50 protein-coding genes, 1 tRNA gene, 1 pseudogene and 1 CRISPR repeat array (1 of these 53 running past the window's edge) are annotated in these 57,443 nt (G+C 66.8%); of the genes and pseudogenes, 27 read left to right on the forward strand and 25 right to left on the reverse strand.

What is annotated here, in order from left to right; translation table 11 throughout:
* Positions 1-123 precede the first annotated feature (123 nt).
* A CRISPR array of direct repeats spans positions 124-2,166; the repeat unit is 29 nt; unit sequence GGGCTCATCTCCGCAGGCGCGGAGCGGAC.
* Between the two features lie 117 nt (positions 2,167-2,283).
* The 4 genes from RIT73_RS11580 to RIT73_RS11595 all read right to left on the reverse strand — a co-directional run bounded on the left by RIT73_RS11580 (position 2,284) and on the right by RIT73_RS11595 (position 5,963).
* On the reverse strand, positions 2,284-2,958 hold the full coding sequence (locus RIT73_RS11580; RefSeq protein ID WP_309132235.1) for an MBL fold metallo-hydrolase: 675 nt from the start codon (positions 2,956-2,958) through the stop codon (positions 2,284-2,286).
* A complete protein-coding gene (locus tag RIT73_RS11585; protein ID WP_309132236.1) occupies positions 2,958-4,049 on the reverse strand; it encodes an S-(hydroxymethyl)mycothiol dehydrogenase in 1,092 nt (363 codons plus the stop codon). The genes RIT73_RS11580 and RIT73_RS11585 overlap by 1 nt, the downstream gene beginning before the upstream one ends.
* Before the next feature lie 259 nt (positions 4,050-4,308).
* Entirely contained in the window at positions 4,309-4,413 is a 105-nt protein-coding gene (locus RIT73_RS11590) for a methionine/alanine import family NSS transporter small subunit (RefSeq protein ID WP_309132237.1), read from the reverse strand.
* Positions 4,413-5,963: a sodium-dependent transporter gene (locus RIT73_RS11595; RefSeq protein WP_309132238.1), complete on the reverse strand. Its 1,551-nt coding sequence runs from the start codon at positions 5,961-5,963 to the stop codon at positions 4,413-4,415. Before RIT73_RS11595 ends, RIT73_RS11590 begins: the two co-directional genes overlap by 1 nt.
* Positions 5,964-6,321: 358 nt before the next feature.
* Between RIT73_RS11595 and cysS the strand changes: the two genes are divergently transcribed.
* Entirely contained in the window at positions 6,322-7,773 is a 1,452-nt protein-coding gene (gene cysS, locus RIT73_RS11600; RefSeq protein WP_309132239.1) for a cysteine--tRNA ligase, read from the forward strand.
* A gap of 78 nt (positions 7,774-7,851) precedes the next feature.
* Entirely contained in the window at positions 7,852-8,778 is a 927-nt protein-coding gene (gene rlmB / locus RIT73_RS11605) for a 23S rRNA (guanosine(2251)-2'-O)-methyltransferase RlmB (RefSeq protein ID WP_309132240.1), read from the forward strand.
* A gap of 65 nt (positions 8,779-8,843) precedes the next feature.
* Here rlmB and RIT73_RS11610 read toward each other — a convergent pair whose 3' ends face one another.
* From RIT73_RS11610 to RIT73_RS11625, 4 genes are all read right to left on the reverse strand, one after another.
* The gene (locus RIT73_RS11610; protein ID WP_309132333.1) at positions 8,844-10,244 is read right to left on the reverse strand and encodes an amino acid permease; all 1,401 of its coding nucleotides are present in this window, start codon (positions 10,242-10,244) and stop codon (positions 8,844-8,846) included.
* Positions 10,245-10,375: 131 nt separating this feature from the next.
* Positions 10,376-11,233, reverse strand: coding sequence for an SDR family NAD(P)-dependent oxidoreductase (locus tag RIT73_RS11615; RefSeq protein ID WP_309132241.1), 858 nt, complete (start codon positions 11,231-11,233; stop codon positions 10,376-10,378).
* Between the two features lie 75 nt (positions 11,234-11,308).
* Positions 11,309-12,640, reverse strand: coding sequence for a DUF4032 domain-containing protein (locus tag RIT73_RS11620; RefSeq protein WP_309132242.1), 1,332 nt, complete (start codon positions 12,638-12,640; stop codon positions 11,309-11,311).
* A gap of 3 nt (positions 12,641-12,643) precedes the next feature.
* Positions 12,644-13,351, reverse strand: a complete 708-nt coding sequence (locus tag RIT73_RS11625) for an ABC transporter ATP-binding protein (protein ID WP_309132243.1) — start codon at positions 13,349-13,351, stop codon at positions 12,644-12,646.
* A gap of 207 nt (positions 13,352-13,558) precedes the next feature.
* On the opposite strand from RIT73_RS11625, the gene RIT73_RS11630 reads away from it, so the two are divergent.
* Together RIT73_RS11630 and RIT73_RS11635 are read left to right on the forward strand one after the other, a co-directional pair.
* Positions 13,559-14,539, forward strand: a complete 981-nt coding sequence (locus tag RIT73_RS11630) for a LacI family DNA-binding transcriptional regulator (RefSeq protein ID WP_309132244.1) — start codon at positions 13,559-13,561, stop codon at positions 14,537-14,539.
* Positions 14,536-15,588, forward strand: coding sequence for a LacI family DNA-binding transcriptional regulator (locus RIT73_RS11635; RefSeq protein WP_309132245.1), 1,053 nt, complete (start codon positions 14,536-14,538; stop codon positions 15,586-15,588). The genes RIT73_RS11630 and RIT73_RS11635 overlap by 4 nt, the downstream gene beginning before the upstream one ends.
* Positions 15,589-15,645: 57 nt before the next feature.
* Here the strand turns inward: RIT73_RS11635 and RIT73_RS11640 are convergent, their stop codons facing one another.
* Together RIT73_RS11640 and RIT73_RS11645 are read right to left on the reverse strand one after the other, a co-directional pair.
* On the reverse strand, positions 15,646-16,539 hold the full coding sequence (locus RIT73_RS11640) for a trehalose-phosphatase (protein WP_309132246.1): 894 nt from the start codon (positions 16,537-16,539) through the stop codon (positions 15,646-15,648).
* Between the two features lie 389 nt (positions 16,540-16,928).
* Positions 16,929-18,371 (reverse strand): annotated as a pseudogene (locus RIT73_RS11645) (trehalose-6-phosphate synthase); the annotation flags it as partial.
* Between the two features lie 66 nt (positions 18,372-18,437).
* On the opposite strand from RIT73_RS11645, the gene RIT73_RS11650 reads away from it, so the two are divergent.
* From RIT73_RS11650 to RIT73_RS11685, 8 genes are all read left to right on the forward strand, one after another.
* Positions 18,438-20,555 (forward strand): protein kinase, encoded by a 2,118-nt coding sequence (locus RIT73_RS11650; RefSeq protein WP_309132334.1) that lies wholly within the window; start codon positions 18,438-18,440, stop codon positions 20,553-20,555.
* A gap of 137 nt (positions 20,556-20,692) precedes the next feature.
* The gene (locus RIT73_RS11655) at positions 20,693-21,553 is read left to right on the forward strand and encodes a thioredoxin domain-containing protein (RefSeq protein ID WP_309132248.1); all 861 of its coding nucleotides are present in this window, start codon (positions 20,693-20,695) and stop codon (positions 21,551-21,553) included.
* Between the two features lie 180 nt (positions 21,554-21,733).
* Positions 21,734-21,809 (forward strand) — tRNA-Thr (locus tag RIT73_RS11660).
* Between the two features lie 68 nt (positions 21,810-21,877).
* On the forward strand, positions 21,878-22,381 hold the full coding sequence (locus tag RIT73_RS11665) for a DinB family protein (RefSeq protein ID WP_309132249.1): 504 nt from the start codon (positions 21,878-21,880) through the stop codon (positions 22,379-22,381).
* 190 nt (positions 22,382-22,571) lie between these two features.
* On the forward strand, positions 22,572-22,766 hold the full coding sequence (locus RIT73_RS11670) for a CsbD family protein (RefSeq protein WP_309132250.1): 195 nt from the start codon (positions 22,572-22,574) through the stop codon (positions 22,764-22,766).
* A 70-nt stretch (positions 22,767-22,836) separates the two neighbouring features.
* Positions 22,837-24,066: a low temperature requirement protein A gene (locus RIT73_RS11675; RefSeq protein ID WP_309132251.1), complete on the forward strand. Its 1,230-nt coding sequence runs from the start codon at positions 22,837-22,839 to the stop codon at positions 24,064-24,066.
* Between the two features lie 154 nt (positions 24,067-24,220).
* On the forward strand, positions 24,221-25,357 hold the full coding sequence (locus RIT73_RS11680; protein ID WP_309132252.1) for a M4 family metallopeptidase: 1,137 nt from the start codon (positions 24,221-24,223) through the stop codon (positions 25,355-25,357).
* Positions 25,354-25,674 carry a hypothetical protein gene (locus RIT73_RS11685; protein WP_309132253.1) on the forward strand — a complete coding sequence of 107 codons (321 nt, stop codon included), beginning with the start codon at positions 25,354-25,356 and terminating at the stop codon, positions 25,672-25,674. Before RIT73_RS11680 ends, RIT73_RS11685 begins: the two co-directional genes overlap by 4 nt.
* A gap of 10 nt (positions 25,675-25,684) precedes the next feature.
* On the opposite strand, the gene RIT73_RS11690 is transcribed toward RIT73_RS11685, so the two are convergent.
* The gene (locus RIT73_RS11690) at positions 25,685-26,593 is read right to left on the reverse strand and encodes an SGNH/GDSL hydrolase family protein (RefSeq protein ID WP_309132254.1); all 909 of its coding nucleotides are present in this window, start codon (positions 26,591-26,593) and stop codon (positions 25,685-25,687) included.
* Between the two features lie 273 nt (positions 26,594-26,866).
* Between RIT73_RS11690 and RIT73_RS11695 the strand changes: the two genes are divergently transcribed.
* On the forward strand, positions 26,867-28,141 hold the full coding sequence (locus tag RIT73_RS11695; RefSeq protein ID WP_309132255.1) for an amidohydrolase family protein: 1,275 nt from the start codon (positions 26,867-26,869) through the stop codon (positions 28,139-28,141).
* Positions 28,138-29,895, forward strand: coding sequence for a threonine/serine exporter family protein (locus RIT73_RS11700; protein WP_309132256.1), 1,758 nt, complete (start codon positions 28,138-28,140; stop codon positions 29,893-29,895). Before RIT73_RS11695 ends, RIT73_RS11700 begins: the two co-directional genes overlap by 4 nt.
* Positions 29,896-29,999: 104 nt before the next feature.
* Here the strand turns inward: RIT73_RS11700 and RIT73_RS11705 are convergent, their stop codons facing one another.
* Positions 30,000-30,692, reverse strand: coding sequence for a uracil-DNA glycosylase (locus RIT73_RS11705; protein ID WP_309132257.1), 693 nt, complete (start codon positions 30,690-30,692; stop codon positions 30,000-30,002).
* 263 nt (positions 30,693-30,955) lie between these two features.
* On the opposite strand from RIT73_RS11705, the gene RIT73_RS11710 reads away from it, so the two are divergent.
* The 4 genes from RIT73_RS11710 to RIT73_RS11725 all read left to right on the forward strand — a co-directional run bounded on the left by RIT73_RS11710 (position 30,956) and on the right by RIT73_RS11725 (position 33,928).
* Entirely contained in the window at positions 30,956-32,422 is a 1,467-nt protein-coding gene (locus tag RIT73_RS11710; RefSeq protein WP_309132258.1) for an aldehyde dehydrogenase family protein, read from the forward strand.
* A gap of 166 nt (positions 32,423-32,588) precedes the next feature.
* Positions 32,589-32,855 (forward strand): DUF3263 domain-containing protein, encoded by a 267-nt coding sequence (locus tag RIT73_RS11715; protein ID WP_309132259.1) that lies wholly within the window; start codon positions 32,589-32,591, stop codon positions 32,853-32,855.
* A gap of 2 nt (positions 32,856-32,857) precedes the next feature.
* On the forward strand, positions 32,858-33,472 hold the full coding sequence (locus tag RIT73_RS11720) for a LytR C-terminal domain-containing protein (protein WP_309132260.1): 615 nt from the start codon (positions 32,858-32,860) through the stop codon (positions 33,470-33,472).
* 252 nt (positions 33,473-33,724) lie between these two features.
* Positions 33,725-33,928, forward strand: coding sequence for a cold-shock protein (locus tag RIT73_RS11725; RefSeq protein ID WP_235346758.1), 204 nt, complete (start codon positions 33,725-33,727; stop codon positions 33,926-33,928).
* Between the two features lie 132 nt (positions 33,929-34,060).
* Here the strand turns inward: RIT73_RS11725 and RIT73_RS11730 are convergent, their stop codons facing one another.
* Positions 34,061-35,422 (reverse strand): MFS transporter, encoded by a 1,362-nt coding sequence (locus RIT73_RS11730; protein ID WP_309132261.1) that lies wholly within the window; start codon positions 35,420-35,422, stop codon positions 34,061-34,063.
* A 289-nt stretch (positions 35,423-35,711) separates the two neighbouring features.
* Between RIT73_RS11730 and groL the strand changes: the two genes are divergently transcribed.
* Complete coding sequence (gene groL / locus RIT73_RS11735) at positions 35,712-37,349, forward strand: chaperonin GroEL (protein WP_309132262.1); 1,638 nt, start codon at positions 35,712-35,714, stop codon at positions 37,347-37,349.
* A gap of 80 nt (positions 37,350-37,429) precedes the next feature.
* On the opposite strand, the gene RIT73_RS11740 is transcribed toward groL, so the two are convergent.
* Complete coding sequence (locus RIT73_RS11740; RefSeq protein WP_309132263.1) at positions 37,430-38,215, reverse strand: DUF1707 domain-containing protein; 786 nt, start codon at positions 38,213-38,215, stop codon at positions 37,430-37,432.
* 66 nt (positions 38,216-38,281) lie between these two features.
* On the opposite strand from RIT73_RS11740, the gene RIT73_RS11745 reads away from it, so the two are divergent.
* From RIT73_RS11745 to RIT73_RS11755, 3 genes are all read left to right on the forward strand, one after another.
* The gene (locus RIT73_RS11745) at positions 38,282-39,031 is read left to right on the forward strand and encodes a sulfite exporter TauE/SafE family protein (protein WP_309132264.1); all 750 of its coding nucleotides are present in this window, start codon (positions 38,282-38,284) and stop codon (positions 39,029-39,031) included.
* Positions 39,032-39,210: 179 nt separating this feature from the next.
* Complete coding sequence (locus RIT73_RS11750) at positions 39,211-40,038, forward strand: OadG family protein (protein WP_309132265.1); 828 nt, start codon at positions 39,211-39,213, stop codon at positions 40,036-40,038.
* Entirely contained in the window at positions 40,038-40,250 is a 213-nt protein-coding gene (locus tag RIT73_RS11755; protein WP_309132266.1) for an RNA-binding S4 domain-containing protein, read from the forward strand. The genes RIT73_RS11750 and RIT73_RS11755 overlap by 1 nt, the downstream gene beginning before the upstream one ends.
* On the opposite strand, the gene RIT73_RS11760 is transcribed toward RIT73_RS11755, so the two are convergent.
* The 9 genes from RIT73_RS11760 to RIT73_RS11800 all read right to left on the reverse strand — a co-directional run bounded on the left by RIT73_RS11760 (position 40,251) and on the right by RIT73_RS11800 (position 48,825).
* Positions 40,251-40,826 (reverse strand): hypothetical protein, encoded by a 576-nt coding sequence (locus RIT73_RS11760; RefSeq protein WP_309132267.1) that lies wholly within the window; start codon positions 40,824-40,826, stop codon positions 40,251-40,253. It lies immediately after the preceding gene.
* 23 nt (positions 40,827-40,849) lie between these two features.
* Positions 40,850-41,758 (reverse strand): zinc metalloprotease HtpX, encoded by a 909-nt coding sequence (htpX, locus tag RIT73_RS11765; RefSeq protein ID WP_309132268.1) that lies wholly within the window; start codon positions 41,756-41,758, stop codon positions 40,850-40,852.
* Between the two features lie 124 nt (positions 41,759-41,882).
* A complete protein-coding gene (locus RIT73_RS11770; protein ID WP_309132269.1) occupies positions 41,883-42,167 on the reverse strand; it encodes a hypothetical protein in 285 nt (94 codons plus the stop codon).
* Positions 42,167-42,910, reverse strand: coding sequence for a PspA/IM30 family protein (locus RIT73_RS11775; protein ID WP_309132270.1), 744 nt, complete (start codon positions 42,908-42,910; stop codon positions 42,167-42,169). The genes RIT73_RS11770 and RIT73_RS11775 overlap by 1 nt, the downstream gene beginning before the upstream one ends.
* 183 nt (positions 42,911-43,093) lie before the next feature.
* Positions 43,094-43,381, reverse strand: coding sequence for a WXG100 family type VII secretion target (locus tag RIT73_RS11780; RefSeq protein ID WP_309132271.1), 288 nt, complete (start codon positions 43,379-43,381; stop codon positions 43,094-43,096).
* A gap of 260 nt (positions 43,382-43,641) precedes the next feature.
* Positions 43,642-45,492: a trypsin-like peptidase domain-containing protein gene (locus tag RIT73_RS11785; protein ID WP_309132272.1), complete on the reverse strand. Its 1,851-nt coding sequence runs from the start codon at positions 45,490-45,492 to the stop codon at positions 43,642-43,644.
* On the reverse strand, positions 45,489-47,285 hold the full coding sequence (locus RIT73_RS11790; protein ID WP_309132273.1) for a HAMP domain-containing sensor histidine kinase: 1,797 nt from the start codon (positions 47,283-47,285) through the stop codon (positions 45,489-45,491). The genes RIT73_RS11785 and RIT73_RS11790 overlap by 4 nt, the downstream gene beginning before the upstream one ends.
* Positions 47,286-47,315: 30 nt before the next feature.
* Positions 47,316-48,071, reverse strand: coding sequence for a response regulator transcription factor (locus RIT73_RS11795; RefSeq protein ID WP_309132274.1), 756 nt, complete (start codon positions 48,069-48,071; stop codon positions 47,316-47,318).
* A gap of 193 nt (positions 48,072-48,264) precedes the next feature.
* Positions 48,265-48,825, reverse strand: coding sequence for a CGNR zinc finger domain-containing protein (locus RIT73_RS11800; protein ID WP_309132275.1), 561 nt, complete (start codon positions 48,823-48,825; stop codon positions 48,265-48,267).
* Between the two features lie 198 nt (positions 48,826-49,023).
* Between RIT73_RS11800 and RIT73_RS11805 the strand changes: the two genes are divergently transcribed.
* The gene (locus RIT73_RS11805) at positions 49,024-49,983 is read left to right on the forward strand and encodes a DMT family transporter (protein ID WP_309132276.1); all 960 of its coding nucleotides are present in this window, start codon (positions 49,024-49,026) and stop codon (positions 49,981-49,983) included.
* Between the two features lie 144 nt (positions 49,984-50,127).
* Here RIT73_RS11805 and RIT73_RS11810 read toward each other — a convergent pair whose 3' ends face one another.
* Positions 50,128-51,762 (reverse strand): DNA repair helicase XPB, encoded by a 1,635-nt coding sequence (locus RIT73_RS11810; protein WP_309132277.1) that lies wholly within the window; start codon positions 51,760-51,762, stop codon positions 50,128-50,130.
* Positions 51,763-51,914: 152 nt separating this feature from the next.
* On the reverse strand, positions 51,915-54,056 hold the full coding sequence (locus tag RIT73_RS11815) for a helicase-associated domain-containing protein (protein ID WP_309132278.1): 2,142 nt from the start codon (positions 54,054-54,056) through the stop codon (positions 51,915-51,917).
* Positions 54,057-54,125: 69 nt separating this feature from the next.
* Between RIT73_RS11815 and RIT73_RS11820 the strand changes: the two genes are divergently transcribed.
* The 4 genes from RIT73_RS11820 to RIT73_RS11835 form a co-directional block, all read left to right on the forward strand.
* Positions 54,126-54,356 (forward strand): hypothetical protein, encoded by a 231-nt coding sequence (locus tag RIT73_RS11820; protein WP_309132279.1) that lies wholly within the window; start codon positions 54,126-54,128, stop codon positions 54,354-54,356.
* A 578-nt stretch (positions 54,357-54,934) separates the two neighbouring features.
* Positions 54,935-55,315: a cold shock domain-containing protein gene (locus RIT73_RS11825; RefSeq protein ID WP_309132280.1), complete on the forward strand. Its 381-nt coding sequence runs from the start codon at positions 54,935-54,937 to the stop codon at positions 55,313-55,315.
* A complete protein-coding gene (locus RIT73_RS11830; RefSeq protein ID WP_309132281.1) occupies positions 55,315-56,280 on the forward strand; it encodes a DUF3027 domain-containing protein in 966 nt (321 codons plus the stop codon). Before RIT73_RS11825 ends, RIT73_RS11830 begins: the two co-directional genes overlap by 1 nt.
* 8 nt (positions 56,281-56,288) lie before the next feature.
* On the forward strand, positions 56,289-57,443 hold the 5' portion of the coding sequence (locus tag RIT73_RS11835; protein ID WP_309132282.1) for an MFS transporter. It continues 105 nt past the right edge of the window; only the first 1,155 of its 1,260 coding nucleotides appear in the window; it begins with the start codon at positions 56,289-56,291; its stop codon lies off the right edge, out of view.

A 57,443-nucleotide genomic window follows, 5' to 3' on the forward strand; every position in this document is an offset into this window, starting at 1 on the left:
AGCGTCATAATGCTGCTGTGATGTGTCTGGCCAGGCGTCGGCTCAATGTCATGTTCGCGATGGTCAAGCACGGGGTCTTCTACGAGGCGAAGACCCCGGCTGCTGCTTGACAATGAATGTAACGGGCTCATCTCCGCAGGCGCGGAGCGGACGTTGCCTGCATCGTCGACGGCTTTGCGGGCGAGGGCTCATCTCCGCAGGCGCGGAGCGGACGGTCTTGTCGCAGGCGAATCCGTGCCGGTGCGGGGCTCATCTCCGCAGGCGCGGAGCGGACTAGATGGTGTCCGTGAGGTACTGGCCGACGATGGGCTCATCTCCGCAGGCGCGGAGCGGACGCCCACAACACCCAGCCGAAGCTGGTCGCGGCGGGCTCATCTCCGCAGGCGCGGAGCGGACTACTACAAGGGTCCGTTTGGTGCAGTGCCGATGGGCTCATCTCCGCAGGCGCGGAGCGGACCGCTGTCGCGGGTGCGGCCGACCAGTGTGTGCGGGCTCATCTCCGCAGGCGCGGAGCGGACTCTCCGGTGAAGCGGATACCTGCCACCCTGACGGGCTCATCTCCGCAGGCGCGGAGCGGACATGCCGAGGAAACTCGCGCCCGGAGCTGCATCGGGCTCATCTCCGCAGGCGCGGAGCGGACACACCCACGAATCCAAAGCCCGAGAACTCGGTGGGCTCATCTCCGCAGGCGCGGAGCGGACACGAAAAGGGGGCCAACCCGCGCGAACGTGGTGGGCTCATCTCCGCAGGCGCGGAGCGGACACCATGCCGCTCGACACCAGCCAGTCCCACAAGGGCTCATCTCCGCAGGCGCGGAGCGGACCCTATGGGTCTCTTTGGCATTCTAGGCACAGCCGGCTCATCTCCGCAGGCGCGGAGCGGACGGAGCACCCGTACCAGTACAGCGGCGTTGAGCGGGCTCATCTCCGCAGGCGCGGAGCGGACCTCGCCCCGGCGGGGTCGACGGAGGACGGACAGGGCTCATCTCCGCAGGCGCGGAGCGGACAGACCCGCCGCCTCCCGGGCAGTGTTGAACCAGGGCTCATCTCCGCAGGCGCGGAGCGGACCGAGTGGGCGGTGGGACGGTCCAATAGGCGGAGGGCTCATCTCCGCAGGCGCGGAGCGGACGTACGCCGTGATCGTTGTGACCCCAGTCAACGGGGCTCATCTCCGCAGGCGCGGAGCGGACATCACGTTGACCGGCACGAACGCCCACCCGGTGGGCTCATCTCCGCAGGCGCGGAGCGGACCAACGACGACGACCCTGCGCTGACAGGTGCCGCGGGCTCATCTCCGCAGGCGCGGAGCGGACGTACGCCGTGATCGTTGTGACCCCAGTCAAGGGGGCTCATCTCCGCAGGCGCGGAGCGGACAGCGATGGCTGCGCCGGCGACGAGGAAGCCGAGGGCTCATCTCCGCAGGCGCGGAGCGGACGAGAGGTGCCGTACTCGCTAAACGATCCGACCGGGCTCATCTCCGCAGGCGCGGAGCGGACCTGTTGGCGCGTGTTCATTTTCTCTGAGGTGCGGGCTCATCTCCGCAGGCGCGGAGCGGACCCCATGTGTGATTGGACTGCATGGTCGGTGAGGGGCTCATCTCCGCAGGCGCGGAGCGGACCGCGTCACCGCCACACGCGAGACCGACGCCGGGGGCTCATCTCCGCAGGCGCGGAGCGGACTTTTCAGTTCCCCTTGGTCTTGTGATTGATGAGGGCTCATCTCCGCAGGCGCGGAGCGGACCATCCTCGAAGGCGCTCGCCTCACCGCTGCGGGGGCTCATCTCCGCAGGCGCGGAGCGGACACAGCCTCGTTGTCGGTGGCCGCGTTCTCCGAGGGCTCATCTCCGCAGGCGCGGAGCGGACGTCCGCGTGAAGGACCAGGAAACCGGCCACGAGGGCTCATCTCCGCAGGCGCGGAGCGGACCCGGTGATGCGCCGGTCTATCCCACATGGGTTGGGCTCATCTCCGCAGGCGCGGAGCGGACTCACCGTCGAAGCCTGACGGTGAGTTGTGGGAGGGCTCATCTCCGCAGGCGCGGAGCGGACGATGGATTTGGCGGCTTCCTGGAGGCGTTTCCGGGCTCATCTCCGCAGGCGCGGAGCGGACGTCTCTGTTGGTGAGCATGCCGGTGCGGGCCTGGGCTCATCTCCGCAGGCGCGGAGCGGACACTTGCTGACCTGGGGCGGTATCAGCAAGTTTGGTCAGTCTCGTACGGTTTGTGCCGGTTGGTCGGTCACTAATACCGAACTCAATCTTCGACCGCTGGAGTGTTATTCGCTGACCCTCAGCTCCCCCGCTTCACCCAGTCTTCGAGGTTCGGCTTCTCAGCGCCGATCGACGTCGCGTCACCGTGACCGGTGAGGACCACTGTCGCCTCGGGCAGCTTGAACAGGACGTTCTGGATCGACTCGATGATCGTCTCGAAGCTCGAGTACGACCGTCCTGTCGCTCCAGGGCCACCGTTGAACAGCGTGTCGCCGGAGAACAACACCGGTCCGACCGCGGAGCCTGCACCGGCAGAGTCTGGCACCGGAAGACCGGTTTCGATGAAGAAGCACGTCGAGCCGGGGGAATGGCCCGGTGTATGCAGAGCTTTCAGCCGCACACTGTCGATGCTCCACATGTCACCATCGGCGATGTCTTTGTCGGGCTGGTAGTCCTCGTAGGTCATGTCCCACAGAACGCGGTCCTCGGGGTTGAGGTGGACTGGAGGATTGCCCACTCGGTGAGCGAACTCCCTCACTGCTGCGACATGGTCATTATGCCCATGCGTGAGCAGGATCGCCTTGACGTCGCGACCATTGACCGCCTCGGCGATGGCCTCGGGGTCATGAGCCGGGTCGATGACGATGACCTCGGACTCGTTGCCGACGATCCACACATTGTTGTCAACGTCCCAGGTCCCACCATCAAGGGAGAACGTGCCCTTGGTGACCAGGTGCTCGATTCCAGCAGCCATCAGAACTCCACCACCGATCGCAGAACTTCACCGCGTCCCATCTTCTCGAATGCCTCCTCGACGTCTCCGATTCCGATTCGCTCCGACACGAACTTCTCCAGTGGCAGGCGACCCTGCTTGTACAGGTCAACGAGCATGGGGAAGTCACGCGCGGGCAGGCAGTCACCATACCAGGAGGACTTGAGGCTGCCACCCCGGCCGAACACGTCGAGCAACGGAACACTGAGCTCCATCTCCGGAGTCGGGACACCGACGAGAACCACGGTGCCGGCGAGGTCGCGGCCGTAGAAGGCCTGACGCCAGGTCTCGGGCCGGCCCACCGCGTCGATGACGACGTCGGCGCCGAAACCGCCGGTGAGCTCCTGGATCGCTGCGACGACTCCGTCCTCGTCCAGACCCCGCGAGTTGACAGTGTGAGTGGCGCCGAGATCCTTGGCCCACTCGAGCTTCTTGTCGTCGAGGTCGACGGCGATGATCGTTCCGGCACCGGCCAGGGCAGCACCGGCGATCGCCGCGCATCCCACACCGCCGCAGCCGATGACTGCGACGGACTTGCCGCGGGTGACCTCGCCGGTGTTGATCGCAGCACCGATGCCAGCCATGATTCCGCAGCCGAGCAGACCCACGACAGCAGGATCCGCCTCGTCGACCTTGGTGCACTGTCCTGCGGCGACCAGCGTCTTCTCTGCGAACGAACCGATCCCGAGTGCCGGTGTCAGCTCGGTGCCATCCTCCAGGGTCATCTTCTGAGAGGCATTGTGCGTGGCGAAGCAGTACCACGGCTCGCCGCGCTTGCACGCCCGGCAGTCACCGCAGATGGCGCGCCAGTTGAGGATGACGAAATCGCCGACCTCGACGTTGGTCACGCCCTCGCCGACCTCTGAGACGACGCCAGCCGACTCGTGGCCGAGAAGGAATGGGTAGTCATCGCTGATCCCGCCCTCGCGGTAGTGGAAGTCCGTATGGCAGACACCGCACGACTTCACGTCGACGACGACTTCACCCGGTCCGGGGTCGGGGATGACGATGTCGGTGAGTTCCACCGGCGCACCCTTGCTCCGGGAGATGACACCCTTGACAGTCTGTGGCATTGCGTCTCCTTGTCTGTAGTGATCAGTGTTGGCCGAAGCCATTCGCGTTCATGCATGTGATTACACCCCCACCCTAACCACACCGTGAGAGCGCGACCACCGGGTGTCCGCTTGGTGAGTCGAACGGTGTTTGAACACCCTCAGCGCTGCCCGCTGAACGGCAGAGAAGAAGCCCGGATGGCATCGTCGATACGACAACGGCATCCGGGCTTCAGCTCGGTCTCCCGAACTCACGATTCGCGTGTTCGAGCCGGTCAGGTCACTCCATGTCGGGGTGCTTGCGCAGGTGCACGATCGCAGCGGCGAGGCCGCCCCAGACGGTGACCATGGCGACGATCATCATGATGATTGCTGGTGCTTCCATCACTTGTCTCCTTTGAGTTCTTCATGGACTGAGTCGGCGACCGAGGCATCGGTCTCGTCTAGGGTCTTCTGCGGCCATTTGAGCAGCGACAGCACGATGGCGATGACGATGAGCAGGGCGATCATGCCCCAGCCGAAGACGCCGGTGAGCAGCGGTGGGTAGTCTTCGTAGCCCTCGGTGGCGAAGGTGATGATCTGAGTGATGAGCATGTAGGCGAGCACCACGGCAGTGACGCCGCCGAGGACGATCATCCAGAACCAGCCCACTTTGAAGCTCGACACTGCGTTGAGGTGATCGCGCAGCAGCGGCAGCTTCCGGGCGAACCAGCCGACCACGATGAGACCGACCACTGCAGCGCCGACGATGCCGATGTTGTTGGCCCAGGCGTCGACCGTGTCGAGCACATAGAGGCCGGTCACGGTCGGCATGAGCAGGATCGAGATGAGAGCCATGGTGCCGCCGACCAGCCAGGTCGACGCCTTGTTGCCCACCCCGAATTTCTCCCGCAGCGCCTGGATCGGAACCTGCACGATGGAGATCAACGAGGTGAGGCCGGCGAAGACGAGACAGGCGAAGAAGGCGAAGCCGAACAGACCACCACCGGGCATCTCGGAGATGAGGGTCGGGAATCCGACGAAGGCCAGACCGATGCCGCTCGATGCGACCTCGGAGACCTCGGTGCCCTGAGCGCTCGCCATGAAGCCGAGCGCGGCGAAGACGCCGATGCCGGCCAGGATCTCGAATCCGGAGTTCGAGAAGGCGACGACCAGCCCGGACCCGGTGAGGTTCGTCTTCCGCTTGAGGTAGGACGCGTAGGTGATCATGATGCCGAACGCGATCGACAGCGAGAAGAAGATCTGACCGTAGGCCGCGATCCACACCTTCGGATCCGCCAATGCGGCGAAGTCGGGAGTGAAGAGCGCGTTGAGGCCCTGGGCCGCACCCGGGAGGAACAGTGCCCGGATGACCAGGATCAGGAACAGGATGATGAGCGCAGGGATGAAGATCTTCGAGAAACGGGCGATGCCGTTCTGGACACCCAGAAGCAGGATTCCCAGTGTGACGACCCAGACCAGGATGACCGGGATGAGGACGCCGGGCACGAACTGGAGCGAGACCCCCGGGTCGCCGAGCTGGAGGAATTCGCCGAAGAGGAATCCTTCGGCGTCATCGCCCCAGGCCTGGTTGAGCGAGAAGAACATGTAGCAGCCGGCCCACGCGATGATGGCGGCGTAGTAGATGCCGATGACGAAGGCGACACCTGTCTGGAACCAGCCGATGGGCTCAGCGACCTTCGTCGCCATCCGGAACGCCAGGGGAGCCGAACCGCGTGCGCGGTGACCGAGGGCGTAGTCGAAGAACAGCAGCGGGATGCCCGCGGTCAGAAGAGCGACCAGATAAGGGATGAGGAAGGCGCCGCCGCCGTTTTCGTAGGTCACGTACGGGAAGCGCCAGATGTTGCCGAGGCCGACTGCCGAGCCGATGGCTGCGAAGATGAACGCGCCGCGGGTGGCGAAGACCTCCCTCTGGGGTGATGCGGTGGTAGACATGATGTCCTTTCATTTCTCAACCACATTGTTGTGAGGCTGAACTTCGGTTCCGGGTCCTCGTGGGATCACCTCGCCGACTTGTTCGTTGATCGTTTGCCGGAGGGTCTCCCCAGTTCAGCGACCATCAGTCCCAAGGACCGGGAACTACCATACTGTGAACCCTAAGGGAAACGCAGGTCGGCTTCCGGGGGAGCGAGTAACGTTCTCATATCAAAATCCGGACAAGGGCATCCCATCGGTGCGGAGACCACGCCGAGGAGCCGCCACGTCGATCCCCATACCACTTCCGTGCTCTCCGCACCGCCACCGCGATCGCCTCCGATCGGATTCTCCCCGCACCCCCGTTAGACTTGTCCGTGTGACTATCGCTCTCTACAACACCGCCAGCCGCACAACGGAAGAACTGCGCCCCGTCGAGGACGGACACGTCGGGATCTACGTCTGTGGCGCCACGGTGCAGGGCGAACCGCACATCGGGCATCTGCGTTCGGCCTCGGTCTTCGACCAGCTGCGCCGCTGGCTGCTCTACCGCGGCTACTCGGTCACCCTGATCCGCAACGTCACCGACATCGATGACAAGATCCTGTCGAAGTCGGACGAGGCTGGACGCCCCTGGTTCGCCCACGCCTTCATGTACGAGCGCGCCTTCACCGACGCCTATGCGGCTCTCGACGTGCTGCCCCCGAGCTACGAGCCCCGCGCCACCGGCCACATCACCGAGATGATCGAGCTCATCGAGCGTCTCATCGTCGCCGGGCACGCCTACCCCGCCCTCGATGACTGCGGCGATGTGTACTTCGACTCCACCTCGTGGTCCGACTACGGCGAGCTGACCAACCAGCGCATCGACGAGATGGAACCGGCCGGCGACTCCGAACTGCGCGGCAAGAAGGACCCGCGGGACTTCGCGCTGTGGAAGGCGCACAAGTCCGGCGAGCCCGAGACCGCTTCGTGGCCCTCGCCGTGGGGACGGGGCCGGCCCGGCTGGCACATCGAATGCTCGGCCATGTCGATGAAGTACCTGGGGGCGAACTTCGACATCCACGGCGGCGGACTCGACCTCCGCTTCCCCCACCACGAGAACGAACTCGCCCAGGCCCGCGCGGCAGGCGATAGGTTCGCCAACATCTGGATGCACTCCGGACTGCTCAACGTCGGTGGGGACAAGATGTCGAAGTCGCTCGGCAACTCCGTGTTCGCCTCCGACCTCTTCGCCCGCTTCAGTCCGCTGGCCGTGCGCTACTTCCTCACCAGCGCCGGCTACCGCTCGATCCTCGAATTCTCCGCCGAGGCGATGGAGCGTCAGACCGCCTCGCTCGACCGCCTGGCCAACTTCCTCGATCGCGCCCGGCAGGCCCTCGGGGACGACGCCCCGGCCCTGCCGAACGTGCACTCCGGCTACGCCGACCGCAGCGTCGACGTGCCCGAGGAGTTCGCCGCAGCACTCGACGACGACCTCGGCGTGCCCCGTGCCCTGTCCGTCGTCTTCGCCACGGTCACCGAGGGCGCCAAGCTCCTCGACTCCGCATCCGATCGGGACCGGTTGGGTCGGATCGTCGCCGAGGTGGAGCTGATGCTCGACATCCTCGGGGTCAATCCCAGCGCCGAGGTGTGGGCAAGAGGCGGTGCGGATGCGAAGCTGGAATCGGCCTTGGACGCCCTCGTCGCCGGACTCGCCGAGCAGCGGGCAGCCGCGAAGGCGGAGAAGGACTTCGCGACCGCCGACGCCATCCGCGACACTCTCGCGGCCGCCGGCATCGTCATCGAGGACACGGCGGACGGCTACCGCTACCACCTCAGGGACAACTGACATCTGACCTGCACGGTCAACGGACATCGCACCCCGGCGGCTGAATCGCCGGCGGAGAACTTCGAACGAAGGACACACATGGCTTCCAACTCACGATCCAAGAAGGGCCCGACCAAGGGCTCCGGCGGCAAGAACCGACGCAGCCTGCAGGGACGCGGTCCGACCCCCAAGGCCGAGGACCGCGTCTACCACAAGGCCCACAAAGCCAAGCAGGCGCGCCAGGCCGGCGCCGCCCAGCAGGCGAAGCGGAAGAAGAAGGAGCACGGCCCGAACATGGTCGCCGGCCGCAACTCCGTGCTCGAAGCGCTGCGTGAGGACGTTCCGGCCACAGCGCTCTACGTCGTCGGTCGGATCGACTCAGACGACCGAGTCCGCGAGTCGATCAAACTGGCCGCCGAACGCGGCATCTCGATGCTCGAGGCCTCCAAGCCCGACCTCGACCGGCTCACCGACGATGCGATCCACCAGGGCATCGCCCTGCAGATCCCGCCGTACGACTACGCCGAGCCGGAGGATCTGCTCGAGTTCGCCTCCGAGCGCGCGGAGGCCCCGCTGCTCGTCGCCCTCGACGGCATCACCGACCCGCGGAACCTCGGCGCGATCGTCCGGTCCGTCGCGGCCTTCGGCGGTCACGGTGTCATCATCCCCGAACGCCGCGCCGCCTCGATGACGGCCGCGGCCTGGAAGACCTCCGCCGGAGCCGCTGCCCGGGTCCGCGTCGCGCAGGTCGTCAACCTCGCCCGCGCCATCGATGAGCTGAAGAAGCAGAACGTGTTCGTCGTCGGCCTCGACATGGACGGCGACGTCGAACTGCCGGAGCTCACCTTCAGCCGCGATCCCCTGTGCATCGTCGTCGGCTCCGAGGGCAAGGGAATCTCTCGTCTCATCGCCGACAAGTGCGACCAGATCGTGTCGATCCCGATCGCCGCGACCACGGAGTCCCTCAACGCCGGCATCGCCGCAGCGGTCTCGCTCTACGAAGTGGCCCGCGCCCGCCGCGGCTGACTCCCGGCCGCCTGAAACTGTGTCCGGTCTCCTCACTTGAGGTGTCCGGACCGCCGAGGCGGTCCTCAGGCCTCGATGCTCGTGCGGTAGTCCGCCTCGGTGAGGCCGCCGACGCGGGAGTGGCGGCGGCTGTAGGTGAGATAGATGACGGCTCCGACGAGCATCCACAGTCCGAAGACCGCCCAGGTCACCCCGCCGAGGTTGATCATCAGGAACGCGCACGCCAGGGACCCCAGCGCCGGCAGGACCGGGCCGAACGGGACCCGGAACGAGCGCGGCAGATCCGGGCGGCGGACCTTGAGGCAGATGACGGCGACGTTGACGAGGCAGAACGCGAACAGGGTGCCGATGCTCGTGGCGTTCGCGAGCTCCCCGAGCGGGATGAAGGCCGCCGTGATCGCCACGAGCACGCCGACGATGAGCGTGCCCACGAGCGGCGTTCCCGTGCGCAGGGACACGCGCCCGAAGACGCGGGGGACCATGCCGTCGCGGGCCATGGTGAGCAGGATGCGTGACTGGCCGTAGAGGACGGTGATGACGACCGAGAGGATCGCCAGCACCGCTGAGACGGCGAAGAGGAGGACCGCGACGTCCGAGCGGGTGATCTCATGGACGATCTGGACCAGCGGCGCGGTGGTGGACTCCAGACCGAACCACTCCCACTGCCTGGCGCCGATGGCGGCGATCGCCACAAGGACATACATCGTCGTGACGATGAGCATCGAGGCGATGATCGCCCGCGGCAGGTCCCGCTTCGGATTCTTCGCCTCCTCGCCGGCGGTCGAAGCCGCATCGAAGCCGATGTAGGAGAAGAAGACGCTCGAGGCGGCGGCGCTGACCCCGGCCGCCCCCATCGGCAGCAGGGGAGTGAAGTTGCCGGCCCGGAACGCGGTGAAGGCGACGAGGCAGAAGAAGATGAGGATGCCGATCTTGACGAACACGATGATCGTGTTGACGACTCCCGACTCCCAGGCGCCGCGCATGAGCAGCAGAGTGGCCAGGACGACCACGATGAGGGCGGAGAGGTTGATGACTCCGCCGTCGGCGCCAGGGCCGGTCGTCAGCGAGGGCGGGAGCTCGAGGCCGAAGATCCGCAGGGTCTCGTTGACGTAGTCGGCGGCGCCGACGGCCACCGCGGCCACGGACACCGCGTACTCGAGGACGAGGCACCAGCCGCACACCCAGGCCGCGCCTTCGCCCAGAGTGGCATACGAGTACGAATAGCTCGACCCGGACACCGGCACCATGCCCGCCATCTCCGCGTAGCTCAGCGCCGACAGCAGGGCGGTCGCACCGGCGAGGATGAAGGCGATCCAGACCGCAGGTCCCGCCACCGGGACGGCTTCGCCGAGGATGACGAGGATGCCGGTCCCCAATGTAGCGCCGACGCTGATCATCGTCAGCTGGAAGACGCCGAAGGTTCTCCGCAGTCCACCGGTCGCGGAATCGCGGCTGTCCGCGATCATCGTGCCGATCGCCTTCCGGCGGGTCAGCTGCCGCGACAGCGGAGGACGGGAATGCGCCGAGGCGGCAGTCGGGTTGTCGTAGGTGTTTCGTTCAGCCACGACTGCACAGTCTAGACCTGCGGGTCAGCCCGTCACACGTCCGGGGTGAAGCGGCCGTCGTGGGCCATCCAGCCGCCGTCGACGATCTGCGAATGCCCGGTGACATAGGAGGAGGCGTCCGAGGCGAGGAACAGCACGGGCCCGGCGATCTCATGGAGATGACCCCAGCGGCCCAGCGTCGTCTTCTCGGCATAGGCGTTCCACCACTGCTCATCGGCCTTGATCTGCTGAGTGAGCGGGGTGTCGAAGGGTCCGGGCAGGATCGAGTTGACGCGCACGCCCTGCGGTCCGAGCTCGCTGGACAGCGTCTTCGTCAGCTGCACGACACCGGCCTTCGCCGCGGCGTAGATGCCCTGGCCGGGTTCGACGGTCAGCGCCCGGAACGAGGCGAAGGTGATGATCGAGCCGCGACCGCGTTCGGCCATCTCGGCGCCGAAGCCGCGCATCAGCCGATACGTCCCCTTGAGGTTGATGTCGATGACGCGGTCGAACTCCTCGTCGGTGGTGGTGATCAGGCGCTTGCGGACGTTGGCGCCGGGCGTGACCACGAGCACCTCGGCGTCGGGGTGCGCTGCGACGAGGGCGCTGACCGACTCGGTGTCGGTGATGTCGACCTCGACGGCCTCGGCCTGCGGACCCGAAGAGGCACTGTGCCCACCGGGGGTGCGGGTGCCGATGATCTGCACGGTCGCCTCGGCGCCGGAGAGGTTGAGATCGGCGGCGATGACACGGGCACCGGCATCGGCGAGACCGATCGCGCTGGCCTGCCCGAGGCCGGAACCGGCGCCGACGACGACGGCGGTGCGGCCGCTGAGGTCGAACAGGGACGGGATCGAGGGGTTGGCCTCGTTCGAGGGTGCGGTCTGGCCTGACGAGTGATCCTGCGACATCGGCGGTCCTTGCTCTTCGAAGGGCGGGAGGTGGTGCGAAAGCATGGTGCGGGTGACATTCAACCTATCAGGACATCAGAACTGCCTGCTGTCGACGTAGCGGGACTCGTCGGGGAGGTTCGCGAGGTCGTCCATGATGAAGTAGGCGATCGCTTCGCGGATCGGGATGTCGCGCTGCCGGGCGCGGGACATGACGCGCCGGTGCTCGGCGAACTCGTAGAAGATCTGCGCCGGCTCGAGCTTGTGGGTGAGGCTGTTGGGAATGGCGTCGATGAGCGGTTTGTAGACCTCGGCCAGCCAGATGCGGGCGCCCTCGTCCTCGCTGAGCTCGACCGGGGACCCGGCTGAACCGTGAGCGCCGCCGAATCCATGAGCGCCCGCGGAATCCCGGTGGGGGTCCTGCTCACCGCCATGATCATGATGCAGGCGGGTACCGCCGGAGACAGCGGAGGACCGGTAGGCGTCGAGGTCGTTGAGCATCGCCCGCGCCTGGTTCTCGTTCGCCCCGATCCCCGTCAGACGCAGGAGCCTGCGCGAATGGTGGTTGGGTTCGACGACCTTCGGCTCCACCAGCAGGCTGACCCCGTCGACGTCGGTGGTGACGGTGAGCTCGCCGAGGTCGAAGCCGAGGTCGTTGAGCCGCCGGATCCGCTCGTCGATGCGCCAGCGCTCATTGATGGAGAACTCCTCGACCCGGGTCAGCTCCGCCCACAGGCCGTTGTAGGCCTCGAGCAGTCGATCACTGGCCGCGAGCGGGTCGACGCCCGGATCGATGATGCCGCCTGCCTGCAGGTCGAGGAAGTCCCCCGCGATGTTCGTCCGCGCGATCCGCAGGTCCATCTCCCGCTGCCCGGTCGAGAGCTGATCGTGGAGCTCTCCCGTCTCCGCATCGACGACGTAGGCGGCATAGGCGTCGGCGTCGCGGCGGAACAACGTGTTCGACAGCGAGACGTCGCCCCAGTAGAACCCGACGAGGTGGAGTCTGGCGAGCAGGACGGCGAGGGCGTCGACGAGGCGGCCGGCCGTGTCCTCGGCCAGCGATCGGGAGAACAGCGCCCGGTAGGGCAGGGAGAAGTCGAGGTAGGCGGTGAGCAGCGCCCCCGGCAGGGGCTGCCCGGATTCCGTCGTCCGGTCCGTGACGATGGCACGGGGTTCGACCGTGGGCACGTCGAGGTTGCCGAGCACACCGAGGATGTCGAACTCACGCAGCGCCCGATGCTCGTCGGTCTCCTTGATCGCGAGCACCTCGTCGCCGATCTCGACGAAGCGGACCACGTGGCGGGAGATGCCGCGGGGGAGCCCGCCGAGGAACTGTTCAGGCCAGTCCTTGAGCGGCAGATGCCACGGCAGCTTCTCGATCGCCGAGTGATCGGCGCGGTACACCGCGTGGATCGATGGTGCGGGCACCGCTCAGAGGTCCACGTCCGAGCTCGAGGCGACGAGCGCCTCGGCGACCTCGGTCTTCTCCACCCCGATCAGGTGGCCGTTCTCGAGGTAGGCGATGCGGTCCCCGAGGACCTTCGCGTCCTCGAGGTTCGCGGTCGCGTACAGGGTGGTCAGCTTGAACTCCTGTTGGAGGTCCTTGACGAGCTTGAGGGTCTCGGCCTGGTCCTCGGGCACGAGGTTGACCACCGGCTCGTCCATGATGAGCACCTTGGGCTGGCGGACGACGGCGCGGGCGAGGGCGATCGTCTGCCGCTGCAGCTGAGAGAGGTCCCCGGGCTTGGCGTCGAGGATGTCGATGAGCCCGATCTTCGAGGTCACGGATTCGACGCGGGCCTGGATCTCCTTGGCGGGCAGTCCGTCGACGCGCAGCGCGAAGCCGAGGTTGTCGCGCACGCTCATGTGCGGGTAGAGGGCGTAGCTCTCCAACGCCAGGGTCACATCGCGGTCGTTGACGGCGGCGGCGGTGACGTCGATGCCGTCGATGAGGATCGAACCGGTCTTCGGCCTCTCGAGTCCGTGGAGCATCCGCAGGATCGTCGACTTGCCCGAACCTGTCGGTCCGTAGAGGACGAGGAACTCCCCGTCGTCGATGAACAGGCTGAAGGGATGGACCGAGGGTGAGACGGTGTTCTCATACGTGTGACTGAGGCCATTCAACGACACTGTTGACATTGTTCCTCCTAGATAAGTCATAAGTCATGAGCAGCTGGTCGTCGGTGACCTGGCGGGGATGCTCAGTCCCATCAATCCTATGCGGTCGCACTGTCGGAGCGCGCCCCGATGAGGCGAAGGCAGGGGTGATTCTCAGCACTGTGACAGCCCCGGGACAGGCCAGCGACACCTGCCGGTCAGGCTGTGTTGGCCAGTAGACTCTGGGATATGAAGGTCACGCTCGACGAGGTTGCCGCCCGGGCAGGAGTGTCCCTGGCGACCGTGTCCCGGGTTCTGGGCAAGCGCGGCAGCGTCGCCGAGGCGACCCGAGCGAAGGTCTTCACCGCGATGGATGAGCTCGGCTATTCCCGTTCGACGCTGCTGCAGGCCGCGCCGAGGCGATTGGTCGCCGTCAGCGCCCCCGGAAACCCCGAGTACTGGCAGGTTCAGGTCTGCACCCGGGTGGCCACCGCCCTGCAGGACCGCGGACTGCTCATCACCCGCCCGCCGGTGGAGACCGAGACCGGCCCGCTCGATGTCGCCATCGCCGCGGGGGCGGTCGCGCTCGTGACTCCGACCCTGACCAGCCTCGGCACCGACATTCCCTGCATCAGGGTCGACGAGCAGTCGGCGGGGACCGCGGGGGACGGCGCCGGCGACGTCATCGCCGCGCGCCTTGACCTCGGCGGGGGGATGACGACTGCGTTCGAGCACCTGCGGGCGATCGGCCACCGCCGGATCGGGCTGATCTGCAATGACAGCGGTGAGCTGGCTGTGCAGCTGATCAAGCGGTTCCGCGCCGACCACCCGGCGAAGTCGTTCGGTCTCAACCTCGACGACTGGATCGCACCGGTGCCCAAATCCTTCTCCGGCGGATCGCGGGCAGCCCTCGAGCTCAAGGACGCCACCTGCACGGCCGTGATCGTCCAGTCGCAGCTGCAGCTGCACGGCGCGCTCCACGGCCTGCGCAGCCGGCACCTGCAGGTGCCGCGCGACATGTCGGTCGTCGGGTTCGGCGATTCCCCGACGATGCGGTTCACGGGGCCTCCGGCCACGGTTCTCGGCCTCGACCTCGACGGCCTGTCCCAGGCTCTCGTCGAGGCGACCCTGAGCACGCTGAAGATGTCGGGTGAGTCGCTGAAGTCCGTGCCGCCGGTGTTCCGTCCCCGTCTCTACGCCCGCGCCTCGACGACGGCGGCCCGGCAATGAGCGCCGAGGTGAATGCGCGGCTGCGCAACCACAGGCACGTCAAGCTCGGGGACATCGCCGCACTCGCCGCGGTGTCGAAGGCGACGGCCTCGCGGGCGCTGCGCGACCCCGGATCGGTCTCCGCGGCCTCCCTGGCCAAGGTCCGCCGGGCGCTGGCGATCCTCGGCGTCGAGACGGAGACGGCGACGGCACAGGAGGTGCCGATGATCGCCCTGATCCGCCCCTCGGTGCCCTCGGGCAACGTCGACCCCTACGATCGGCTGTTCCAGATGCTCACCGACCGGATCTTCGCCCAGCGGGTCGCCGCCGTGCACGTCGAGGCGATCTCGACCCAGGTCGACGCCCTGACCCAGTCGCTGACCGGAGCCGACGGGGCCGGGCCGCGCGTGCAGGGGGCGATCGTCCTCGGCGGAGGAGCGGCAGGTGAGCTTGCCGTGAAGCTGCAGGAGTTCACCCTCCCGCTGCTCAGGGTCTCCAACGCCCGGCATTCCGACGGGATCGCGCGCATCGTCCTCGACGCCGCCGACGGCATCGCCACCGCAGTCCAGCACCTCGTCCACCTGGGGCATCGCCAGATCGGGCTCGCGGTCCTCCGCGACACCGCCGCCGCGGGACGCATCGCGGCTTTCCGGAAGTCCATGGCGAGCATCCTCCACATCCCGGCCACCCGCGACCAGGCCCCCATCGTCGAGGCGACGGGAGGGGCGATGGCCGGCGTCGCCGCAGCCGAGGAGCTCCTCGGCACCCGCTGCTCGGCGGTGATCGCGTGCGCACCGTCCCTGTCGTTCGGCGTCCTCGAGGCGGCGTCGCGCGCTCGCCTCAGCGTGCCCCGCGACCTGTCGCTGCTCACCGTCGGTGACATGCCCGACGCCGACGTCATCGCCCCGCCCCTGTCCCAGGTCAGCTACGACTGGGAGACCGTGGCGGAGTCCGCCCTCGCCGAGGTGATGACGATGATCGCCCACCCCGCGCAGGCGACCCGGATCGACTACTCCGTCACCCCGGACCTGGTGCTGCGGGCCAGCGCGATGCCGCCGCAGCGGCGGTGAGGATCAGCCCTGCCGGCCATCAGCCCTGCTGCTCGCGGCGGCGGTCGACGGTGAGGATCAGCCCTGCTGCCGGCGGCGGTCGGCGGCCAGACGCTGCAGGAGCTCGGCCACGGCCTCGGGGTCGGCGATGCGCAGGTTCGCGCGGGTGGGGGCGGAGCCGACCTTGATGCAGATGCTGCCGGGCACGGTTTCGAGCTGGGCGAAAGCGTCCTCGTCGGTGACATCGTCGCCGAGGTAGACGGTTGTCGTGGGGGAGAACGCCTCGACGAGGATGTGCATGCCGTCGCCCTTGGTGGCGCGTTTGACGGAGAGCTCGACGATGTCGTGGCCTTCGATGACGCGGATGCCGGGATGTTCGTTCTGCACCTGCACGACATGTTCGTGGAGGTCGGAGGCGAAGCGCTGATCGAGGCCGCGGGTGTGCACGGTGCGGGCGAACGGCTTGTGCTCGACCCGGATCTCCATGTCGCTGTGCTCGGGCATCGTGTGTTCGAAGGCGTCGATGTGGGAGTCGATCGCCTTGAGCATCGCCTGCTCGGAGGAGGTGAGCATCGGCGGATCCTGAACGGCGGCGGGAGCCGGGCCGGCAGTGTCCGGTGCGCCCACCTCGGCGCCGGCGACCGAATCGCCGCCGATCGGGGAGACCACGTCGCCCTCGGGGCCGAAGTCCACCTCGGCGCCGTGCGAGCCGACCACCCACACGCCGGGGGGCGGATCGGCCAGCTGCCGCAGGGTCGCCGCGTCCCGGCCGGAGACCAGGGCCACTCGGGTGCCGGGGATCCGGCTGAGCTCGGCGATCGCGCCGGCGGAGCCGTCGAGCATCCGGCTCGTCGCCGGGTCGTCCTGCAGGGGTGCGAGCACACCGTCGAAGTCGAGGCCGATGAGAACGCGGTCAGCAGTCGTCAGTGGACGCAGGTCGATGTCGGCCGCCGCAGTCAGGGCTGGTGTCAAGGAACCCACTCCTATCCTTCCGACGAGAGCGACGAACCCGAAGCGCTCAGCGAGGCCGACTGGCCGCCGGCGGGGACGGAGCCGCTGAAATTCGCCTGGGACTCCGCCGGGGACGTCGGATCAGCGGGCGCCGTAGCGCCCAAGGGCACGTTCGGTCCTGAGGTCGACGGGGTGACCGGTGGGGTGACGCCGGAAGCCTTCGCGGCGTCGAGCTCATCGCTTGGGCCCATCGTCGCCGGTTCCGCAGTCTCGGGGACCGCCTCGGCGATGGAGGATGACGACTCGGTGGACGCCGACGCCTTGCTCGTGGGATCGATGACGGGGGCCGACGGCTCCTGGTCCGGCTCCTGCGCCGAGGACCCGCCGGAGAACGTGGTCTCGGGGCTGCTGCGGATCGACTCCAGCTCGGTGAGGAACTTCTTCGACCACACGCTGACGGTGTCGGAGGCGACCTTCTTGCGCATCTGCCGCATCCGGCGCCGCTGCGTCTTCGAATCCATGTGCACCGCGTCGAGGATGCCCGCCTTGAGATCGGCGATGTCGTGCGGATTGACCATGACGGCTCCGCGCAGCTGCTCGGCGGCGCCGGTGAACTCGGAGAGCACGAGGACCCCGTCCTCCTCGGTGCGGCAGGCGACGTACTCCTTGGCGACGAGGTTCATCCCATCCCGGAGCGCGGTGACGAGCATGACGTCGGCGGCGAGGAAGAACGCCGTCATCTCATCGCGGGGATAGGAGTGGTGGAGGTAGTAGACGGCGATCGAGCCCACGTCCTCCTGTTCTCCGTTGATGCGCCCGACGGCGAGCTCGACGTCATGGCGGATGATCTTGTACTGCTCGAGGCGTTCGCGGGAGGGGGTGGCGATCTGGATCAGGACGACGTCCTCGACCGAGAGCTTGTGCTCGGCCAGCAGCTCCCCGAAGGCTTTGAGCCTGTGCCGGATGCCCTTCGTGTAGTCCATCCGGTCGACGCCGAGCATGACGACCTTCGGATTGCCGACCTCCTGCCGGATCTGCTTGGCGCGCTCGATGATCTTCGGATCCTTGGCGAGCTCCTCGAGGAAGGGAGTGTCGATGGAGATCGGGAATGCCTCTGCCCGCACGATGTGTGCGGGCAGCTGATCGGTGGCGGGGACCGCGACGGTGGATCCCTTGGTCATGTAGTTGAGTCGGCCGCGCACTGCGCGCCGGAAGTTCGCGGCGTCGGCCGGACGTTGGAATCCGACGAGATCCGCGCCGAGGAGGCCCTTGAGGATCTGGTCGCGCCAGGGCAGCTGCGCGAAGAGTTCGAAGGGAGGGAAGGGGATGTGGTTGAAGAAGCCGATCGCCAGGTCCGGGCGTCGCTCACGAACCATCTGCGGCACGAGCTGGAGCTGATAGTCGTGAACCCATACGGTTGCGCCCTCGGCCGCCACCTCGGCGACTCTCTGCGCGAAGCGCTCATTGACGTGGACATACGCCTCCCACCACTTGCGGTGGTATTCGGGGTTGACGATGACGTCGTGGTAGAGCGGCCACAGTGTCGCGTTGGAAAATCCTTCGTAATACCTGGACACTTCGGTGCTTGTCAGTGTGACCGGGATCAAATGCATCCCGTCGATCGTGAAGGGGTCGAAGTCGACGTCGGCGACTCCGGTCCACCCGATCCAGGCACCGGCGTGCTCTTTCATCACCGGAGCCACCGCGGTCACCAGACCGCCTGGTGAGGTGCGCCATTCGGAGTCGCTGTCGGTGGTGTCGCGATCGACGGGGAGACGGTTCGCAACGACGACGAATTCGCTGTCGCCGAAGGTGGTGTCTGTGTCGGGCTCGGCAGAGTTGACGGTGTTCATCTGCGCCTCCTCTAGTAATGGTCCTTGAGAGAGAACTCTACTCGCTCGACTACGCTTGGACGCGTGATGGTTCAGGATTTGGGAGGGTATCGCCTCATCGAAGAGCTCGGTTCGGGCGGGATGGGTGTCGTGTACCTCGGTGTCGACGGCGGGAACAACCCCGTCGCCGTCAAAGTCCTGCATCCGCACATCGCCGGGGACGAGACCGCCCGGAAGCGCCTGGCCCGCGAGGTCCGGACGCTGCGCCGGATCCGCCATCCCCGCATCGCCGAGGTGCTCGATGCGGAGCTCGACGCCGATCAGCCCTTCATCATCACCGAGTTCGTCGACGGCCAGACCCTGTCCGACGACGTGCGGGAGAACGGCCCCTTCGCCGAGGACGAACTCGTGCACTTCGGCCACGCCCTCCTCGACGCGCTCAACGCCGTCCACGAATCCGGGGTCATCCACCGCGACCTCAAACCCGCCAACGTGATGATCATGGACGGCGAGCCGATGGTCATCGACTTCGGCATCGCCCAGGTCGCCGACGAAGTCCGCGTCACCGCCACCGGATTGGTCATGGGCACTCCCGGGTATCTGTCGCCGGAGATCGCGGACGGGAAGACCTCGAGCGAGAAGACCGACTGGTGGGGGTGGGCTGCGACGATGGCGTTCGCCGCCACTGGACGCAACCCCTATGGCTCGGGCCCCTTGGAAGCGGTGCTCGGCCGGGTCGCGATGGGCAAGTTCGACCTCGAGGGCGCGCCTCCGAATTTCGTCCCGCTGCTGCGGGCCTGCCTCGACCCGAAGCCGGAACGCCGGCCGAGCGGGCAGATGATCCTCGACGCACTCGTCGACATCGAATCCGGTCGACTGCCCCAGCTGGGTTCGGGATCCCTGGCGGCCGGAATCAACGGCCCGGCCCGGACGAACAGCGGCACCGCCGTCATGCCCGCCGTCCGAGGTGACGGCGGCGGCCATCCCGGACGCGCGGGCGCGGCAGGGGCCGCGGGCCTCGGCGCAGCGGGCCTCGGCGCGGCTGGGCTTGGGGCAGGTACCGCGGGCGGGTCCGGGGGAGCGGCTGCCGGTCCCGCAGCCGGAGCGGATCGAGCCGGTGGGATGTCGGGGCTCGGAGCCTTCGGCCACGGCTCGCTGCGCGGAGACTACCCGGATGCGGGGCCCGCACAGGGATATGCCGACGCTGATCCCCGACTGCGCCAGCAGGCGCAGTCGGGCTACTCCCAGCCTGGCCACCTTCAGCCCGGGCACCTTCAGCCCGGGCACTCGCAGCCCGGTCACCTCCAGCCCGGCTCGACGAACAGCCGGCCCACCGACTATCAGGGCGGGCACGGTCCTGGGTCGGGAGGGCAAGGAGGGTCGCAGGGACCCGGTGGTCAGGCGGGACCCGGTGGCCAGGCATGGCCCGGTTCCGGTTCGGGGCAGATGGTCAGGCCCGGCTCGGCACCGGGGCAGGCGCCAATGCAGCAGGGGTACATGCCCCAGAGCGGACATCCACAGCAGGGCCCGCACGGGTCGCCGCTCCAGGGCCCCCAGCAGCAGAGCCTCCAACAGCAGGGTCAGCAGCCCGTGCCTCAACCCGGACCCGAGTGGAGTCCGCAGAGCCGGACGCACGCGGGCGGCTGGGTGGTCTTCGGGCTCATCGTGCTGGCCGTCGTGCTCATGCCGCTGAGCCCCCTGGTGATCTGCGCGTTCTCCATCCTGTGGTCGATCTTCGCGAGGACCGCGACCCGCCTGGATCGCAAGGCGCAGAGGTACCGGTTCGAAGGCGGCGGAGGCCGGCTGCGTTCGGTCGCCTCGGTGCCGGGGGCGCTCCTGGCCTCGGTGGCCACCTCGGTGGCGTCGTTCATCCTGCCTGCGATCGCCGGCATCGCCACGCTCGTCCTCACTCGGCTCGACGTCGCCGGGATCGTCCCGGGAGGGCAGTCGGAGCAGTGGTCGGTGTGGGCCGCCGGCGCCGCCGCTGCCCTGGTGCTGTGGGTCGGTCCCGGTGCGGCGAGTCTGCGCTTCGGCTCCCGTCGGCTGGTCGCCGGGGCGACGCGGAATCAGCTGGGTCGTCTCATCGCCTTGGCGGTGATCACCCTGCTGATCCTGCTCGGAATCATGGTCATCCAGTCCGGCGCGGGAATGAACTGGTGGCCGTTGACAGTGAGCCCGTTCGACTATCTGCCGGGACCGGTGTAGTTGAAGTTTGAATTTCCCTGGGAGTCGGTCTCGGGCTCCTTTCGGTAAGGTGTGAGTCGTCGGGCTGCGCTCGTCGAATCGAATCGATTCCCTCTGGTCCGAGACCGGGCCTCAAAACCGATCGAACGTGAGGAACAATGGCGAAAGACAACTCCGCAGAGCAGAGGCGGAACAAGGCGCGTGAGAACGCGCGCCAGATTGCAGCAGCCCAGGCGAAGAAGGAGAAGACCGCGAAAGTCATTCTCTGGTCCGGCATCGCCGTCGTGGTGGTCGTGGTCGCCGCAGTCGTCGGAGTCCTCATCTTCCAGCAGTCGAAGCCGGGCCTGACCCCGGCGAACTTCGTGGCCGGCGGAGTCAGCATCGCCAAGGGCAACACCGTGGTGCAGCCGAAGTCCATGCCCGAAGGTGAGAAGTCGGATCTTCCCACCCCCACCGAGGCGGGGGCGAAGGAGAACGCTGCGACGGTGACCGTCTACCTCGACTTCCAGTGCCCCGGATGCAAGGCATTCGAGGAGGGGAACTCCGCGACGCTGATGAAGCTCGTCGAAGAGGGCACGGTCGTCCTCGAGTACAAGCCGATCGCGATCCTCGACCGGTTCTCCGGCGGCAACGAGTACTCGACCCGGTCGGCCAACTTCGCCGCCTGCGTCATCGACTCCCAGCCCGACGTCACAGCGGAGCTGATCCCCGCCCTGTTCGCCCAGCAGCCGGCGGAGGGCACGGAGGGACGGACCGACGAGGAGCTCCTCAAGGTGGCGAAGGACGTCGGCGTCGACACCTCCGCGCCCTTGAAGTCCGACCCGGAGCAGACCGTCGAGCAGTGCGTGACGGACCAGTCGTTCAAGAAGCACATCGAGACGACGACGCAGGAGGCTCTCGACTCCGGCGTGGAGGCCACCCCGTGGGTGCTCATCAACGGCAAGCACACCGAGAAGACCGGCGACCCGCAGTCGCTGACCGTGGAGATCCTCAAGGCCACGGGCGAGTTCAAGGGCTGATTCGCCGAGTCGGCGCCCAGAGTCGGCGCCCGAGTCGGCGCAGTGACGCTGGCGGACACGCAGCACTGACTCGGCAGCAGAGCAGCCAGAGCCGCACCTCGGTCCGGTCCCGGCAGGGGCCGGACCGTTTTGTGGCGGCTCGGGTGAATGAACTACTATCGAACAGTCGCTGACAGCAGCGCCTCCTTAGCTCAGTTGGTAGAGCACCGCTCTTGTAAAGCGAAGGTCGTCAGTTCGAGTCTGACAGGGGGCTCCATCGGGCCAGGCGCGAGGTTTCGCGCCTGGCCCTCGTCATGCGGTGAGTCCGGGAGCACAATGGGAAGCATGAACGCCGCTGAACTCCTCGTCGAATTCGCCTCTCGTCCCCTCGACGCCGCCCGGGCTCTTCCACGGCTGAGTCCGGAACAGCTCAACTCCCACCCCGCCGGCCATCCCAACTCCATCGCGTGGCTGCTGTGGCACAGCGGTCGCGAAGTCGACGTGCAGGTGGCCGAACTCACCGGCGGAGCGGGCGTCTGGGAACAGTACCGGGAGCGGTTCGGCCTCGGCGAAGTCGGTGAGTCACTCGGGTACGGGCACACCCGGGAACAGGCCGCCGCGGTCAGGGTCGAGGACCATCAGCTGCTCATCGACCACCTCGGCGCGGCTCTGACCTCTCTGCAGGACTGCGCCCGGGGACTGCCCGAGGAGGAACTCGACGAGGTCGTCGATGACAGCTGGGACCCGCCGGTCACCCGCGGCGTCCGGATGGCCTCCATCATCGACGACGCCATTGCCCACGTCGGTCAGGCGGCCTACGCCGCAGGTGCTCTGACGCGCATTTCGTGATCCCAATGCTCTGACCCGCAGTTCGTGAACCCAATGCTCCCACACGGGTCCTCACGGGCCGTGAGCGTTCTTCGACGGCAAGGGGTCCTGAGGGACTCCACATCGTGCCTCCAGTCAGCACCCAGGTTCGCGCAGTACGGTGAAAATCCCCATCCGGGGGAATGAAGTCAGACTTTTTCAGGAGGATGTTATGGGCCTGGGTGACAAGATCAGCAACAAGGCTGAAGAGGTTAAGGGCAAGGCCAAGGAAAAGGTCGGCGACGCCACCGACAATCCTGAGATGCACGCCGAGGGCAAGGGTGAGAAGTACCAGGCCGAGGCGAAGCAGGTCGGCGACAAGATGAAGGACGTCGGCCGCGACGCCAAGGATGATCTCGGTCGCTAGTCGATCCTCCACCGAAGAGCCCCCATCGCCCGATGGGGGCTCTTTCGTGTCCGCTCGCTCTAAGATGTGATTGCCAGCCACACCCGAGCCGGAGGCGACGACTGTGACAACCGCGGACACGGGCCGATTCCGGCTCACCCCCATGCGCCCACGCGATCCCGGAGAGCCTGCTCGATCAGCGAGCACGCTTGAGCTCTTCTTCGATCTGACCTTCGTCATCGCGGTGGCCATCGCCGCGTCCCACCTCCACCACGCGGTCTCCGAGGGACACATCGCCGAAGGCCTGGGAAACTACCTGATGGTGTTCTTCGCCATCTGGTGGGCGTGGATGAACTTCACCTGGTTCGCCACCTCCTTCGACAACGACGACTGGCTGTACCGGGTGATGACCATCGTCCAGATGGGCGGCGTTCTCATCCTGGCTGCGGGCATCGAGCCGGCCTTCGTCGAGGGTGACTTCGCGCTCCCGGTGCTCGGTTACGTCCTCATGCGCGTCGTCATGATCGCGCAGTGGCTGCGGGCTTCGCGGCATGCCGGCGGCGCCCGGAGGACGACCATCGTCTACGCCTGCGGGATCGGCGCGGTCCAGATCCTCTGGCTGGCCTGGCTGGCGGTGCCCGCCTCGCTGGCGCCGATCGGCTTCGTCCTCCTGGCCCTCGCCGAGATCTCGATCCCGCTCATCGCCGAAACGCGCGGAACGACTCCCTGGCACCCGCACCACATCACCGAGCGCTACGGCCTGTTCACGATCATCCTCCTCGGTGAAAGCCTGCTCGCCTCATCCAGTGCGATCTTCGAAGCCTTCGCAGACATCGAGGACGTTGTTCCGCTCATCTCGCTCGGGGTTCTGTGCCTCATCGTCACCGCGTCGATGTGGTGGATCTACTTCTGGCCGCCGCACCACCGCGCGATAACGGCGCTGCGCGGTTCCATCACCTACGGGTACGGTCATTACCTCATCTTCGCCGCCGCCGGGGCGTTCTCCGCCGGTGTCAGCGTCGAGGTCGACTCTCAGCTGGGCCACAGCTCCCTCGACCCGGTGCTCGCCACGTTCACAGTCTCGGTGCCCATCGCGATCTTCGTGCTCGGAGTGTGGCTCCTGGCGATCAAGGACAATGCCGACCGTGTCGTCAACACCGTCGTCCCGGTGTGTGCGGTGCTCGTGCTGCTCGACCCGATCATCCCGATCCCCACCTTCCTCACCACGCTCTTCATGATCGTCATCGTCGTCACCCTGGTGCTGCGCAGCCCCCAGGGCGCCGAGGCGGACGCAGGTCCGGCGGGAAAGCGGCGGGCCTGAACGCGGTCGTCCGGCGCCCGCCGTTCGCGTCCGGCGTCCGGCGCCCCGCGCCCCGCGCCCCGCGCCCCGCGCCCCGCGCCCCGCGTCCGGCGCCCACCGTTTGTGTGAGGTCTGAGGTCTGGTCCGTGTCAGTGCTGTGTGCGACGCTGGTCACATGAGAGATCACCAGTCATCACAGCACCCCGTCCGCCGGTTCCAGACGGTCGTCCCGCCCTACCTCCTCGACGCCATCGCCGAGCGCGGAGCGGAGAAGTTCCCACGCGCGGCCGCCGCGGCCAGAAGCTGCCGACCCAGCGACACCGAGCACCGGAACCTGCGCGCCGAAGGTCTCAAGGAGGCGCCTGCTCCGGGCGGGCCCTCGGCGGTGCGAGCCGAGGCTGCGGCGACCGAGGGCCTCACCCGCTGGGTCCACGACGCTCAGAACCGTGAGGAGCTCCCCGGGGTTCTCGTCCGCAGCGAAGGACAGGAGCCGGTCTGCGATGAAGCGGTCAACGAAGCCTACGACGGTTTGGGTGCCTCCTACCGGCTCTTCGCCGAGGTGTTCGGCCACAACTCCCTCGACGACAGGGGAATGCCGCTCAGCGCCACCGTCCACTACGGTCAGGACTACGACAACGCGTTCTTCGACGGACGTCAGATGGTCTTCGGCGACGGCGACGATCAGGTGTTCACTGGATTCACCGGGTCACTGAGCATCATCGGCCACGAGCTCAGTCACGGCGTCATCGCCCACACCGCGAACCTCGAATACCAGGGTCAGCCGGGAGCCCTCAACGAGCACTTCGCCGACGTCTTCGGCGCCCTGACGGAACAGTACGCGAACGGCCAGGACGCGCGGAGTGCGAACTGGCTGATCGGGGCGGGCATCTTCACCCGCGCCGTCAGCGGTGATGCGCTGCGCAACATGCTCGAACCCGGCACCGCCTACGACGACGACGTCCTCGGCAAGGATCCGCAGCCGGGACACATGGACCAGTACATCGACACCACCTCGGACAACGGCGGAGTGCACTTGAACTCCGGCATCCCCAACCGGGCGTTCGCCCTCGCCGCGACCACCCTGGGCGGCAAAGCCTGGGAGACCGTCGGCCAGGTGTGGTTCTCGGTTCTGACCGGTGACTCCATCACCACTCGCACCGACTTCGCGCAGTTCGCGCCGATGACCATCGCCGAGGCGGCTGTGCAGTTCGGTGAGGGCACCGACGTCCACGACGCCATCGTCCAGGGCTGGGAGGCTGTGGGCATCTCGAGTCCCGATTCGCGTCGGGGCAATCACGGGAGCAGCTGGTGAACACCGAGGGCAATCGCGAATTCGGGCATCTCATCGTCGAGCGCAGCGGGGGAATCGGCGGTTTCCAATTGGTTTGGGACCTCGACATCGACCACAGCGAGCATCGCGAGGAGATCGGCCCGCGGGTGGCACAGCTTCCGTGGAGCAGCGCAGAGGAATCCCAGAACGCACCGTCTGCGGCCGATCGTTACGTCTTCGCCATCGAGAGCCGGTTCGGCCAGGCGCGGTTCGGAGAGGGGGAGCTGAGCGGGGAGTGGAAGGAGATCGTCGACGAGGTGCGCGAGATCACCGAACCCGAGCGCCGCCGACCGGGATGAGCCCGCAGGGTCAGTGAGTCCGGTCGGCTCCGTCGGGGCGGGCTCTGCCTGGCGTGGCTCCGCCGGCAGGAGCCTCAGCGGCCGGAGTGCCCTCGGCAGAAGTGTCTTCGGCAGAAATGTCTTCGTCCGCAGTGCTGCGGACCGGGGTGAGCCTCGGCAGCTTCGGCTCCAGATTGTCCCCCGAGGACGCCCCGCGCAGCCGGCGCGAGACCCAGGGTGCGAAATGCTCCTTCGCCCACTTCGATTCCTCGGCCACGACGGCCTTGATCGCGCGGGTCGGTCGCGCCGGCATTGCGAATCCCTTCCCCGGCAGCGAGTGCCCGCTCTCGAGTGTGGCCAGCGCCTGTCGAGCCACGAGGTCATGGCCCTGCGAGGAGAGGTGGATGCGATCCTCGGCCCACATCTCCGCGGCGTACACCGGGCGCAGCCCCCACACATCGATCATGTGACAGCCGTGGCGCTGCGCGATCGTCCACAGGTGCGAGTTGTAGATGCCGACCCGCGGACGCATCGCCCGGATCAATGGGGAGCTGAACTCCGTGTCGAACCCCGTGCTCATCAGCACTTCGATGCCCTCACCGCGCAGGGCGATGACGGCGCGCTCGAACTGGTTGGCCAGATCGTCGATGTCGGCCTTAGGCCGCAGGCAGTCGTTGCCGCCGGCGCAGAGTGTGACCAGATCAGGGCCCAGTTCGAGCGCCACAGGCACCTGCTCGTCGATGATCTGCGCCAGCAGCCGGCCGCGGATCGCCAGATTGGCATACGTGAGCTCAGGGCTGCCGATCGGCGAGTCGACGAGCATCTCGGCCAGGCGGTCCGTCCAGCCCCGGAATCTGTCGGGGACACGTGGGTCGTGGTCCATCAGGCCTTCGCTGAACGAATCGCCGACAGCGACATATGAGCTGATGGTCTCAAGCATCCGCGGGTCCTTCTGTCTGGAATGATCTCCCTCCAAGCTACACGCGATCCCTGACGGTGTCCTCCCTCCCCGGATGGAGATCGACGCGCTCCCCGGACGAGTATCGGTGCCCTCATCGGATGGAGATCTGGCCCCTCTCCGAACCGGGGTCGAGGTCTTCGCCGGACGAGGAACGGCGGTGGCGTAGACTCGAAATCGACACGGCAGTCAGCGCCCCAGCGCTCAACTGCAGCGCCCCTCGCGCTGGTGAGCACCCGATGCACTAGGAGCACAATGTATCGTTCGGTTCCGGTCCCCGCAGCCGCAGACTTCGCCATCACCAACGCTCGGATCGTGCCCGTGGCCGATGCTGACGGGCAGCGCGCCGAGACCATCGAATCGGGAACGATCCTTGTCACCGACGGGACGATCTCCACCGTCGCCGACGGACAGCCGGACGACCTGCCCGAAGGCGCCGAGATCATCGACGCCGCCGGTCGCTGGGTCCTGCCCGGGTTCATCGAATCGCACGGTCACCTCGGCGTCCATGAAGATGGGGAGGGCTGGTCCGGCGACGACACCAACGAGATGACCAACCCGATCGGGGCGGGTCTGCGGGCTCTTGACGCGATCGACCCGGGCGACATCGGATTCAAGGACGCATTGCGCGGCGGTGTCACCTCGGCGCTGATCAAACCGGGATCGGGCAATCCGATCGGCGGTCGGACCGCGTTCGTCAAGACCTGGGGCCGGATCGTCGATGAGATGCTCGTGACCCAGGACCTGTCGGTGAAGTCGGCGCTGGGGGAGAACCCGAAGCGCGTCTACGGCGACAAGGGCGCCATCCCGTCGACCCGTATGGGGACCGTGAAGCTCATTCGCGACGCCTTCGTCGAGGCGCAGAACTACCGCGCCAAGCGCGGTCACGCCGAAGCCGAGGGCACGCCGTTCGAGCGCAACCTCGTCTTCGAGACGCTGGCCGACGTCCTCGACGGGAAGCTCGTCTGGGATCAGCACTGCCACCGCGCCGACGACATCGCCACGGCAATCCGGCTGGCGGAGGAGTTCGGCTACCGCCTCGTCATCAACCACGGCACCGAGGGCCACAAGATCGCGGACTTCATCGCCGCCAAGGGCATCGACGTCATCCTCGGCCCGCTGATGACCACGCGGTCGAAGGTGGAGCTGCGTGACCGTACCCTGGCCACCGCCGCGGCTCTGGCCGACGCGGGAGTGCGCATCGCACTGACCACCGACCACCCGGTGATCCCGATCAACTTCCTCGTCCATGAGGCTTCGTTGGCGGTGAAGGAGGGCCTCGATCCGGTGGTGGCGATCGAATCCCTGACGATCAACCCCGCCAAGATCTTCGGCCTCGACGACCGGCTGGGATCTCTGGCCCGGGGCAGGGATGCAGACCTCGTCATCTGGTCGGGCGACCCCTTGGACCTCGACTCCCGCGCGGAGCAGGTCTTCGTCTCCTGCCGCAAGGTCTACGAATTCGACGCCGAGACCGGCACCGCCGCCGTCGCGGACCCGTTCGGCCCGACACTCATCAGCGAGCCGTGACACAGGAGAACACCGAAGAGGCGACCACCGCCGAGGTTCCCCTCGAACGCTCGACCGCGCCGGCGCGCGGTGCCCGGCCGGGCCGGGCCTCCTCGGCGCAGAGGACATCCGCGTCCGGACGGGGGAGCGGGGGCGAGACGGGATCGCAGGCGCTGCGCGAACTCCTCGACCGGTCCCGGCACGAACTGGCGCGCAAGCCCGAGCCGCAGAGGTCGAAGTCGAAGGCTGATCAGAGGGGTGCCTCCCAGCGGGTGGCCCAGCGGGTGGCTCGGCGCACCGTGGGCAGACTCGTCTCGGGCACCGCGGTCAACACTCAGCCGATCCCGATCATCACGGCGCTCAAGGGCACCCCGTATCAGGCGCCGGTGCAGGCGAGCGAGCCGAGCGAGGAAGAGGCCCGGATGGTCCTCGACCTGGCAGCGGACATCGCCGCGATCATGATGCGCGCGGGCGCCGGCACCAGTGACATCGAGGTGTCCGTGATCGCCGCCTGTGCCGCCTGTGGCCTTGCCACCGCCGAGGTGGACCTGACGTCGAACACCCTCGTCGTCCACTATTCGACCTCCGACGGTCGGCTGCTGACGGTGATGCGAGTCAACCGAGGGGAGTCGACGCATTACGCGAAGCTGGCCTCCGTCCACAAACTCGTCTCCGACCTCGTCGATGGCACGCTCGGCTTCCACGAGGCCCGGAACCGCCTCGACGCCATCCGCTCACAGCGACGGCCCTACCAGGAGTGGTTCGTCACCGGCTCCTGGGGAATGCTGGTCGGCAGCGTCGTCATGCTCCTCGGCGGCGGGGCCATCGCGATCGGGCTGGGCATCGTCATGGCCCTGCTCGTGTTCCAGCTCGGGAAGTACATCGGTCGCACCAGCCTGCCCTCCTTCTTCATCATCGTGGTGCAGGCCGCGGCGGCGACCCTCATCGCCATGGCCGCGTGGAACTTCGGGCTCGTCGATGCCCCGCAGTACCTCGTGGCGGCCGGGATCGTCCTCCTCCTGCCCACGCAGGCGCTCTTCTCCGCCGTGCAGGACGCGCTGACGAACTTCCCCCTCACCGCGGCCGGGCGGATCATCGGTGTGTTCATGTCGTTCGCCGGCATCGTGTCCGGACTGGCGGTGGGACTCGTGTGCGGTCGCGCGCTCGGACTCGACCCGATCGAAGTCCTCGTCCCCCGCACCAGCGTCCACGTGGTGGCAGCCATCATCAGCATGGGTGCGGCGGCGGTCGTGGCGATGGCCGGCGCCGTCGGGATGCAGGCCACCCGTCGGTTCATCCTCCCTGCCGCCTTCGTTGGTCTGGCCTCGCACATCACGATGATGACTCTGACCCTGCTCGACGTCGACAACGTCCTGGCCAGTCTGCTCTCGGCCACCGTCGCGGGCTTCCTGTCCCGGCCGTTGGCGCTGCGCCTCGGCGCACCGGCGATCGTGCTCACGATCCCGGCGATCTACACACTGCTCCAGGGCCTGGCGATCTTCACCGCCGTCTATCAGATCGTCGCGGAGACGGACTCCACGTCGTTCGCCGTCGGTCTGTCCTCCCTCTTCACCGCGATCGTGGCCAACGCCGCGCTCGCCGTCGGCGCCGTGCTCGGCAACTACCTGGCCCGACCCCTGCAGCGGAAGAAGGCGAAGGCCGATCAGGCCGCCGAGGAGGCTCGCGGACCCGAATCCGCGCGCGGTCCCGATATGGTCCGCGGTTCGGAGTCATCCCCGATCGACCGCGGCTCCCTGTCCGGAGGCGCCACCTGAGACCTCGCGCAGGTCGGCGTCATCGAGCACGGCGGGCCGGTCACTGCAGATGGGCCGGTCACCGAGGCGCAGTCCCTGCAGATGGGCCGGTCACCGAGGCGCAGTCACTGCAGGCGCCAGTCGACGGGCGCCACGCCCTTCTGCTCGAGGAGCTCATTGGTCCGGGAGAACGGACGCGAACCGAAGAAGCCGCGGTGGGCGGACAGAGGGGAGGGGTGGGCTGATTCGATGATGGCGACCTCGGCCCGGCCGGAGCGCAGCTTCGGGGCGAGGCTCCTCGCATCGCGTCCCCAGAGGATCGCCACGAGTGGCTGGTCCCGGTCGACGAGGGCAGAGATGGCCCGCTCCGTGATGGCCTCCCACCCCTGTCCCCGGTGAGAGGCGGGTGCGCCCGGGCGCACGCTGAGGACTCGGTTGAGCAGCATCACCCCCTGCCGGGACCAGGGGCGCAGGTCGCCGTGGGCCGCCGGCTCGATCCCGAGGTCGGTCTGGAGCTCTCGGTAGATGTTCGCCAGCGACCGCGGAAGCGGGCGAACCTGGGGATCGACGGCGAAGGACAGGCCGATCGGGTGCCCGGGGGTCGGATAGGGATCCTGGCCGACGATGAGGACCTTCACCTCGGCGAGGGGCTCTGCGAAGGCGCGGAAGACGGAGTCGCCGTCCGGCAGGTAGGAATGGCCTGCGGCGATCTCCTGCCGGAGGAAGTCGCCCATCGAATGGATGTCTTCCTCCGCCACGGACAGTGCCTGAGCCCAGTCGGGGGACATGATCGTCGACAGGTCGGTGCGAGAAGTCATGACCGCGATTCTAACCATTGGATCGTGTCTCACCATGGGGCCTGGCGGAACCCGTGACGGCGACGGAGACCGCGGGCGGAGAGTTCGACCGCGGGGCCTGGCCTGATCGCTGGCCTGGCCCGATCGCTGGACGCGGGCTCCGCGCACGGAATGCAGAGGCACTGTGCGTGATCGCGCAGCCCCCGGGCGTTCTGCTCACCCGGGGGCAGAAGATATGCTCAGGGGAGGATTTTCACCGCCAGTACGTTGTCGAAAGGACCACAATGTCGCAATTCCCCCAGGCCGAGGACTGGAAGATGCTCATCGGCGGCGAATGGGTCGACGCCGCAGACGGCGCTCGCACCGACGTCATCACCCCGATCGATCGCAATGTCGTGATCGCCACCGTCCCCAACGGCAAGGAAGCCGACGCCGACCGCGCAGTCGCCGCCGCCCGTGCCGCCTTCCCCGCCTGGGCCGCACTCCCGTTCAAAGAGCGCCAGAAGATGCTCATCCGATGCGCCGACGCCCTCGACGCCGGTGCCGAGGAACTGGCCCAGCTGACGGCTCTCGACACCGGAAACGCGATCCGCACGCAGGCCCGGCCCGAGACGGTCATCCTCGCCGACCTGTTCCGCTACATGGGCGGCGTCGCCGGTGAGGTCAAGGGCAACACCCTGCCCGCCGGCGACGGCCAGCTCCAGTACACGAAGCGCGTGCCGCTGGGCGTCGTGGCAGGCATCCTGCCGTGGAACTCGCCCCTGATGATTGCCGCGTTCAAGACCCCGGCGGCGCTGGCCGCGGGCAACACGATGGTGCTCAAATGCGCCGAGGATGCGCCTCTGACGATCCTCAAGATGGCCGAGCTCATCTCCGATCTCCTGCCCGCCGGCGTCCTCAACGTCGTCACCGGAAAGGGCTCGGTCATCGGAGAGGCCCTCAACCAGCACCCCGGTGTGGACAAGGTCTCGTTCACCGGTTCGACGAACGTCGGCCGTCACGTCGCCGAGGTGGCAGGCGGACGTCTGGCCCATTCGTCGATGGAGCTCGGCGGCAAGAGCCCCAACATCATCTTCCCCGACTCCAACGATCAGGACACCCTCGAGCAGGTCCTGCTCTCGACGCGCTTCGCCCGACAGGGACAGTCCTGCACGATGGGATCGCGCCTGTTCCTCCATGAGGACATCTACGACGACTTCCTGTCGAAGCTCGTCGCCGAGGTGGCCAAGATGAAGGTCGGCGACCCGCGCGACGAATCCTCCGACATCGGCTGCATCATCAACCAGAAGCAGTACGACCAGGTCGCGTCCTACATCGAGATGGGCAAGTCGATGGAAGGCGTGGAGGTGGCCTATGACGGCTCCGACTCCCTCGAGGTCGGCGAACCCGGCTTCTACCATGCGCCCGTCATCTTCTCGAAGGCGCGCAACGACTGGCAGACGAGCCAGGAGGAGATCTTCGGACCCGTCCTGTCGGTCATTCCCTGGAAGGACGTCGATGACGTCGTCGAGATGGCCAACGACGTCGAGTTCGGCCTCGCCGCCTATGTGTTCACGAAGAACCTCGACGCCGCGCTGTCCCTGGCCAACCGGATCGAATCCGGCTGGATCCAGATCAATCAGGGTGGCGGGCAGATGGCCGGTCAGTCCTACGGCGGCATGAAGACCTCGGGCTTCGGCCGCGAGGCATCGCTGGAGGGCATGCTCGAGGGATTCACCCAGATCAAGCAGGTCAACATCCGCATCCGCTGAGCCGGAGCCGGAGTTCATGAGGGCAGGGGGATCTCGATCTTCCTGCCCTCAGTTCTCGGTCGTCCTGCCTTCGGGTGTGACCGGCACGCCATCCGCCCGGAATGACAGTACTGTCATTTCGGCGATAATATGAGAGCAAAGTTTTCTCCGAAGGAGCACACCCTCTATGCCGAGCAGCGACGACACCCCTGAACTGAGTGAACTCGAGGTGTCCGTTTTGGAGTTCGAGCGGCGGTGGTGGAAGTATGGTGGCGCCAAGGATCACGCGATCCGAGAGCGCTTCGACATGTCCGCGACCAGCTACTTCCAGATCTTGAATTCCCTGCTCGACAATCCTGCAGCACTGGCCAGTGATCCCATGCTGGTGAAGCGGCTTCGTCGAATCCGCTCCGCACGTCAAAGTGAACGTGCACAAGCCCGCGTCTCGAGGTGAGCATGAACGACGAATTCGACGACGTCCAGCCCGGACGCCGGAGCGGTGCGCACCGTCAGGAGGCTGCAGCCAAATCCAATGTGGGAGCGATCGCGCTGGTCATCGTGCTCGCGCTGGTGGCAGTGCTGCTCGTGGTCGCAGCCATCAACATCATCACCTCGTCGATGCGCGACCCCGAGGCCGACGTCGCCGAACCCGCGCCGACCACCTCCGCCGAGGCCACCCCGTCACCGACCGAGAGCGAAGTCAGCGTCGTCGACGCGTCCCTGAAGGTCGATGTCCTCAATGCCTCCGGCGTCTCCGGCGCGGCCTCGAAGTTCTCGAAGGCAGTCGAGAAGAAGGGCTGGGAGATCGGCACCGTCGGCAACCATTCGACGGACCGCACCGATTCCGTGGTCTACTACCAGGACAAGTCGAACGCCGCCCAGGCGCAGCTGGTCGCCGATTCCCTCGGCATCGAGACGACTGAGCAGTCGAACGAGTTCTCCTCCGACCTCTCCGTCGTCATCTGCTCGGACATCGCCCGCCGCGGCCCGGAACCCGCCGCAGGAGCGCCGAGCGAAGGCGCCTCGAACGAGAGCGGAGCCGAGGGCGGTCAGGCCGGCCTCGGCGGATGAATCGCGCCGAAAAGTAACGAATCGATAACAGTACGGGAGCGCGGAACGGCGATAACCGTGCTGCGGTAGAGTGGCATCAGCTAGGCAAGCACTTCCACCTTGAGTTCTGTTCGTGCTTCTCCGAGGTCATTCTCCAGAGGTAATAGAGAGACATCGCGGGGTTGAGTTTTACTAGCTTCCGTCCCTGCCGTCGCGACTCGCTCCGATGGTCGAAGGCGGAATGGAATTGACACTGCATTGTATGGAGAAGTAATGGCACAGGGTACCGTCAAGTGGTTCAACGCTGAAAAGGGATATGGCTTCATCACCCTCGAAGGCGACAACCAGGACGTGTTCGTCCACTGGAGCGCAATCCAGATGGACGGCTACCGAGCTCTCGAAGAGGGCCAGCAGGTTGAGTTCGAAGTCGGAGAAGGGCAGAAGGGTCCACAGGCGGAATCCGTCACCCTCCTCTGAGACTCGAGAGCTCGCTCTCCGAGCTCGAGAACTGAAGAACTTCTGAACCGCTTCGGCGGGAGTCGGCTCCGGCCGCCTCCCGCCGAAGCGCTGTGGAGCGCCGGGCAGCCATGCCCGGCGCTCCTCGTGTGTTCAGCGGGAGACGGTGCTCCGCTGCCCGGGGCCGCGACCGGTGAGGAGTGCTAGGGGTGCCGTTGCGGCGGTGACCACGGCCGCTACGAGCAGCGAGATGGTGTAGCCCAGGGGCGGCTGAAACAGCGCAATGGTGGCGAAGACCGCGATTCCACCGCCGGTGCCCAGCGCGACGAACACCTCCTGGATCGCGCCCACCTGTCCCGCGCGGCTGCGCGGCGCGGCCTCGAACAGGGCCGTGGTCGACAGAGCTCCGATGAATCCCAATCCGAACCCGATGACGAAGAGCGGTGCGACACCGAACTCGGGGGACAGTCCCAGCCATGCCAGACCGGCAGCCTGGGCGAGCAGTGCCCCGCAGATGGTCCGCGGCTTGCCGAGTCGAGCGGCAACCACAGGAGCCACCAGTCCGCCGAGGATCGTCGCCACGGCGTGTGGAGTCAGTGCAAGGCCGGCCGCTATCGGAGTCCGGCCGAAATGGTCCTGCAGGTGGATGCTGAGAAGATAGACACAGGCCATCGAGGTGGCGGAGGCAACGAGGATCTGCAGGCCCGCAGAAGAGAACGGGGCGCGGGCGAACAGATCGACGGCGACGAGCGGATCCCGCAGGCGTCGCTGTCGGAGGACGAAGAAGGCCAGGACCAGCCCTCCCCCGAGCAGCCAGAAGGGGCTCTCGGCCCACGACACCGACATTCGTTTGATTCCATAGACGATTGCTCCGATTGCCAGGCCGGAGCTGATCACGCTGAGCACATCGAGCGAGCGCGATCCCGGAGACGAGGTCTCGGCCAGGCAGATGGGGGTGAGGACAGTGGCGCTCAACGCCAGGGGCAGGCTGGCCAGGAAGACAGCCTGCCAATCCCAGCGCTCGGTCAGAATGCCGCCGAGCACGGGACCGAGGGAACTGCCCAGGCCGTACACTGCCACCCACAGGCCGTTGGCGAGGACCAGGTTCCGACCTGTGAACAGAGTTCCGATCGTTCCGACCACGCCGGCGATCATGAGCGCGCTCGATGCCCCCATGAGCACCCGCGCGATGATGAGGAACAGTGGGAACGCACTTGCTGCCGCCAGCCCTGCCGACAGTGCGTAACCGAGGGTGCCTGCGATCAGGATGCGTCGGCGGCCGAAGCGATCGCCGAGGCGCGCGGCCACCACGATCGTGACCGCGGTGGTCAGGGGATAGGCGTCAACGACCCAGGCCCGGACGGAATCCGCCAGGTCGAGATCGAGTGCGATCCGAGGCAGAGCTGTGTTGATCATGCTCACTCCGAGCGCGCCGGCGAGGATCGCCGTCAGCAGCGGCAGCATCGTCGGCCACAGGCCGCCCTGTTGGTCACCGGCGGAGTCTCGGGAGATCACACTCTCAGCATCGGTCTCGGCCGGTTCTCCGCGCAAATGCGGGCGCTGGTTTCGTGACCGGCAGAGCTCCGCCGACGGTGCGGAACCGGGGACCCCGAGGTGGCCCATATTTGCACTCTCAAGGGGAGAGTGCTAAATCTAGTAGTGGTGAAAGCCAAGGGACCCACCAATCGTTTCGAGGGCGTGGTCCGCGTGTGGAATGGAACATGCGGGTGCACTCTCTGCCGTCGCGGGCGTTGACGATTGCTCTGAATCCCACTCCACTCCATCAGGGAGGATCTAAGCCACTATGGCAAAGATGATTGCATTCGACGAAGAAGCTCGTCGGGGACTTGAAGCAGGTCTCAACCAGCTTGCGGACGCGGTCAAGGTAACCCTTGGACCCCGCGGACGCAATGTCGTGCTCGAAAAGCAGTGGGGAGCACCGACCATCACCAACGATGGCGTCTCCATTGCCAAGGAGATCGAACTCGAGGAACCCTACGAGAAGATCGGCGCTGAACTCGTCAAGGAAGTCGCCAAGAAGACTGACGACGTCGCAGGCGACGGCACCACGACTGCAACTGTTCTGGCTCAGGCCCTCGTGCGCGAAGGTCTGCGCAACGTTGCCGCCGGTGCCGATCCGCTCAGCCTCAAGCGTGGCATCGATAAGGCTGTCGAAGCCGTCACCGATGTCCTGCTGAAGAACGCCATCGACATCGAGACCAAGGAACAGATCGCCGCCACCGCCGGTATCTCCGCTGGAGACCCTGCCATCGGTGAGCTGATCGCCGAGGCCATCGACAAGGTCGGCAAGGAAGGCGTCGTCACCGTTGAGGAGTCCAACACCTTCGGACTCGAGCTCGAACTGACCGAAGGCATGCGCTTCGACAAGGGCTACATCTCCGGTTACTTCGTCACCGACACCGAGCGTCAGGAAGCTGTCCTTGAGGATCCCTACATCCTCATCGTCAACTCCAAGATCTCGAACGTGAAGGACCTGCTGCCCGTCCTCGAGAAGGTCCAGCAGTCGAACAAGCCGCTGTTCATCATCGCCGAAGACGTCGAGGGCGAAGCCCTGGCCGTCCTGGTGCTGAACAAGATCCGCGGAACCTTCAAGTCCGTTGCCGTCAAGGCTCCCGGATTCGGTGACCGCCGCAAGGCGCAGCTGGCCGACATCGCCATCCTCACCGGTGGCCAGGTCGTGTCCGAGGAAGTCGGGCTCAAGCTCGACAACGTCACCGTCGACCTGCTGGGCACCGCCCGCAAGGTTGTCATCACCAAGGACGAGACAACCATCGTCGAAGGTGCAGGGGACGCCGAGGAGATCGCCGGTCGCGTCGCGCAGATCCGTGCCGAGATCGAGAACTCGGACTCCGACTACGACCGCGAGAAGCTGCAGGAGCGCCTGGCCAAGCTGGCAGGTGGCGTTGCAGTCATCAAGGCCGGAGCCGCGACCGAGGTCGAGCTCAAGGAGACCAAGCACCGCATCGAAGATGCAGTGCGCAACGCGAAGGCTGCCGTCGAAGAGGGCATCGTCGCGGGTGGCGGTGTCGCTCTGATCCAGGCCGGCAAGGACGCATTCGCCGACCTGCAGCTCGAGGGCGACGAGGCAACCGGTGCCAACATCGTCAAGGTCGCCATCGAGGCCCCGCTCAAGCAGATCGCCACGAACGCCGGTCTCGAAGCCGGTGTGGTCGCCAACAAGGTCGCACACCTCGATCGCGGGTACGGCCTCAACGCCGCCACCGGCGAATACGAGGACCTGCTGGCCGCCGGCATCAACGACCCGGTCAAGGTGACCCGTTCCGCTCTGCAGAACGCCGCCTCGATCGCCGGTCTGTTCCTGACCACCGAATCGGTCGTCGCCGACAAGCCTGAGAAGGCTCCTGCCGGTGCCGACGCAGGTGCGGCGGGCATGGACGGAATGGGCGGCATGGGCTTCTGACCCAGCCGTGCCGAGCGGCTTCGGCCGCTGACATGCTCTACCGAAGGGCGAGGGGATCCGATCCCCTCGCCCTTCGGCGTTCAATCGTCCCGCGCTCGTCTGCGCCGCGATCGCGCTTCGCGTCGTCGACGGCGGATCTCGTCCTTGCTGCGCGGGCGGTGTCCGGAGGCGAAGAGATGCGGCTGTGACGGCAACCCGTGGAGTCCCGGATGCGGGCCGATGCCGATGTCCTCGTCGGCTTCCGGGCGCGAACCGGTTCTGCTTCGCTCCTCCAAGCTCCGTGACGCTTCGGCATCGCCGAGGTGCGCCCGTGCTCGCTGGGTCAGTTCCTTCTTCCTGTTGCTGATGATCCTGTCCTTGCCGGTGACGTGGGAGAGCGCGCCGAACAGCACCGGCACGATCACGAAGATCGGCCAGAAGAATATGAGGCTGCCCGCCGCGATCGATGTCGCGGCCCAGATGGCGACGGTGATCCCCACCGGTCCGGCGATCATGCCGAAGAGCGCTTGTCTGACCCTGTTCCGGTAGTACTTCTCGGCCGCAGCAGCGATCTGCTCGGGAGTGATCGGCACCCGTTCGTCCTCGAGGCGAGCGAGAGCCTGCGCCCGCGCCTTGTCGTCCATCGCTGCCGGTTCGAGCTCGCCCGCCTCGACGACGAGATCCTCGACGAGCGCGGGAACCTCACCGAGGGTCTTCACCCGCTCGGCGGCATCGAATCGCTCGTCGAATTCGTCCGCACTGATCTGCCCCAGGGCGTAGGCCTCGGAGAGCGCCTCGGCGACCACGGCGCGGTCCGCGTCCGAGGCGCGAACCGCGCCGTGGATTCGCGGATCGGCACTGAACCGCGACCAGATTGACTCCTTCATGTCCTCCACTGTAGCCGCGCTGTTCGGCAGGGAAGCCGCGGATTTCCCCTCGATTAGACTCGAAGCGTGGAACCCGTCGTCCTGCTCATCCTCTTCGCCGTCTTCCTCGGGGCGCTGTCGCAGCGGGTCACGGGAATGGGCTTCGCCCTCGTCTGCGGACCGTTCCTCGTACTTCTCCTCGATCCGTTCTCCGGCGTCGTTCTCGTCAATCTCTGCGGGATCCTCGCCAGCTCCGTCGTCTTCGCCCGCACCTGGCGTGAGGTCGAATGGCCCTCGTTCTGGCAGCTGGCCCTCGGCGCGATCCTCGGAGCGGTTCCCGGAGCTCTGCTGGCAGCGTCCCTGCCGGTACCTCCGCTGCAGATCCTCATCGGATCCCTCATCGTCGTGTCCATCATCTCCTCCCTGATCATCGGCCATATCGGTCACACTCTCCCCGCGCGGCCCGCGGCCAAACTCACGGCCGGGCTGCTCTCCGGTGCGATGTCCGCCTCGGCGGGCACCGGCGGCCCGGCGATCAGCGCCTACGCAGTCCTGACGAAGTGGGAGCATCGAGCCTTCGCCGCCACCCTGCAGCCGTTCCTCATCGTCGGGGCCGGCTTCGCCGTCGTGCTCAAGCTCTCGATGGACGATAACGCGTGGCCGGAGCTGGATGCGGGCACATGGGTGGCGATCGTGCTCGTCCTCGCCGCGGGGCTGAGCCTCGGTGAATGGCTGTCGAAGCGGCTCCCGGTGTCGGCCGCCCGTGTCACGATGATCGTCCTCGCTCTCGGCGGGGGAGTGGCGACCTTGATCAAAGGGTTCGTGCACGTGGTCTGAGTGCCACCGACGGCGCTGCCGGCGACCCGAGCGCGGAGTCGGAGCCGAACCTGTGCTCCCGCCGTGATCCAGGCCATGACAACCGGGAATGCTGAGCGGACATGGTGGTTCGGCTCAGTCGTCTGTCAGACAAGTCGGGCATACTGGGTGAGGTACATTCACCTCGGGAGGCGCACATCGTGGGAACAGTATTCCTGTTGATACTCATCGTTCTCGGCACCATCTTCTTCATCGGCCACCGCAAGGAGAAGAAGCGCAAGCAGGAGCTGATAGCAGAAGAGCTCAAGCAGGTGAAGCGAAGCGCGGAGGAGGATGTCACCTCCTTCGGCGAAGAAGTCGCCGAGCTCGACATCCTCACCACCGGTGTCGAACTCGACGAAGGCGGGGCGCAGGACTACAAGCGCGCGCTCGACGCCTATGACACCGCCAAGGAGACCCTCGAGAGGGTCGACGAACCCAGCGACATCCGCCACGTCACCGAGGCGCTCGAAGACGGACGCTATGCCGGGAAGTGCGTGCGCGCCCGGGTCGAGGGCAAACCCCTTCCCACCCGCCGCCCGCCATGCTTCTTCAACCCCCAGCACGGCCCCTCGGTCGAGGACATCGACTGGGCACCCGCGGGCGGCCAGCTCCGCCCGGTCCCCGTCTGCGCCGCTGACGCCGAACGTGTTGCCGTCGGCGCCGAACCCGCGGTCCGCAAAGTCGTGACCGGCGACGGACACACTCGCCGCGCCTACTGGGACGCCGGCCCTGCCTACGCCGAATACAATCGCGGCTACTTCAACTCCTATGCCGGTTCAGGTCTGCTCCCCGGCGTGCTGATGGGCGCAATGCTCTTCGGCGGCATGGGCGGCGGCTGGGACGGCTCCTCTGCTGAGGGATTCACCGACGGCTCGGCCGGGGACGCCGGCGGAGATGCCGGAGGCGGAGACATCGGCGGCGGCGACGGCGGAGGCCTGTTCGGCGGCGACGGCGGCGGATTCGACTTCGGAGGCTTCGACTTCTGATGGACGTCATCACCATCCGCGACGAGTCCATCAAGCTGGGTCAGCTGCTCAAACTTCACGGCGTGGCCGAAGACGGTGCGATGGCCAAGGACCTGATCGCCGCCGGCGACGTCCGTGTCAACGGAGTCGTCGAGACCCGGCGCGGGGCCACGATCCACCTCGGTGACCGCGTCGAAGCTCTGGGCGAAGTCTTCGAAGTCAGCGCGGAGTAGTCACTGGCTGAGACCCGGGGCATCCCACAGCGCTGACCAGCGGGACGTGTCCGGCTCGAACGGAAGCTCTTTGGCGAGCACACCGCGGACCTGGATCTCCAACGAGTTGTCCCTCTGCTGGGGACCCGTCTGTGCGAACGGGTAGAACGTGCCTCGCTTGTACTGATAGACGAGTGCGAGCCGGCGGGAGTCCGCATCGGCGAAGCAGACCGTCGAACACAGCAGCATCGAGTCGAACCCCTGGTTGACCAGCGCTGCGTTGACCGCGTGCAGATTCGTCACGAGATTGCCGACATCCCCGTTCGCGTCCGTGATGACCTGCCAGGTGTAGCCGAAGCCATCATTGGTCTGTGTGACGGAGGTGGCGGGGTCCGAGCCGATGAGGGCGATGCTCTCCTCCTCCGCGGACTGGAAGGCGGCGCCCTCGACCTGCCTGAACGCCACCGCCCCGACTCCGGTCGGGACGAACCCGGTGGCGGCCTGGAGCGTCATCGCCGCCGGCGGAAGCGCGAACAGATCATCGAGGTTGGCGCGCTTGGGCGCGGTGCGGCCGAGGAGTGCGTCGAAGAAGCCCATGGAAGTCCTTGATCGTCGGAGTGTCAGTTCGGCTGTGACAGTTGGCGGGAGATCTCGCCCAGCTGTTCCAGCCGGCGATCCAATGAGGGGTGGGTGGAGAAGAGCTCCTTGACGCCCGACCCGCCCTGCGCGGCGGGGATGAGGGCCAGATGGTTCGCCGAGGCGGTTGCCCGCAGGTCCTTCTGGGGGATCTTGTTCATGTCCCCGCTGAGCTTGGTCAGCGCCGAGGCCAGAGTGGACGGTGCCCCGGTGAGGATGGCGGCGGCGCGGTCCGCGGCGAGTTCGCGGTACCGAGACAGGCTGCGGATGAGCAGGAACGACAGACCGTAGACCACGACGCCGACGAGTATGAACAGCAGCTGGACGGGCACACCGCCGTTGTTGTCGCGGCGACCGAAGCTCATGTAGTAGCCGGCACGCATCATCAGGCCCGCGATGACACCGGTGACCCCGGCGACCGTCATCACCGTGACGTCCCTGTGGGCGACATGGGAGAGCTCGTGGGCGAGGACGACCTCCACCTCCTCACGGTCGAGGGTCTCGAGCAGTCCCCGGGTCACGCAGACGACCGAGCGCTGCGGCGAGCGGCCCGTGGCGAAGGCGTTGGGGGTTGCGGAGTCTGAGACAGCGACCTTCGGCTTCGGCGAATCCGAGAGCTGGCACAGCCGGTCGATCATCGTGTGCAGCTGCGGAGCCTGCTCAGGGGTGACCTCTCTGGCTCCCATCGCTCGCATCGCGATCGAATCGGAGAAGTACCACTGGAAGAAGAACACGCCTCCGCTGACCACGACTGCGATGATCACCCCCGACGTGCTGCCGCCGAGGATCCACCAGATCGCAAGGATGAGGATGACGTAGATGAGCCCGTTGAGGAAGACCGTCCATCCCATCCGCAGGCTCAGTCCGTTGTCCTTGACGAAGCGGTTCTTCATCGTGTTCCTCTCTCGGTATGGGGGAGTGCCGGGGCGTGCTCTCTGCGGCCCGATGGCAGTTCCGGCCCATTGCCTGGCTGCAGGCAATGGGCCGGAACGTCGTTGTCGCGGATGTGCGGAGGGATCAGACGGGGTCGGGGATGAAGCCCTCGCCGGTGAGGAGTTCGGCGATGTCCTCCAGGGACGCATCGACGAACGGGACGACGAAGTCGCTGGTGCCCAGGAAGTCGTCGGGGACCGGCTTGCCGTGGCCGACGACGAAGTCGTGCAGGGCGCCGAGGGCCGTCCGCGCGGCTGTCTCGTCGCCTTCCTTGACTGCGATCTCGACATCGTTGTCGTACTTCTGGAGGACGGCATTGTCGACATCTGCCACGTCGAACTGTCCCTCGCCCATGATTCTGATGATCATCACTTGTCCTCGCCTTCGAGGGACTTCTGCTGGCTCTGGGAGCCGGCCGGCAGCGATTGGCGCATCCGTGCCAGTTCCATCTCCACATCGTTGTCGCTGGAGAGGGCATCGAGCTGTGCGCTGATGTCGTCCTTGCGGCTGCCCGTGACGTCGTCGAGTGCGCCGGAGGCGATGAGCTCGTCGACGGCACCGGCCCGAGCCTGCAGGGAGGCCGTCTTGTCCTCGGCGCGCTGCACGGCCAGTCCCACATCGCCGAGCTCCTCGGAGATGCCGGAGAACGCCTCGCCGATCTTCGACTGAGCCTCGGCCGCGGTGTATGTGGCTTTGATGGTCTCCTTCTTGGTCCGGAAGGCGTCGACCTTCGCCTGCAGGCGCTGGGAAGCCATGGTCAGCTTCTGCTCTTCGCCCTGGAGCTGCTCGTGCTGCGTCTGGAGATCGGTGATCTGCTGCGAGAGACCGGATTTGCGCGTCAGTGCCTCTCGAGCGAGATCCTCACGACCGATCTCCATGGCCTTCTGAGCCTGACCCGAGAGTTTGTTCTGCTGCTGTTCGAGCTGGGTGATCTGCAGCTCGAGCCGCTTGCGGCTGGTGGCGACGTCGGCGACACCGCGTCGAACCTTCTGCAGCAGCTCAAGCTGCTTCTGGTACGAATAGTCGAGAGTTTCGTTGGGGTTCTCGGCTTTGTCCAGGGCCTTGTTGGCCTTCGCACCGAAGATCATCGCGATTCTTTGGAAGATACTCATCCGTAGTCGACTCCTGCATTGGTTCTGACCCGGCGCTGCGAAACCGGTCCTCCCGCATGGGGATTTCCGTGCCGGCACCGCCTGGAACTATCGTCATCAGCTTACTGACAAAAACTGACAATTTGCCAGGTGTCGACAAGGAATCCGGTGGCCGGACCGCTTCCCGATGACGGTAAGCCGAACTCAGGGAGCGAAGAGCCTCGAGTTCGCCGCTTCGACCTCCGAATACTGTTGGGCGGCGGTGTTCAGTGCCCCGTGGATGGAGTTGAGCGATTCGAACAGCTGCTTCTGCGCGGCCTCCCACTCGTTGATCACGGATTGGAAGTTCTGGGCGGCTCCACCCTTCCAGCAGTCCTGGAGCGCGAGCAGATTCCGCAGCATCGTGTTGGACTCGGATACGAGGGTCTGGGAGGTGGCCGCAGTGGCGGTGGCGGCGGACGAGACGCGATCGGCGTCGACTTCGAAGCTCATGATCTCTCCTCAGTGTGTACGGGAAATGACTCCCTCAGCGTGACCGGAGAACTCGTCGGTGAGAAGAGCGCACAGACAGGGTGTGGACGAAGGTCTCGTCGTCCACACCCTGTCGTGCATGAGTGCGTCCAGCTCTCCCCGGGTCCGGGCGGCCGAGTCGGGCTCCGGTGGGCGCTATCTGAGGCTGCTCGTGGACACGGGAGTGCGGTCGCTCGAGGACACGGGAGTCGGGATCACCTCGGCGGCACTCGGTGCGAAGGTCACTGGAGCACCAGGGTCGCCGAGATCGTCTGCTCCTGTCCGCCGCGGATCACGGTGAAGTCCACCGGCTTTTTCACCGGCTGCGCTCTGACCAGGGCTCGCAGCGCAATCGCGTTGTTGACCGGCGAACCGTCGACCGCGACGATGTGGTCTCCTGCTTGGAAGCCGGCAGCCGCTGCCGGTGAGCCGTTCTGCACGGACTGCACCTCTGCGGTGCTGCGGGTGATGCCACCGCTCTTGACCTGGCCGTCGGTGAGGGTGATGCCGAGGAAGGGGTGCTTCGCATCGCCGGTCGCGATGAGCTGATCGGCGATCATGACAGCCTGGGCGGAGGGAATCGCGAAGCCGATGCCGATCGACCCCGACTGGCCTCCACCCTCTCCCGGCTGGCTCAATGAGGCTGCAGCGGAGTTGACCCCGATGAACTTGCCGTTGCCGTCGACGAGGGGACCGCCGGAGTTGCCGGGGTTGATGGCAGCATCGGTCTGAATGGCGTTCGTGATCGTCGTCTCCCGCTCTTGGGCGGTGGCGTCTTCACCGATGTTCTCCGTGGTCACCGGCCTGTCGAGGGCGGAGACGATGCCCGTGGTGACGGTGTCGGCCAGTCCCAGAGGATTGCCGAGCGCCATCACCGGATCGCCGACCTGCAGCCTCTCCGATTCGCCGACGGGAAGCGGCGTCACCCCGTCGGGCATCTGTTCGAGCTTGATGATCGCGATGTCCGTCGACGGATCGCGGCCGACGATCTTCGCGCGGATCGACGCACCGTTCTTCATCGTCACGTTGAGCTCGCCGCTCGGGGTGTCGGCCGGGGCGACGACGTGGTTGTTCGTCACGACATGCCCCTGATCGTCGTAGACGGACCCCGAACCGAGCGCGACGACCCGCCCCTCCGAGGCGGCTTGGATCGCGACGACGCTCTGCGAGGTCTTCTTCGCGACTTCGGTCCAATCCGGAGTCTCGATCGTCTGCTCGGCCACCTGACGATTGGGCTCCTCCTGCATCGAGGTCACCGCGTAGCTTCCGGCGAAGGCGGCAGCACCGGCGATCAGAGCCGCGATCGCGGCGATGGCGATCGTGGCAGCCCAGCCTGGTCCCTTCTTCTCCCGCCGAGATGGCTGTTCCGGTGGATACTGTCCGAAGCCGCCGCCTGCGGCAAGGGGCGCAGCACCGCCGTGGGCGCCGGAATGATCCGTGCCATAGGGGTGGGGCGACTGAGTGCCGTGGATGCTGGAGGGATCGGTGGCGTAGTGACGAGACGGATCCCCGGGGTGGGAGCCCTGTGATCCGGCCTGGTCATACACAGGCGATTGGGCATAAGTGGGCTGACCTGGGTACGTTCCCTGGCCGTGCTGGGAGCCCGTGCCCTGCTGCGGATCCTGACCGTATTGGCCCTGCTGATCGTACTGGGCCTGCTGACCGCGGTGGTCCTGCTGGGAGTCCGTGCCCTGGTGCGTCGCCGCGTGCGGCGCATACCCGCGAGCCGGAGGCGCGGTGGGCGGACTGACCCGCTCAGGTCCCTGAGTCGAACCGCGACCCTGGGACGAGGGACCCTGGGACGAGGGACCCTGGGACGAGGGACCCTGGGACGAGGGACCCTGAGGCGGGTTGGGACCCTCAGGTGAGTTGGAACCTTGGGGGGAATTGGAACCCTGCGGGGAGGCGGGACCGAAGGTGCGCGGAACTTCGGCCCCGCTGCGGAAGCTCTCCGATGACGTGCGCGAGGAATCCTGCGGGAACGTTCTGTAGTCCTGACCGCCGTGGCGTCCGCGCCTGGGCGACGTGCTTCCCTCTTCGCCGCCGCGGCTCTGGTTCTCCGGGGTGGTGCCCTGGTCGTCGTTGCTGCTCATCGGTCGTCCTTTCGCGCGTTCGGAGCATTGTCTGCGAGCTCTGGGATCGGCAGGTCGACACGGAATGTCGCTCCTCCGCCGGATGTCTTGTGCACGGAGATCGCCCCGTGATGGTTCTCGACGATTGCCTTGACGATGGAGAGGCCGAGCCCTGATCCTCCGGTGTCGCGGGTGCGCGAGACATCCAGGCGATAGAACCTCTCGAAGATGCGGGGGACGACGTCGGGTTCGATGCCCTCTCCATGGTCGCGGACCTCGAATCGGACTCGGCCGTTGGGGAACCCACGCAGCGAGTCGTCGACGGAGACGGTTCCGGCGGCGGTGACATCGGGGACGATGCCCGTCGGCTGGCTCGCATCCGACTGGTCGTTGCCGCTGGAGTCACCTCGGCGGAAGATCCGCACGCCCCCGGTGACGAACCCGCGCTCCCGGGACTTCTCCTTCGCTCCGGCCTTGACCCCGGCTTCACGGGAACCGCGCCCGGCCTGGGATCTGCGCGCCTCCTCGGCGGGTGAGCCGATCGTTCCCACGGCGAACTCGATCGCAGTGTTCTCCGGAGTGTGACGGACCGCGTTGCCGGCCAGGTTGACGATGACCTGGCGGATCTTCGTCTCCGATCCCTGGATCAGCGGCACCTGAGGGGCATCGCCGCCGTCGAGCCCGATGAAGCTGATGTCGCGGTCAGGGGCCTGGGCGGCGGTGTCGGCGGCGGCGTCCCGGACGATCTTGTGAAGATCGATGGGGCCGATCTCGGCCCGGCGCTGCTCGTCGAGGCGGGCGAGCACGACGAGGTCGTCGACGAGCACTCCCATGCGCTTGGCCTCCGACTCCATCCGCTCCATCGCCTGTGCGATGTCCTCGGGTTTGGTGATCGCGCCCTGCCGATAGAGCTCGGCGTATCCGCGGATCGTCACCAGCGGGGTCCGCAGCTCGTGCGAGGCGTCGGAGACGAACTGCCGGATCCGCTTCTCGGACCTGGTCTGACCGTCGAACGAGTCCTCGATGCGCCCGAGCATCGTGTTCAGCGCCGCCGAGAGGCGACCGAGTTCGGTGTTGCGGGGGAAGCTCGGCACGCGCTGGCTGAGATCTCCGGCGGCGATGCGCGATGCCGTCTTCTCGATGTCGCGCAGGGGGCCGAAGGTGTTGTTGATCGCCCAGTAGCCGACGCCGGCGACCATGGCCAGAGCCATCAGGCCGATGCCGATCATCGTGTTGCGGGCGCGTTCGTTGATGTTGTCGATCTCGCGGTCGAAGGGCACCGCGATGGCGACGAGGATGTCAGTGTTCTGCACCTTCATCGCCCGCGCCCGCCACTGCGACTGGATGCCGCTGACGGTGAATGGAGCCCCCGAGAGCTCATACACCTTCTCCTCGGTGATATGAGGAAGGATCGGGCGGTTGTGCGGCTCCGGAGCCACGGGATCCTGGATCGGTTCGCCGTTCGAGTCGTAGAACTGGACGTAGAACCCGCCGGGCAGCAGATCCTGGAGCTCGTCCCAGGAGTTCGAATCGATCGTGGCGGGAGAGTCGTCTCCGGAGTTCGGCTTCTCCGTCGACTGCAGCTCGGCGGGCTGGAAGACCTCCTGGTACGCCTGCTGAGCGAGAGTCTCCGACGCGGAGATGAGCCGTTCGTCGGTGCGTTCGATGAGGCTGTCGCGCAGATTCTCCAGCACCCAAGCGCTCGTGCCGGAGAGCACGAGCAGCATCAGGAGCATCATGATGGCCAGCAGTTTGGTGGTCAGGGACCACTCTTCCCAGAAGCCGGGGGAGCTGGGTCGGGATTCTCTTGCCACGTGAGTAATGTACCGCCTGAGTTTGCGCGGTTACTTCGACTCAGGTGTGCGCAGCATGTAGCCCACTCCGCGCTTGGTCTGGATCATCGGTGTCCATTCCATTTCGATCGGGTGTCCTGCCGCATCGGTCTCCGGGGTGACGTCGATCTTGCGGCGCAGGTACGAGATGTAGGACTCGACGATGCCCGTGTCACCGCCGAAGTCGTACTCCCAGACGTGGTCGAGGATCTGCGATTTCGACAGCACCCGGTTGGCGTTGAGCATGAGGTAGCGCAGCAGCTTGAACTCCGTGGGGGAGAGGTCGATGAGAATGCCGGAGCGCCGGACCTCGTGCGTGTCGTCATCGAGTTCGAGGTCTCCCGCGACGATGACCGCATTCTCCTCGTCCTCGAGGCTGCGGGTGCGTCGGAGCACGGCCCGGATCCGGGCGACGACCTCTTCGAGACTGAAGGGTTTGGTCACGTAGTCGTCACCGCCCACGGTCAGTCCGGTGATCTTGTCGGAAGTGTCGTCCCGGGCGGTGAGGAAGACGACGGGGGCGTTCATGCCGACCTGGCGCAGGCGACGTGTGACGGTGAAGCCGTCCATGTCGGGCAGCATGACGTCGAGGACGAGAAGATCGGGATTCGTCTGCTCGGCCAGGCGCAGCGCCTCGGCGCCGTTGGCGGCGGAGACGACGTCGAAGCCGGCGAAGCGCAGGCTTGTGGACAGAAGTTCGCGGATGTTGGGCTCATCGTCGACAACGAGCAGTGTGGCCTCGATGTCGTTCTCGTTCTGTGTGCTCATGCCTCCAGTCTGCGGCCGAAGTCTGAGCGCGGGGTGCCTGTTTCCTGAATGTCAGTGTGATCTGCGTCACAGGAATGTTCTCAGGAAAGTCCTTTTGGGGCGAATCTCCCGCTTGAGCTCTCAGGAAAGAACGGCGAATTTCGGCAGGCTCTCAGCTTTCGCGCAAGTCGCTCACATCTTTGCGAAGCGCCTTCTATGAACTCTGGCGGGCGCGGAAGGCCGCGACGTGCGTGCGGTTGGCGCAGTTGCCTGTGTCGCAGAATCTCTTCGAGCGGTTGCGGCTGAGATCGGCGAGGTAGGCGGCGCAGTCCTCGGCGGCGCAGTGGCCGAGGCGGGCGAGCTCGCCGGCCCGAATGAGGTCGATGAGCACCAGGGCGACGTCGGCGGCCACTCGATCGGCCAGGGTTGCCGAGGCCCCCACGGCGTGCAGGTGCCAATCCCAGTCCCCGTGCCGGACCAGCTGCGGCAGCGCGTCGGTCTCTGCGAGTGTGAGATTCGCCGCCTTTGCGACCTCCTCCTCGGCCGCCTCGGCGTCGGTGGCGAGGGCTGCGGCGAAGCGAGCGCGCAGACGACGGGTCGCTTCGACATCGGCATCGGTCGCCTCGAGCGGGCCGGAGAAGTCGTGCCGAGCCGCGAAATCACTGAGCTGGGCGCTCGTCCTCAGGGTGTCGTCCGCCTCGGCGGAAGTCCCTGTGGTGTTGAGCAGGTCGACGAGCATGAGGAGGTTCGACCGGATGTCGTGGGCAAAAGTCATGGTGCGGCAATTGTGCCACAGGCGGTAAGGAGCAAAACACATTTGACTCATTTCGTGTGACTGGGAAATACTGGCAGGGCGCACTCGCGCACCACTCTCAGCTCGCCCGCACGAACTCCGTTCATGCGCTTCGCACTCAGGTCCGCACTCAGCCAGATCCGAACCCAGCTCGGGCCGGCCACTTTCAGGAGGTCAGGAATGAATCGTGCCGTCGTCATGGGGTTCCTTCTCACCCTGGCGTCCGCCTTCTTCTTCGCGGTCTCCGGACCGATTGCGAAGACGATGTATGCGATCGGCTGGACGCCGGGCTCTGTCGTCCTCATCCGCCTCACCGGTTCGGCCCTTCTCCTGCTCATTCCCAGCCTCATCGCCCTGCGCGGTCGTTGGGACGAGGTCCGCAGGCACTGGAAGACGGTTCTCACCTACGGGCTGGTCTCGATGGCCGGCGTCCAAGGGTTCTATTTCATGGCCGTCGAGCACCTCACGGTAGCCGTGGCTCTGCTGCTCGAGATGACGGCGCCGATGCTCATCGTGTTCTGGATCTGGGCGCGATCGAAGACCAGGCCTGCGACCGTGACCTTCATCGGGGTCGTCGTGTCGATGATCGGGCTGGTGCTCATCCTCGATGTGCGCAATTCGGACATCAGCCTCTTCGGCGTCGTCATGGCGCTTGCGGCGGCCGTGTGCCTGGCCAGCTACTTCCTCGTCTCGGCGAAGGAATCGATCAACGTGCCGCCGGTCGCCCTGACCGGACTCGGCATGGGAGTGGGCGCGCTCGTGATGGGCGTCGTCGTTCTCGTCGGGCTCATGCCCTCGGGGGTCGCCGCCGCTGACGTCGACTTCGGCGGGCACCGGGTGTCGTGGATGCTGCCGATGGCGATGATCATCGCGTTCACGGCCGGCGCCTACATCACCGGCATCCTCGGGCTGCGCTACATCGGCGCCACCGTCGGATCGTTCGTCAACCTCATCGAGGTGCCGTTCTCCGTCATCGTCGCCTGGCTGCTTCTCTTCGAGATGCCCGCCCCGATCCAGCTCTTCGGCGGGGTGTTCATCCTCGGCGGCGTCGGTTTCATCAAGTGGGGCGAGGCCCGACTGGCCCGCCGGGTGGCCCGCCGCCAGGTCGTGGATCTGACCGCCGAGGCCGTGCCTGTCTGAGTGCTCCGTCGACTGAGCCGTGCCTGTCTGCCTGTTCCGTCGATCGAGGCCGTGCCTGTCTGAGTGCTCCGTCGCCCGAGGCCGTGCCCGTCTGCCCGTTCCGACGACCGCAGCCCTGACGACTCCGTCGACGAAGGCCCCGTCCTACCGCATCTCGATGTCGTAGCTGTAGCCCTGCTCGGTGAGGAACCGGCGGCGCTGCGCCGCGAAGTGCTCATCGACGGTGTCGGCGGCGACGACCGTGTAGAAGGTCGCGGAACCGGCATCGGCTTTGGGTCGCAGGATCCGGCCGAGCCGCTGTGCCTCCTCCTGCCTGGACCCGAAGGCGCCGGAGACCTGGATCGCCACCGAGGCGGCCGGAAGGTCGACGGAGAAGTTCGCGACCTTCGACACGACGAGCACCCGCAGGGCGCCCGACCGGAAGTCGCGGAACAGCTCCTGCCGCCTCGACTCCGGAGTCTGACCGGTGAGCACCGGGGCGCCGAGCACCTCCCCGATCTCCTCGAGCTGATCGAGGTACTGGCCGATGACGAGGATCTGGGCGTTCGGGTGATCGGCGACGAGCTGGCTGACGATCGGCAGCTTGGCATCGGAGGTCGCGGCCAGCCGGTACCGATCCTCGCCGTCGGCCCGGGCGTAGGCCGTCCGGGTGCCCCCATCGAGGCGGACCCGGACCTCGTGGCAGTTGGCCGTCGCGATGAAGCCCTGCCGTTCGAGCTCCTTCCACGGCACCTCGTACTGCTTGGGGCCGATGAGGGAGAACACCTCGTCCTCGCGTCCGTCCTCACGCACGAGCGTCGCGGTCAGCCCGAGCCGCCGCCTGGCCTGAAGGCTGGCCGTGAGCCGGAAGATCGGGGCCGGCAGCAGGTGGACCTCGTCATAGATGACGAGACCCCAGTCCTTGGCGTCGAGCAGCTCGAGGTGGAGGTAGGAGCCCTTCCGGCGGGTCGTGAGCACCTGGTACGTGGCGATCGTGATCGGCCGGATCTCCTTCGTCGACCCCGAGTACTCCCCGATCTCGTCCTCGGTCAGTGTGGTGCGGGCGAGGATCTCGTCCTTCCACTGCTTGGCGGACACGGAGTTCGTGACGAGGATCAGCGTCGTCGTCTGCACACGCGACATCGTTGCCACTCCGACGATCGTCTTGCCCGCACCGCACGGCAGCACCACGACTCCCGACTCCCCGTGCAGGGACGTCTCGATCGCCTCCTTCTGGTAGTCGCGCAGGTGCCAGCCCCCGCCGTGGGCGTCATCGCTGAGCTCGATCTCGTGCGCCTCGCCGTCGAAATAGCCGGCGTGGTCGGAGACCGGGTGGCCCAGGGTCAGCAGCGCATGCTTGAGCTCGCCGCGCTCCGAGGGATGGACGAGGACGGAGTCGGCGTCGAGGCGCTGTCCGAACTTCCCGACGAGGTCGGGCTGACCGACGAGTCGGTCGAGCAGGTGCGGTTCGCTCGAGGTCAGGGTCAGGCCGTGGACGGGATGGTCGATGAGGGTGAGCACGCCGAAGCGGTCCATGATGTCGACGATGTCGACGAGCAGTTCGTGCGGGACCGGGTACTTCGCGAATTCGAGGAGGACGTCGACGACGGATTCGGCGTCGTGGCCGCTGGCGCGCGCATTCCACAGTCCCAGCGGCGTGATCGTGTAGGTGTGGATGTACTCCGGGGTGCGCGAGAGTTGTGCGAACGGGGCGATCGCCACGGCCGCCTCGACGGCCAGGGGATGCCCCGACTCCAGCAGCACTGTCCGGTCGGACTGCACGATCAAAGGACCGTTCATGCTTCTCCTGATTCCTCTCTCGCCGAGGTGGTCCCCGGCTTCGGCACGAACCGTGCCCTCGCGATCTCCGCCGAGGTCAACGTCGGGACCCCGCCGATTGTTCCGCCGGCGTGGGATCGCGACCGAGATCACCGAGCTGTGGTCGCATACGCTCAGCCCGCCGGGCCGAGGAGCTCGACGCTGACGATGCGCGCGATGGACAGGGACGCCTCGGCGCCGGTGGTGGCGACCTTTCCTCGCACCCGGCCGCCGTTGACGGTGGCCGGCCACATCTCGATCACCCTCTCCTGCCCGTGGGAGTCGGCGAGCCTGATGCGCACCAACTGCTTCTGGGTCGCCGCCTCGCGGAGGCGGTCCATGTGTCCCAGCGGCTCCTCGGTGCGGGTTTCCCTCTGCTGACGACCCCGCGGAGAGCGGAGGATCCGGATGTAGTCGTCGAGGTGCGCGTCCGTGACCCGGGCACGCTTGCGGACGTGGACTTCCGGGGTGGCTTGGGTGATGACCGCGCGTTTGCGCGGAGCCCCCTCCGGGGTGTGGAGGAAGGCGTGGTGGTCAGCGGACTCGAGCAGATGCATGGTGCGTTCGGGGCCGATGTGGCTGACCGCGACGGTCGGGGCGAGACGCTCGAGTCCGGCGGGCAGCATCAGTGGGTCGGAGAGGATGACGTCGAGGTCGACGGGGTCGTCGACGACGAGGACCGCGCGGGCGCCGGCGACCTGCACCCGGTGCAGTCGGGCCGCCGTGTTGGTGATGAGGAACTCGAGCGTCGAGGGCAGCTCCTCGGCGCTGATCTCCGCCAGCTGGGCCAGCGCCTGCTGGGGATCGACGCCCGACTGCAGACTGGCCTCCACCGTGTCGGCGTCGATGCGGTACACGGTTCCCTGTCCCCGGGCCTCGACCACGGCGTACCGGCGCAGGATGTGGTGGACGCGCGGTTGGATGGGGCCGGTGGCGATCGCAGTGAGGTCGGACTGGATGAGGACGGTGTCGACCTCCTCGACGAGGCCGGAGCGCACGTTGCGGATCACCTCGGCGGGGACCTCGAGGCGGTCGAGGCTGAAGCCCAGGGGAGCAATCGACGGATCCTCGGCGGCCTCATCGGTCATCGCTGCCGCCAGCCCGGCCCCGAGCAGCGAGCCGAATCGGCTCGGGCCGAACCGCTCGGGACTCTTCAGCGGGGTGGTCGCCAATCCGAAGGTGACCGCCGTGTGGAGGATCTGTTCGGTGATCTGGAATTCGTGGGCGGGGATGAGCGGATGCCGGGCGAGCACCTGGGAATGGATCCAGCGCGCAGACTTCGAGGACCCGAGACCGATGTCGTGGAGGATCTCCAGGACGGTGAAGCGCAGCAGGGGCATTGCCGGAACCGACTGCCCGAACCCTTTGAACAGAGCTTTCTTCGGTGTCGCCAGCACGGTCAGCCGCTCGTTCGCGCTGGTTCCCGCGACCAGCTGGGCGACGTCCTGGGATTCGCGCAGCCAGTTGGTGACGAGGGCGGCCCAGAGGTCGGCCCGATCGCCCTCGAGGTGGGCCGCGGCGCCGTCGCCGGCTGTCCACTGCGGGTCGAGCGGGTCGTCGAGGACACCGATGAGGCCCAGGGACCGTGCCGCCAGCAGCAAGGTGATCGTCTGCTCGAGGCCGAGGTCGATCGTCCGTGCCAAGCGTGAGACGTCGCGTTTGGAGATGCCGCCGCTGGTCAGGCGGGAGACAGGGGAGACGGCGAGATCGTCGACCAGTCCGCGCAGGGAGGAGATCACCTCGGCGACGGCGGCCTGTTCGCTGTTGTGGATGAGGGCCTGCGGGATCGTCTCCGCGGTCTCATCGATGGTGCCGGTGGACGCCTGCCAGGGGTGGGCGCGTGCCGATTCCGCCGCCGAGGTGGGCAACAGGGTGATCGCCTCCGACTGGATCCGCCATGTGGGGTGGTCGGCGAGCAGCCGACCCGGGGACGGGGCGCCTGCGGACTCCTCGGGGGAGGTGCTCGGCCAGGCCAGGCCCAGGTCGCGCAGGCGGGGGAGGACCGCCTCGGCGAGGGTGGGATCGATATGGGAATTCTCACGCACCGCGATGTCGGCGGACATCCGGGCGGCCGTGGCGAGGGCGATGAACACGTCGAGCTCGGTGGCGGTCAGAGCCTCGATGCCCCGGGAGACGCCGATGCGCGAGGACGCGGCTGCGGCCAGGGCGCCGATCGTCGGGGATTCGGGTTGGAGGAGATCGCGACGGGTCCTGACGAAGGACTCGAAGTCGGGATCAGGACTCTGGGACAGCCACGCGCTGAAGGTCATTGACATCAGGGTCAGTTTATCCTGCGGGGTACAATGGACGGGTCAAAAGCATGAGGATCTCGGGAAGGATGAGCATTGCCTGCCAAGCGCGTCGACTCCATCATCATCGTGGTGGCCGTTGCAGCCTCCTTGCTCGGAGCAGCCGGACTTCTCGGCGTTCTGGGGCAGGCGTGGATGGGTCAAGCACCCTCGCATGTGCTCACGTATCTGCCGATGATCCTCCTTCCGATCTCTTTCGCCTTGGCGGCGGTGGCCCTGATCCGAGCGGTCATGAGGCGCAGGCAGACTGAGGTGGGCCAGAGCTGAAACCGTCCGCCGGCTGACGCCCTGCCCGGCTGACGTCTGGTCCTGGTCCGGCTGCCGCCTGGTCCGTGACATCGGCGGCTGCGGCGCACGGCGAGCTGGGGAACACGAGGACAGCTTGAGGATCAGGAATCCGCGGCGGACCACACCGCCCAAGGAATCGGCTGGACCCGAGCAGGCAGCACCGGCCCCCGCCGTTGAACTCCTGCAGACCAGTGTCGCGGGGGAGCGGCGATGTTGACGGAAGCTCCGCTGCGACGCAGGACTCACCATGACTGCACCGCTTCTCGTCCCAGACACGTCATGTACGCACAGCCTCGACATCGGCAGCACGACCACCAGGATCGGCTCCGCCTGACTCGCACACGGACCAGCACTGCTGACTGACTTGTCTCCGACGATCGACTTACACCACTGACCAGCACCACCTGACCGACTTGCACGACCTGACGGACTTGCACGACTGACCAGCACCACTGACCGACTTGCACGACTGACCAGCACGACCTGACCGACTTGCACGACTGACCGACCGGCGCCATCGCGGAGCCGGCGACACCGACAGCAACAGAGAGGACACCATGCCAACCGGACGCGTGAAATGGTTCGACGCCGACAAGGGCTACGGATTCGTCGTCGCCGAGGACGGCTCACAGGCCTTCCTCCATTCCTCGGTACTGCCCGAGGGAACCGAGGTCGCCAAGGGCACCCGACTCGAATACGACGTCGTCGACTCCCGCAGAGGCGCCCAGGTGCTCAAGGCACGTCCGCTGAGCGCCCCGGCGAAGGTCGCCAAGATCCGCAGGCGACCCGCTGAGGACATGGCGGTTATGGTTGAAGATGTCATCAAAGTACTCGATGACCTCAGCAACGGACTGCAGCACGGCCGCTATCCCGACCCGACCCACGGGAACAAGGTCGCCGCCCTGCTGCGGGCAATCGCAGACGATTTGGAGTCCTGATGTCATCACTGTTCCGTGAGTGGATGGCCGGCCTGCGGGCCGAGCCGACTCGCAAGAGCCTTCCCTCCGCCGCCGCCGAGGCGCCTGCGGAGATCGCCGCCGCCGCCGAGGCGACCGTCGAGGCGAGCGCCGAGGCGACCGTCGAGACCGCGCCCTCGACCGCGAACGAGGCGCCTCGCACCGTTCGCGCACGTTCGGTGCGGTCGACCCCGGAGAAGGTCGTCCTCGACGCCCAGCTGGCAGCGGCCATTGACGTCGCCCGGACCGCCATCGCCGAGGTGGCAGGCAGTGCCGTGATCGGTGAACACCTCAAGGCCGAGGCAGAGGGCACCCGCCTGGTCACCCACTACTTCGTGTGCACCGACCCGGCCTACCGCGGTTGGCGCTGGGTGGCGGTTCTCGCTCGGGCACCGCGGTCGAAGAAGGTCACCGTCTGTGAGACGGCGCTGCTTCCCGGCCCAGATGCTCTCGTCGCCCCCGAATGGGTGCCGTGGGAGCAGCGGGTCGAGCCCGGCGACCTGACTCCGAAGGACACCCTGCCCAAGGTCGACGACGATCCGTACCTGCAGCCCGGGTTCGGGCAGGTCGAGGAGACCACCGACGGCAACATCGACGAGATCCCGAACTTCGAGTTCGGGCTCGGGCGCAGGCGGGTGCTGTCCCCCGAGGGCATCTCAGCCGCCGCCGCACGCTGGGCGGAGTCCGAGACCGGCGCCGACAGCGAATTCGCGGCGCGCGCCTCGGCGCACTGCTCGACCTGCGGGTACCTGATGCCGATGGCCGGGTCGTTGCGACAGAACTTCGGCGTCTGCGCGGGGCCGCTGTCGCCGTTCGACGGCCGGGTCGTCGCTCTCGACTTCGGCTGCGGCGCGCACTCGGAGACCGACGTCAAACGGCCCGAGCCCGAGGCCCCCGAGGCCGTCATCGACGATTACGCCGGCGAACTCGAGTTCCAGGAGGGCTGAACCACCAGATGGCGCACACGTTCCGGTCGCTGGCTGAACCGAACTACCGACATTGGTTCGCCGGTGCCCTGATCTCCAACACCGGGACGTGGATGCAGAGGACGGCGCAGGACTGGATCGTCCTGACCTCCCTGACGAACAGCAACGCGAGCGCCCTGGGCGTGACCATGGCACTGCAGATGGGCCCGCAGCTCATCATGTTCCCGTTCGCCGGAGCGCTCGCCGACAGGTTCTCCAAACGGAAGCTGCTCATCGTCACCCAGGCTCTCCTGGGCACGGTGGGGCTGATCCTCTTCGCCCTGGTCGTCACCGGCCTCATCGAACTCTGGCACGTGTACGTGCTGGCACTCGTCCTCGGCATCCTCGCGACCCTCGACAACCCTGCCAGGCAGGCATTCGTGTCCGAGCTGGTGGGGGAGCGGCTGCTGCCCAACGCCGTCAGCCTCAACTCCGCATCGTTCAACGGCGCCCGGATGATCGGCCCCGGAGTGGCGGGAGTGCTCACCGCTCTGGTGGGTGCCGCCCCCGTGTTCCTCATCAGCGGCCTCGGCTTCGCCGCGACGCTGTTCGTGCTCGTCCGCCTCGACCGCTCGCGTCTCCACTCCTCCGGCCGCCGAGGCGGTGGCGGGATCCTCGGCGGGTTCCGGTATCTGCGGCGACGACCGGACATCGCGATCGTCCTCGCCGTGCTGTTCCTCGTGGCCACCTTCGGGTTCAACTTCAACATCTACACAGCCACGATGGCACACGTCGAGTTCGGCAAGGACGCCAGCGGGTTCGGACTGCTCAACTCGATCATGGCGATCGGCTCGGTGGCCGGGGCCCTCGCCTCGGCGAATCGGGAGAAGCCGCGGCTGCGGTTCGTCTTCGGCGCCGCCGGAGGCTTCGGTCTGGCAGTCGGACTTGCCTCATTGATCGCGAACTACTATCTGTTCGCAGCTTCCCTGGTGCTCGTCGGATTCGCCTCGCTGACGATGATGACCTCGGCGAACGCGTACGTGCAGACGACGACTCCGGCGCACTACCGCGGGCGGGTGATGGCGATCTATGCCGCGGTGGTCATGGGCGGAACGCCGATCGGGGCGCCGCTGGCCGGATGGGTGGCCGACAGCTTCGGCCCGCGGATGGCGATGGTCGTCGGCGCGACCTCGGGCTTCGTGGCG

The organism is Brevibacterium sp. (assembly GCF_031179145.1).
Taxonomy (GTDB): domain Bacteria; phylum Actinomycetota; class Actinomycetes; order Actinomycetales; family Brevibacteriaceae; genus Brevibacterium.

Coding starts and splice junctions, on each gene's coding strand:
- RIT73_RS11615 (WP_309132241.1), bottom strand. CDS start 11,233: ATGTCGCAGGATCACTCGTCAGGCCAGACCGCACCCTCGAACGAGGCC.
- RIT73_RS11760 (WP_309132267.1), bottom strand. CDS start 40,826: ATGGGCTTCTTCGACGCACTCCTCGGCCGCACCGCGCCCAAGCGCGCC.
- RIT73_RS11725 (WP_235346758.1), top strand. CDS start 33,725: ATGGCACAGGGTACCGTCAAGTGGTTCAACGCTGAAAAGGGATATGGC.
- RIT73_RS11755 (WP_309132266.1), top strand. CDS start 40,038: ATGGACGTCATCACCATCCGCGACGAGTCCATCAAGCTGGGTCAGCTG.
- RIT73_RS11625 (WP_309132243.1), bottom strand. CDS start 13,351: ATGTCAACAGTGTCGTTGAATGGCCTCAGTCACACGTATGAGAACACC.
- RIT73_RS11705 (WP_309132257.1), bottom strand. CDS start 30,692: ATGACTTCTCGCACCGACCTGTCGACGATCATGTCCCCCGACTGGGCT.
- RIT73_RS11715 (WP_309132259.1), top strand. CDS start 32,589: ATGCCGAGCAGCGACGACACCCCTGAACTGAGTGAACTCGAGGTGTCC.
- RIT73_RS11785 (WP_309132272.1), bottom strand. CDS start 45,492: ATGAGCAGCAACGACGACCAGGGCACCACCCCGGAGAACCAGAGCCGC.
- RIT73_RS11655 (WP_309132248.1), top strand. CDS start 20,693: ATGGCGAAAGACAACTCCGCAGAGCAGAGGCGGAACAAGGCGCGTGAG.
- RIT73_RS11770 (WP_309132269.1), bottom strand. CDS start 42,167: ATGATCATCAGAATCATGGGCGAGGGACAGTTCGACGTGGCAGATGTC.
- RIT73_RS11610 (WP_309132333.1), bottom strand. CDS start 10,244: ATGATCGCGGACAGCCGCGATTCCGCGACCGGTGGACTGCGGAGAACC.
- RIT73_RS11815 (WP_309132278.1), bottom strand. CDS start 54,056: ATGTCAATGACCTTCAGCGCGTGGCTGTCCCAGAGTCCTGATCCCGAC.
- RIT73_RS11795 (WP_309132274.1), bottom strand. CDS start 48,071: ATGAGCACACAGAACGAGAACGACATCGAGGCCACACTGCTCGTTGTC.
- RIT73_RS11635 (WP_309132245.1), top strand. CDS start 14,536: ATGAGCGCCGAGGTGAATGCGCGGCTGCGCAACCACAGGCACGTCAAG.
- RIT73_RS11805 (WP_309132276.1), top strand. CDS start 49,024: ATGAATCGTGCCGTCGTCATGGGGTTCCTTCTCACCCTGGCGTCCGCC.
- RIT73_RS11590 (WP_309132237.1), bottom strand. CDS start 4,413: ATGGAAGCACCAGCAATCATCATGATGATCGTCGCCATGGTCACCGTC.
- RIT73_RS11630 (WP_309132244.1), top strand. CDS start 13,559: ATGAAGGTCACGCTCGACGAGGTTGCCGCCCGGGCAGGAGTGTCCCTG.
- RIT73_RS11695 (WP_309132255.1), top strand. CDS start 26,867: ATGTATCGTTCGGTTCCGGTCCCCGCAGCCGCAGACTTCGCCATCACC.
- RIT73_RS11740 (WP_309132263.1), bottom strand. CDS start 38,215: ATGAAGGAGTCAATCTGGTCGCGGTTCAGTGCCGATCCGCGAATCCAC.
- RIT73_RS11680 (WP_309132252.1), top strand. CDS start 24,221: ATGAGAGATCACCAGTCATCACAGCACCCCGTCCGCCGGTTCCAGACG.
- RIT73_RS11720 (WP_309132260.1), top strand. CDS start 32,858: ATGAACGACGAATTCGACGACGTCCAGCCCGGACGCCGGAGCGGTGCG.
- RIT73_RS11670 (WP_309132250.1), top strand. CDS start 22,572: ATGGGCCTGGGTGACAAGATCAGCAACAAGGCTGAAGAGGTTAAGGGC.
- groL (WP_309132262.1), top strand. CDS start 35,712: ATGGCAAAGATGATTGCATTCGACGAAGAAGCTCGTCGGGGACTTGAA.
- RIT73_RS11810 (WP_309132277.1), bottom strand. CDS start 51,762: ATGAACGGTCCTTTGATCGTGCAGTCCGACCGGACAGTGCTGCTGGAG.
- RIT73_RS11585 (WP_309132236.1), bottom strand. CDS start 4,049: ATGCCACAGACTGTCAAGGGTGTCATCTCCCGGAGCAAGGGTGCGCCG.
- htpX (WP_309132268.1), bottom strand. CDS start 41,758: ATGAAGAACCGCTTCGTCAAGGACAACGGACTGAGCCTGCGGATGGGA.
- RIT73_RS11830 (WP_309132281.1), top strand. CDS start 55,315: ATGTCATCACTGTTCCGTGAGTGGATGGCCGGCCTGCGGGCCGAGCCG.
- rlmB (WP_309132240.1), top strand. CDS start 7,852: ATGGCTTCCAACTCACGATCCAAGAAGGGCCCGACCAAGGGCTCCGGC.
- RIT73_RS11710 (WP_309132258.1), top strand. CDS start 30,956: ATGTCGCAATTCCCCCAGGCCGAGGACTGGAAGATGCTCATCGGCGGC.
- RIT73_RS11595 (WP_309132238.1), bottom strand. CDS start 5,963: ATGTCTACCACCGCATCACCCCAGAGGGAGGTCTTCGCCACCCGCGGC.
- RIT73_RS11580 (WP_309132235.1), bottom strand. CDS start 2,958: ATGGCTGCTGGAATCGAGCACCTGGTCACCAAGGGCACGTTCTCCCTT.
- RIT73_RS11780 (WP_309132271.1), bottom strand. CDS start 43,381: ATGAGCTTCGAAGTCGACGCCGATCGCGTCTCGTCCGCCGCCACCGCC.
- RIT73_RS11690 (WP_309132254.1), bottom strand. CDS start 26,593: ATGCTTGAGACCATCAGCTCATATGTCGCTGTCGGCGATTCGTTCAGC.
- RIT73_RS11775 (WP_309132270.1), bottom strand. CDS start 42,910: ATGAGTATCTTCCAAAGAATCGCGATGATCTTCGGTGCGAAGGCCAAC.
- RIT73_RS11650 (WP_309132334.1), top strand. CDS start 18,438: ATGGTTCAGGATTTGGGAGGGTATCGCCTCATCGAAGAGCTCGGTTCG.
- RIT73_RS11665 (WP_309132249.1), top strand. CDS start 21,878: ATGAACGCCGCTGAACTCCTCGTCGAATTCGCCTCTCGTCCCCTCGAC.
- RIT73_RS11800 (WP_309132275.1), bottom strand. CDS start 48,825: ATGACTTTTGCCCACGACATCCGGTCGAACCTCCTCATGCTCGTCGAC.
- RIT73_RS11825 (WP_309132280.1), top strand. CDS start 54,935: ATGCCAACCGGACGCGTGAAATGGTTCGACGCCGACAAGGGCTACGGA.